This is a genomic window from Nocardiopsis prasina DSM 43845, from assembly GCF_000341265.1.
Lineage (GTDB): Bacteria > Actinomycetota > Actinomycetes > Streptosporangiales > Streptosporangiaceae > Nocardiopsis > Nocardiopsis prasina.
On record NZ_ANAE01000161.1, the window covers coordinates 115344 to 160651 of the forward strand.

General features: G+C 71.4%; 41 protein-coding genes, 1 tRNA gene and 1 pseudogene (1 of these 43 only partly in view). 16 read left to right on the forward strand and 27 right to left on the reverse strand.

Annotated features, from left to right (window positions below; all coding sequences use genetic code 11):
• Both D452_RS0119125 and D452_RS0119130 read left to right on the forward strand, forming a co-directional pair.
• On the forward strand, nucleotides 1-236 hold the final stretch of the coding sequence (locus D452_RS0119125; RefSeq protein WP_083927561.1) for an aspartate kinase. The gene continues 1036 nt to the left of window position 1, outside the view; only the last 236 of its 1272 coding nucleotides appear in the window; its start codon lies off the left edge, out of view; it ends in the stop codon at nucleotides 234-236.
• Nucleotides 233-1294 (forward strand): aspartate-semialdehyde dehydrogenase, encoded by a 1062-nt coding sequence (locus D452_RS0119130; RefSeq protein ID WP_017545757.1) that lies wholly within the window; start codon nucleotides 233-235, stop codon nucleotides 1292-1294. The genes D452_RS0119125 and D452_RS0119130 overlap by 4 nt, the downstream gene beginning before the upstream one ends.
• A gap of 73 nt (nucleotides 1295-1367) precedes the next feature.
• On the opposite strand, the gene D452_RS0119135 is transcribed toward D452_RS0119130, so the two are convergent.
• The gene (locus tag D452_RS0119135; RefSeq protein WP_017545758.1) at nucleotides 1368-2090 is read right to left on the reverse strand and encodes a GntR family transcriptional regulator; all 723 of its coding nucleotides are present in this window, start codon (nucleotides 2088-2090) and stop codon (nucleotides 1368-1370) included.
• Nucleotides 2091-2443: 353 nt separating this feature from the next.
• Here D452_RS0119135 and D452_RS0119140 point away from each other — a divergent pair, with 353 nt between their 5' ends.
• The gene (locus D452_RS0119140; RefSeq protein ID WP_026129469.1) at nucleotides 2444-2824 is read left to right on the forward strand and encodes a PLD nuclease N-terminal domain-containing protein; all 381 of its coding nucleotides are present in this window, start codon (nucleotides 2444-2446) and stop codon (nucleotides 2822-2824) included.
• A gap of 105 nt (nucleotides 2825-2929) precedes the next feature.
• Here the strand turns inward: D452_RS0119140 and D452_RS0119145 are convergent, their stop codons facing one another.
• The 5 genes from D452_RS0119145 to D452_RS0119165 all read right to left on the reverse strand — a co-directional run bounded on the left by D452_RS0119145 (nucleotide 2930) and on the right by D452_RS0119165 (nucleotide 8057).
• Nucleotides 2930-3316 (reverse strand): DUF952 domain-containing protein, encoded by a 387-nt coding sequence (locus D452_RS0119145; RefSeq protein WP_017545759.1) that lies wholly within the window; start codon nucleotides 3314-3316, stop codon nucleotides 2930-2932.
• Nucleotides 3317-3452: 136 nt separating this feature from the next.
• A complete protein-coding gene (locus tag D452_RS0119150; protein ID WP_017545760.1) occupies nucleotides 3453-4727 on the reverse strand; it encodes a dihydrolipoamide acetyltransferase family protein in 1275 nt (424 codons plus the stop codon).
• A gap of 12 nt (nucleotides 4728-4739) precedes the next feature.
• A complete protein-coding gene (locus D452_RS0119155) occupies nucleotides 4740-5753 on the reverse strand; it encodes an alpha-ketoacid dehydrogenase subunit beta (RefSeq protein WP_017545761.1) in 1014 nt (337 codons plus the stop codon).
• 15 nt (nucleotides 5754-5768) lie between these two features.
• Complete coding sequence (pdhA, locus tag D452_RS0119160) at nucleotides 5769-6869, reverse strand: pyruvate dehydrogenase (acetyl-transferring) E1 component subunit alpha (protein ID WP_017545762.1); 1101 nt, start codon at nucleotides 6867-6869, stop codon at nucleotides 5769-5771.
• 510 nt (nucleotides 6870-7379) lie between these two features.
• On the reverse strand, nucleotides 7380-8057 hold the full coding sequence (locus tag D452_RS0119165) for a GntR family transcriptional regulator (protein ID WP_017545763.1): 678 nt from the start codon (nucleotides 8055-8057) through the stop codon (nucleotides 7380-7382).
• A 779-nt stretch (nucleotides 8058-8836) separates the two neighbouring features.
• On the opposite strand from D452_RS0119165, the gene D452_RS0119170 reads away from it, so the two are divergent.
• Together D452_RS0119170 and D452_RS0119175 are read left to right on the forward strand one after the other, a co-directional pair.
• Nucleotides 8837-9553 (forward strand): phosphatase PAP2 family protein, encoded by a 717-nt coding sequence (locus tag D452_RS0119170; protein WP_017545764.1) that lies wholly within the window; start codon nucleotides 8837-8839, stop codon nucleotides 9551-9553.
• A gap of 328 nt (nucleotides 9554-9881) precedes the next feature.
• A complete protein-coding gene (locus D452_RS0119175) occupies nucleotides 9882-11831 on the forward strand; it encodes a heavy metal translocating P-type ATPase (protein ID WP_026129471.1) in 1950 nt (649 codons plus the stop codon).
• A gap of 249 nt (nucleotides 11832-12080) precedes the next feature.
• On the opposite strand, the gene D452_RS0119180 is transcribed toward D452_RS0119175, so the two are convergent.
• From D452_RS0119180 to D452_RS0119215, 8 genes are all read right to left on the reverse strand, one after another.
• Nucleotides 12081-12941 carry a polyphosphate polymerase domain-containing protein gene (locus D452_RS0119180; RefSeq protein ID WP_040694276.1) on the reverse strand — a complete coding sequence of 287 codons (861 nt, stop codon included), beginning with the start codon at nucleotides 12939-12941 and terminating at the stop codon, nucleotides 12081-12083.
• Entirely contained in the window at nucleotides 12926-13534 is a 609-nt protein-coding gene (locus tag D452_RS0119185) for a DUF4956 domain-containing protein (protein ID WP_040694300.1), read from the reverse strand. Before D452_RS0119185 ends, D452_RS0119180 begins: the two co-directional genes overlap by 16 nt.
• Before the next feature lie 173 nt (nucleotides 13535-13707).
• The gene (locus D452_RS0119190; RefSeq protein WP_017545768.1) at nucleotides 13708-14367 is read right to left on the reverse strand and encodes a response regulator transcription factor; all 660 of its coding nucleotides are present in this window, start codon (nucleotides 14365-14367) and stop codon (nucleotides 13708-13710) included.
• Nucleotides 14364-16058: a sensor histidine kinase gene (locus tag D452_RS0119195; RefSeq protein ID WP_026129473.1), complete on the reverse strand. Its 1695-nt coding sequence runs from the start codon at nucleotides 16056-16058 to the stop codon at nucleotides 14364-14366. Before D452_RS0119195 ends, D452_RS0119190 begins: the two co-directional genes overlap by 4 nt.
• The gene (locus D452_RS0119200) at nucleotides 16048-16452 is read right to left on the reverse strand and encodes a hypothetical protein (RefSeq protein ID WP_040694279.1); all 405 of its coding nucleotides are present in this window, start codon (nucleotides 16450-16452) and stop codon (nucleotides 16048-16050) included. Before D452_RS0119200 ends, D452_RS0119195 begins: the two co-directional genes overlap by 11 nt.
• A gap of 253 nt (nucleotides 16453-16705) precedes the next feature.
• On the reverse strand, nucleotides 16706-17377 hold the full coding sequence (locus D452_RS0119205; protein WP_017545771.1) for a response regulator: 672 nt from the start codon (nucleotides 17375-17377) through the stop codon (nucleotides 16706-16708).
• Nucleotides 17378-17661: 284 nt separating this feature from the next.
• Nucleotides 17662-19188: an amidase gene (locus D452_RS0119210; protein ID WP_017545772.1), complete on the reverse strand. Its 1527-nt coding sequence runs from the start codon at nucleotides 19186-19188 to the stop codon at nucleotides 17662-17664.
• A gap of 26 nt (nucleotides 19189-19214) precedes the next feature.
• Nucleotides 19215-20246: a D-2-hydroxyacid dehydrogenase gene (locus tag D452_RS0119215; protein WP_017545773.1), complete on the reverse strand. Its 1032-nt coding sequence runs from the start codon at nucleotides 20244-20246 to the stop codon at nucleotides 19215-19217.
• Between the two features lie 340 nt (nucleotides 20247-20586).
• Between D452_RS0119215 and D452_RS0119220 the strand changes: the two genes are divergently transcribed.
• The 4 genes and pseudogenes from D452_RS0119220 (at nucleotide 20587) to D452_RS28645 (ending at nucleotide 23547) form a co-directional block, all read left to right on the forward strand.
• Nucleotides 20587-21069, forward strand: coding sequence for a DUF3830 family protein (locus D452_RS0119220; protein ID WP_017545774.1), 483 nt, complete (start codon nucleotides 20587-20589; stop codon nucleotides 21067-21069).
• A 101-nt stretch (nucleotides 21070-21170) separates the two neighbouring features.
• Complete coding sequence (locus tag D452_RS0119225; RefSeq protein WP_017545775.1) at nucleotides 21171-22037, forward strand: maleate cis-trans isomerase family protein; 867 nt, start codon at nucleotides 21171-21173, stop codon at nucleotides 22035-22037.
• A gap of 39 nt (nucleotides 22038-22076) precedes the next feature.
• Nucleotides 22077-22826, forward strand: coding sequence for a maleate cis-trans isomerase family protein (locus D452_RS0119230; protein WP_017545776.1), 750 nt, complete (start codon nucleotides 22077-22079; stop codon nucleotides 22824-22826).
• A gap of 60 nt (nucleotides 22827-22886) precedes the next feature.
• A pseudogene (locus D452_RS28645) lies at nucleotides 22887-23547 on the forward strand (GntR family transcriptional regulator).
• 181 nt (nucleotides 23548-23728) lie between these two features.
• Here D452_RS28645 and D452_RS0119240 read toward each other — a convergent pair.
• Nucleotides 23729-25195 (reverse strand): NAD-dependent succinate-semialdehyde dehydrogenase, encoded by a 1467-nt coding sequence (locus D452_RS0119240; RefSeq protein ID WP_017545778.1) that lies wholly within the window; start codon nucleotides 25193-25195, stop codon nucleotides 23729-23731.
• 161 nt (nucleotides 25196-25356) lie between these two features.
• Between D452_RS0119240 and D452_RS0119245 the strand changes: the two genes are divergently transcribed.
• Entirely contained in the window at nucleotides 25357-26607 is a 1251-nt protein-coding gene (locus D452_RS0119245) for an aspartate aminotransferase family protein (protein WP_017545779.1), read from the forward strand.
• Nucleotides 26608-26754: 147 nt separating this feature from the next.
• Nucleotides 26755-26830, forward strand: a tRNA-Arg gene (locus D452_RS0119250).
• A 166-nt stretch (nucleotides 26831-26996) separates the two neighbouring features.
• Here D452_RS0119250 and D452_RS0119255 read toward each other — a convergent pair.
• Nucleotides 26997-27305 carry a GNAT family N-acetyltransferase gene (locus D452_RS0119255; RefSeq protein WP_017545780.1) on the reverse strand — a complete coding sequence of 103 codons (309 nt, stop codon included), beginning with the start codon at nucleotides 27303-27305 and terminating at the stop codon, nucleotides 26997-26999.
• A gap of 141 nt (nucleotides 27306-27446) precedes the next feature.
• On the reverse strand, nucleotides 27447-28097 hold the full coding sequence (locus D452_RS0119260) for a hydrolase (RefSeq protein ID WP_026129474.1): 651 nt from the start codon (nucleotides 28095-28097) through the stop codon (nucleotides 27447-27449).
• A 261-nt stretch (nucleotides 28098-28358) separates the two neighbouring features.
• Here D452_RS0119260 and D452_RS0119265 point away from each other — a divergent pair, with 261 nt between their 5' ends.
• Nucleotides 28359-29291 carry a DUF5996 family protein gene (locus D452_RS0119265; RefSeq protein WP_017545782.1) on the forward strand — a complete coding sequence of 311 codons (933 nt, stop codon included), beginning with the start codon at nucleotides 28359-28361 and terminating at the stop codon, nucleotides 29289-29291.
• Between the two features lie 95 nt (nucleotides 29292-29386).
• Nucleotides 29387-29854, forward strand: a complete 468-nt coding sequence (locus D452_RS0119270) for a MarR family winged helix-turn-helix transcriptional regulator (protein ID WP_017545783.1) — start codon at nucleotides 29387-29389, stop codon at nucleotides 29852-29854.
• A gap of 97 nt (nucleotides 29855-29951) precedes the next feature.
• Here the strand turns inward: D452_RS0119270 and D452_RS0119275 are convergent, their stop codons facing one another.
• Nucleotides 29952-30902, reverse strand: a complete 951-nt coding sequence (locus D452_RS0119275) for an SDR family NAD(P)-dependent oxidoreductase (protein WP_017545784.1) — start codon at nucleotides 30900-30902, stop codon at nucleotides 29952-29954.
• 85 nt (nucleotides 30903-30987) lie between these two features.
• On the opposite strand from D452_RS0119275, the gene D452_RS0119280 reads away from it, so the two are divergent.
• Nucleotides 30988-31548: a TetR/AcrR family transcriptional regulator gene (locus tag D452_RS0119280; RefSeq protein ID WP_017545785.1), complete on the forward strand. Its 561-nt coding sequence runs from the start codon at nucleotides 30988-30990 to the stop codon at nucleotides 31546-31548.
• A 242-nt stretch (nucleotides 31549-31790) separates the two neighbouring features.
• Complete coding sequence (locus tag D452_RS0119285) at nucleotides 31791-31991, forward strand: hypothetical protein (protein WP_017545786.1); 201 nt, start codon at nucleotides 31791-31793, stop codon at nucleotides 31989-31991.
• Nucleotides 31992-32031: 40 nt separating this feature from the next.
• Here the strand turns inward: D452_RS0119285 and D452_RS0119290 are convergent, their stop codons facing one another.
• The 3 genes from D452_RS0119290 to D452_RS0119300 are packed head-to-tail and all read right to left on the reverse strand — an operon-like array spanning nucleotide 32032 to nucleotide 35556.
• Nucleotides 32032-32931 (reverse strand): ABC transporter permease, encoded by a 900-nt coding sequence (locus D452_RS0119290; protein ID WP_017545787.1) that lies wholly within the window; start codon nucleotides 32929-32931, stop codon nucleotides 32032-32034.
• Entirely contained in the window at nucleotides 32924-33952 is a 1029-nt protein-coding gene (locus D452_RS0119295; protein ID WP_239646418.1) for an ABC transporter permease, read from the reverse strand. The genes D452_RS0119290 and D452_RS0119295 overlap by 8 nt, the downstream gene beginning before the upstream one ends.
• The gene (locus D452_RS0119300; RefSeq protein ID WP_017545789.1) at nucleotides 33949-35556 is read right to left on the reverse strand and encodes an ABC transporter substrate-binding protein; all 1608 of its coding nucleotides are present in this window, start codon (nucleotides 35554-35556) and stop codon (nucleotides 33949-33951) included. Before D452_RS0119300 ends, D452_RS0119295 begins: the two co-directional genes overlap by 4 nt.
• A gap of 197 nt (nucleotides 35557-35753) precedes the next feature.
• Between D452_RS0119300 and D452_RS0119305 the strand changes: the two genes are divergently transcribed.
• Nucleotides 35754-36065 (forward strand): ArsR/SmtB family transcription factor, encoded by a 312-nt coding sequence (locus D452_RS0119305; protein ID WP_233515841.1) that lies wholly within the window; start codon nucleotides 35754-35756, stop codon nucleotides 36063-36065.
• A gap of 60 nt (nucleotides 36066-36125) precedes the next feature.
• On the opposite strand, the gene D452_RS0119310 is transcribed toward D452_RS0119305, so the two are convergent.
• The 6 genes from D452_RS0119310 to D452_RS28650 form a co-directional block, all read right to left on the reverse strand.
• On the reverse strand, nucleotides 36126-37814 hold the full coding sequence (locus D452_RS0119310; protein ID WP_017545791.1) for a choice-of-anchor I family protein: 1689 nt from the start codon (nucleotides 37812-37814) through the stop codon (nucleotides 36126-36128).
• 170 nt (nucleotides 37815-37984) lie between these two features.
• Nucleotides 37985-40837 (reverse strand): DEAD/DEAH box helicase family protein, encoded by a 2853-nt coding sequence (locus D452_RS0119315; RefSeq protein WP_017545792.1) that lies wholly within the window; start codon nucleotides 40835-40837, stop codon nucleotides 37985-37987.
• A 163-nt stretch (nucleotides 40838-41000) separates the two neighbouring features.
• Nucleotides 41001-43382 (reverse strand): ABC transporter permease, encoded by a 2382-nt coding sequence (locus D452_RS0119320; protein ID WP_017545793.1) that lies wholly within the window; start codon nucleotides 43380-43382, stop codon nucleotides 41001-41003.
• Nucleotides 43379-44107, reverse strand: coding sequence for an ABC transporter ATP-binding protein (locus D452_RS0119325; protein WP_026129475.1), 729 nt, complete (start codon nucleotides 44105-44107; stop codon nucleotides 43379-43381). Before D452_RS0119325 ends, D452_RS0119320 begins: the two co-directional genes overlap by 4 nt.
• On the reverse strand, nucleotides 44104-44631 hold the full coding sequence (locus tag D452_RS0119330; RefSeq protein WP_017545795.1) for a PadR family transcriptional regulator: 528 nt from the start codon (nucleotides 44629-44631) through the stop codon (nucleotides 44104-44106). The genes D452_RS0119325 and D452_RS0119330 overlap by 4 nt, the downstream gene beginning before the upstream one ends.
• A gap of 342 nt (nucleotides 44632-44973) precedes the next feature.
• On the reverse strand, nucleotides 44974-45308 hold a 335-nt coding region (locus tag D452_RS28650; RefSeq protein ID WP_040694306.1), incomplete at its 5' end, for a hypothetical protein.

The following is a 45308-nucleotide window of genomic DNA, read 5'->3' on the forward strand; positions in this document are numbered from 1 at the left end:
GCAAGGTGTCGCTGATCGGTGCGGGCATGCGCTCGTACCCGGGCGTCACCGCGCGCTTCTTCGACGCGATCGCCTCCTCCGGCACCAACGTCGAGATGATCTCCACCTCGGAGATCCGCATCTCGGTCATCGTCGAGGAGGACCAGGTCGACGCGGCGGTCCAGGCCGCGCACAGTGAGTTCCAGCTCGACGCCGACCAGGTCGAGGCTGTCGTCTACGGAGGTACCGGCCGATGAGCAACCGTCTTCCCACCCTGGCCATCGTCGGCGCGACCGGCGCCGTCGGCACCGTCATGCTCGACATCCTCACCCAGCGCGAGAACGTGTGGGGCGAGATCCGTCTGGTCGCCTCGGCGCGCAGCGCGGGCAAGGTCCTGAGCGTGCGCGGCGAGGACGTCGTCGTACAGGCGCTGGCCCCCGAGGTCTTCGACGGCGTGGACGTCGCCATGTTCGACGTGCCGGACGAGGTGTCCAAGGAGTGGGCGCCGATCGCCGCAGCCCGTGGCGCGGTGGCCGTCGACAACTCCGGCGCCTTCCGTCTGGACCCCGACGTCCCGCTGGTGGTTCCCGAGGTCAACGCGGACCAGGTGCGCAACCGTCCGCGCGGCGTCATCTCGAACCCGAACTGCACCACCCTCTCGATGATCGTGGCGATCGGTGCCCTGCACCGGACCTACGGCGTCAAGGAGCTGGTGGTCTCCTCCTACCAGGCCGCCTCCGGCGCGGGCCAGGAGGGCATCGACGTCCTGCGCGACCAGATGGCCAAGGCGGGCGGGGACCGCACCCTCGGTGACAGCGCCGGCGACATGCGCTCGGCCGTCGACGAGCTCGGCCCCTTCCCGGCGCCGCTGGCCTACAACGTCGTGCCGTGGGCGGGTTCGCTCAAGGACGACGGCTGGTCCTCGGAGGAGCTGAAGGTCCGCAACGAGTCCCGCAAGATCCTGGGGCTGCCGGACCTGAAGGTCTCCGCGACCTGCGTGCGCGTGCCGGTCATCACCACGCACTCGCTGGTGGTGCACGCGACCTTCGACAGCGAGGTCGCCGCCGACGACGCCCGCAAGCTGCTGGCCGGCGCCGAGGGCGTCCAGGTCCTGGACGACCCCGCCAAGGGCGAGTTCCCGACCCCGAACGACGTCGTGGGCACCGACCCGACCTGGGTGGGCCGCATCCGGCAGTCGATCGACGACCCGAAGTCGCTCGACCTCTTCCTGTGCGGGGACAACCTGCGCAAGGGCGCCGCGCTGAACACCGCGCAGATCGCCGAGGTCGTCGCCAAGGAGTTCACCCAGGCCTAGAGCCCGGGCACCGAGGGCGGTGGTCCGCTCCCTTCCACGGAAGGGGCGGGCCACCGCCCTCGGTCGTGTCCGGCTACCGGCGCCGGGGGCGGGCCAGTGACAACTTGTAGAGAAGTCGGCACTGCTCGACCGAGCCGATGAGGTCGGAGGTCTCGACAGGACGTTCGCCGCAGTAGTGGGTGCGTTCGACGACCAGGACCGCGACCCCGGGAGCGGAGTCCAGGAGGGCCGCCTCGGAGTCGCGCAGGGCACGGACCCCGACCTCCTCCACGACCCGGTCCACGGGGAACCCGGCGGCGCCCAGCCGCTCCAGCGTGTTGACCTCCGTGGCGTCGAAGGGGGTGCGCAGGGTTCCGGCGGTGAGGATCGCCGGTTCCCAGGAGCGGTGCAGGGTGACCGGACGCTCGGAGGAGAGCCCCCGCGAGGTGGTCCGGTACACGGGGTCGCCGTCGCGGAGCCGGAGTCTGGTGCTCAGCGGGGCGGTGCACCGCTCCTGTTCGGTGCTGACGCGTTCCCGGTTGAGCTGGCCCAGGCCGGAGCCGGAGGTGGCGTCCGTCCGGGAGAGCCGGAAGGTCTCCGGGACGGTCCGGACGAAGTACCCGGAGCCGGGTCGGGCCTCGACCAGGCCCTCGGTGACCAGGAGGCGCAACGCGGTGCGGGAGATCTGTTCACTGACCCGGTAGGAGCGGGCCAGGCGGGTGCGGGAGGGAAGGCGGCTGCCCGGGGAGATCTCGCCGTTGAGGATCGGTTCACGGAGTTGGTCGGCCAGCCAGAGGTAGCGAGGTTGCCTGGACACCGCTCACCCGACCTCTGTCGCGCCCCTGGTCGGAGGGATGGCTCTGGCCAGAAGCGCGGGTCGGTGGTCTCGGGTGGCCGTGTGGTCACCGTCGCCGGTGCCGGCCCCGGGCCGGAGGGAGGGAGTGGACCTGCCAGTTCGCCGTAGCTCGCCCATGGTTCCAGTAAAGCAGCGGGGAAGCCTGGTGGGGGGCGCTACCCGAAAGTAGTCGGCCACGGGACTGCCGGGACGACGGTATCGGAGGTGCGTTGGCTGATGTGAGGAAACGCCGGAAAACGTCGGAATGTACGTGACGGACCCCCACAGAATACTACGCTATGTGACTAGACAGTCACTTCTTGCTTGGGGGAGTCATGATCACGAACCTGTCGGAGCTCGCCGATCGAGTGAGCCTGTCGTCGATGGACAGTGGCGAGCGCACCTTCGCCTGGATGAGCGGCATCACCGGTGTCCTCTTCCTTCTCGTCTTCCTCGCGATCGCCGTGCTGGTGATCGCCGCGATCATCTCGGCGCTGGCCAACGGCGACACCACCGGCGGGGGGAAGCTCCTCTGGGTCATCTTCATCCTGTGGTTCCCGCTGTTCGGAGCGGTCGCCTGGTTCGTGGTCGGCAAGAAGGGGCACCTCAACCGCTTCCTCGGCATCGACAAGGGCAAGGCCCGGCACACTGTCGCGGGGAGTGTCGGGCAGCACAGCGACGTCCCGCCCGACCAGACCGGCCTCGGCCACGCCTGAGTACGACCGAAGGGGCCCCGGGATGTGGAGAACCTCCACCCCGGGGCCCCTTCGTGTTGTCCACAGGCTGTGGACAAGTTCCCATGTCGACACGTCGACGTGGGATCAGCCCTGGAAGCAGGGTCCGGGCTCCATCACCGTCTCCAGCGCCGTGTACCGCCCCTCCGGGTTCCGGACCAGGCGGCGCAGCCCGGTCACCGCCGGACGGGGGATCGGCCCGTACACGTGAGGGAAGAGCACGTCCGGTCTGACTCCGGGCGGCGGAACGGGCGCGGCGGCCTCCCACCGCACCTCGGCGTCGGCCTTCTCGGTGTTCACCACCAGCACGACCAGCGCCTCCTCCGGTGCGGAGTAGAAGGCGTTGGCCACCGCCAGCATGGTGGCCTCGTCCGGTGAGGCGTGCAGGAACCCCTCGGTGCCAAGGGAGTCGGCCTCGACGTCCCCGCCGGCGCGCCAGCGTGAGAGTTCGGTCAGGTGCAGTACATGAGCCATGCAGCGGACGCTACCGCGTTACCCCCGGCGAATCATGGACCAGGGGTTCCCGGTCACGCCGGGTTCCGTGGTCCGGGCCCCGGGAACGACGGACGCCCCGGCCGGGGTTCCGGGCCGGGGCGTCGCGTACGGGGTGTTACAGGATGATCCGCATGGGCTCTTCCAGGATCTCGGCGAGCTCCTTGAGGTAGGCGGCGCCCACGGCACCGTCCACCGCGCGGTGGTCGACGGAGAGTTCCAGGGCGATGCGGTTGCGCACGGCCACCTCACCGTCCACGACCACGGCCTCCGGACGCATCGCGCCGACCGCGAGGATGGCGGCCTCCGGCGGGTTGATCACGGCGGAGAAGCTGTCGATACCGAACATGCCCAGGTTGGACACGCTGAACGTACCGCCGCTCATCTCCTGCGGCTTCAGCTTGTTGTCCCGGGCCTTGCCCGCGAGCTCACGCGTACGCGTGGAGATCTCGGACAGGGTGGCCTTGTCGGTGTCGTGCAGCACCGGCACGACCAGCCCGGCGTCCACGGCGACGGCCACGCCGACGTTGACCCGGTGGTGCTGGACCAGGGTGTCGTTGATCCAGGAGGTGTTGACCTCCGGGTGCAGCTTGAGCGCGGTGGCGCAGGCCTTCACGATCAGGTCGTTGAAGCTGACCTTCACGCCCGTGCTGGACAGCTGCTGGTTGATCTGGCCGCGGAAGGCCTTGAGGGCCTCGGCATCGATCGTGCGGCGCAGGTAGAAGTGCGGGACCGTCTGCTTGCTCTCGGTCAGACGGCGCGCGATCACCTTGCGCACGTTGCTCGTCTTGACCTCCTCGGAACCCCGGACGTCGTCCTGGGCCGGGGCGGCCTGGGCGGCGGGCGCGGGGGTGCTCGCGGCGGGGGCCTGGGAGTCCTGGGCGGCGGAGCCGTCCTTGGCGGCGGCCTCGATGTCGGCGCGCACGATCCGTCCCTTGGGGCCCGAACCCTGGATCTTGGTGATGTCCAGGCCGTACTCCTTGGCCAGCCTGCGGGCCAGCGGGGAGGTCCGGGGGCGCTCACCGGTGGACTCGGCGGCGGGGGCGGGCTCGGCGGCCTGCTCCGGCTTCGCCTCCTCCTTGGCCTCCTCCTTCGGCTCCTCGGCTGCCTCGGAGGCCGGGGCGGCGGGCGCGGCCGTCTCCTCGGGCACCGCGTCCGGCGAGTCGGCGATGAAACCGATGACCTCACCGATCGGCACGGTGTCGCCCTCGGAGACGTTCTGCTTGACGAGGAAACCGTCCTCGTAGGCCTCGAACTCCATGACGGCCTTGTCGGTCTCGATCTCGACCAGCACGTCACCGGAGGCGACCTTGTCCCCCACCTTCTTGACCCAGGTGGAGATGACGCCCTCCTCCATGGTGTCGGAGAGGCGCGGCATGTGGATCTCGCTCATTGACTACTCCCTCTACCCGACCCGTTTGCCGACGGCGCTCAGGGTTTCCTTGATCGCGGTGCTGATCGACTCGACCGACGGCAGGGCGGCGGTCTCCAGCGGCTTGGCGTACGGCATCGGCACCTCGGCCATGGCCACCCGGCGCACCGGGGCGTCCAGGTAGTCGAAGGCCCCCTCCTGGATCGACGCGGCGATCTCCGCGCCGATGCCGTAGGTGAGCCAGTCGTCCTCACAGATCACCGCGGCGCCGGTCTTCTTGACCGAGTCCACGAAGGTCTGCCGGTCGAGGGGGCGCAGGCTGCGCAGGTCCACGACCTCGACGCTGATGTCCTCCTCGGCCAGCTTCTCGGCGACCTGGGTGGCGACGGTGGCCATCCGGGAGTAGCCGATCAGCGTGATGTCGCTGCCCTCGCGGGTCACGGCGGCACGGCCGATGGTCGCGATGTTGTCGTTCTTCGGCTCCGCGTAGTCCTCGGGCACCTCACCCTTGGAGTTGTACAGGCCCAGGTTCTCCAGGAAAAGGACCGGGTCGTCGTCGCGGATCGCGGCGCGCAGCATCGAGGAGGCCTCGGCCGGGGTGCTGGGAGCCATCACCTTGAGGCCGGGGATGAAGGAGTAGAACAGCTCGATGTTCTGCGAGTGCGTCGCGCCGAGCTGCTGGCCGCCGCCACCGGGGGTACGGATGACCAGGGGGACGCTGGTCTGACCGCCGAACATCCCGTAGATCTTGGCGGCGTGGTTGATGATCTGGTCGATGGCGATCAGCGAGAAGTTGATCGTCATGAGCTCCACGACCGGGCGCAGGCCCAGCATGGCGGCGCCGACGGCCGCGCCGACGAAGCCCTCCTCGGCGATCGGGGTGTCCTTGACCCGGCGGGGTCCGAACTCCTTGAGGAGCCCCTCGGTGATCTTGTAGGAGCCCTCGAAGACGCCGATCTCCTCGCCGATCACGAGGACGTTCTCGTCACGCACCATCTCGGCGCGAAGGGTGTCGCGCAGAGCCTGGCGGTAGGTGATCACGGACATGTGAGTGGTTCCTTCCTATTCCGCGAACACCGGGTCGGCGGGCATACGCCGCGACTCGTTCGGCACCGGGGTGGCGTAGGTGTAGTCGAAGAGCGTGGACACGTCCGGCTTCGGGCTGTTCTCCGCGAAGTCGGCGGCCTCGGCGACCTCGGCCTTGACCGATGCGGCGATCTCGTCGCGCAGGTCGTCGGTGAGGACACCGGCCTTGGTCAGCTGGGCGTCGAAGATCGTGATGGGGTCGTTCTCATCGGCGCGGGCCAGCTCACGCTGCTCGTCCGTGCGGTACTTGGCCGGGTCCACGACGGAGTGGCCCTTCTGCCGGTAGCTCCAGGCCTCCAGCAGGAACGGGGTCTGCTCCTCGCGGGCGCGCTCGACCAGGCGGGAGGCGGTGTCGCGGACGGCCAGGACGTCACGGCCGTCGACGCGCTCGCCCTCGATGCGGAAGGCGGCGCCGCGCTTGTACAGCTCGGGCTCGGCGGAGGACATCTCCACGGTCGTGCCCATGCCGGTGAAGTTGTTGATCACCACGAAGACGACCGGCAGGTTCCACAGCTTGGCGATGTTGAGGGACTCGTGCCAGGCGCCGATGTTGGTGGTGCCGTCGCCCATCTGGCACATGACGACCTCGTCGCCGCCGCGGTAGGTGACGGCGAGCGCCGCACCGGTGGCCAGGGGGAGCTGACCGCCGACGATGCCGTAGCCGCCGAGCATGCGGGTCTCGGTGTCGTACATGTGCATGGAGCCGCCCCAGCCCTTGGACACGCCGTCGACGCGTCCGTAGAGCTCGGCCATGACCCGCTTGGGGTCCATGCCCTTGCCGATCGCGTACCCGTGGTCACGGTAGTTCGTGAACAGGTAGTCGCGCTCCTGGAGGGCGGTCATCAGACCGACGACGGTGGCTTCCTCACCGAGGTTGAGGTGGCAGTAACCGCCGATGCGGGCCTGGGTGTAGGCCTGTCCGGTGCGCTCCTCGAAGCGTCGGATGAAGAGCATCTGCCGGTAGTAGTCGAGGAGGGTCTCCGGCTTCTCGTTGCCGATGCCGGTGTCCTTCCGGTTCCGGCGTCGGGACGCGGAGGCCCGGGCGGTGCCGCCCTTCGGCTTGGCCGTGTCAGCCATGGTGTGCCTTTCTACGTGCGCGGAGGCCGCGCGGCTACCGTCCTGTGGGTCGGATGACGCGGCCGGCCCGGACCCCGCTGTCAGGCGTGGTCCCGGCGCGTGCCGCCGCCGGGCTCATCGGCGGCGACACTGTGGCTGTTGCGGGGCGCGTCCGCTCGGGCCTGGCGGGGCCCGGGTGCGGACGCGAAGCGAATCGGGTCGCGTGTGCAGTTGTCGCGCCGCGACCCTTGACGGCATTGCTTCCCGGTCTGGGGTGCGGTAAGCATCCGCCGGGAGGTCGGCCGAGTTCGTTCACCGGCCGGATGAACAACCCCGTGCCACCAGGGGGCACGCGCGTGTGTGGTGTGACGTGCGTCGCGCACACTCTACGGTCTGATCGATGATCGATCAATACAACTTTAGGACAGAAACGCGAAGTTCGGTGCAAACCGCCAGGTGGCGACAGGAGTCGCCCAGGTGGGAGGGGGCGAGCGCGGTGGGGGAACCCCCGGCCCGGGGCCCGGTACGTGCCTAGCGGCTGCCCTCGTGGGTCCGCAGCGCCGCCTCCACGTAGTTCATGACATGGTCGCTGAGCATCTGCCCCACGGCGGGGTCGCCCTCGCGGAAGGCCCGTGTGATCTGCGCGTGGTCGGCGGCCTTGGCGTGCAGCTCCATGTTGAGCCAGCGCACCGACAGCGCCGTCCACACCTCGACTCCCAGGGACTCCCAGGTGTGCAGCAGCACGCTGTTGTCCGCGGCCCGCACGACCTCTCGGTGGAACTCCACGCTGTGCCGGATCTGCTCAGTGACGTTGCCCTCGGCGGTGGCGCGCTGAAGCGCCTCCACCTCGCGTTCCAGCACGGAGGGGTCGTCGGCCAGACGAGGCGCGGCCAACTGTGCGGCGACCAGCTCTAGACCGGCGCGGACGGGGTAGATCTCCGCCATGTCCTGGACCCCGAAGGCCCTGACCCTGGCCCCCTTGTTCGGCACGGTCTCGATGAGCCGCAGTGTCTCCAGCTCGCGGAGCGCCTCACGTACCGGTGCCTGGCTGACCTTCAGCTCCGTGGCGATCCTGCGTTCCACGATGCGCTCGCCGGGCTGCCACCGCCCGGACAGCAGACCCTCGACCAGTACCTGCCGGATCTGCTCCCTCAGTGGTTCGCGGGCCAGTTTCGAGGGATCGTCCGGCAACTGTGGGAGGTCGACCATCCAGGGCCCTTCCGTCTTCCGACCCGTGCGCGACCAGCACACGTGCCGACACACTCCAGCGTCTGACAAGCTCCTTGAAGGGTGCCACACGCGCACGTGTCCGCCGGACGCTCGGCCTCGAAGCGCTAACGGAACCCTCACGAACCGGTCGCGTGCTGGTGAAGCGCACCGGTCGCCGACGTGGGATTCCGGCAAAGTCCGAGGTGGAAGGGTCACACTTGGCCCGGGAAACCACCAACGAGGGCAACGGTCCGGGTAGGCTCGCATGTTGGCAATAACCACCCAAAGCCGTACGGAGAGTTACCCACGTCACGGTGATGGCCCGACGAGAGCGCCCTGACCTGCGCTGACCGAAGCAACTGCGGTAACGAGCGCCCACACAGACGCCACTGTCGACCAGTTCCGTTCCCTGGACGTCGAGCCTGTCCGGCGGCCGGTCACGACCACTGTGAACCAGTCCGAAGGTTCGACCGTCGAACGGGGTGTAAGGGGTGAACCCCCGGTACGTCACCAACACTCCGTGTCGGCCCCCGGGGACGTCAGGATCAGTCCCAACAACCGCGGCTAGCCCGTCCCCCACGCCTCAAGCAGTGCCACAGGCAGCCCACGACGTGTGAGACAGCACTGAGCACATGACGCAACCTTCGCGGACCCGGCACGTGGGGTCCAGACAGTCGACAACGCCGCACGAACCGGAGCGGCGCAAGCCGGATCCCGGACCCTACAGCGGCCCGATCCCCGTGGTGCCGAGCAAGGAGCTCGCGCCGGGGCCGCCCGTCGTGCGCGCGGTCAGGTGGCCGAGTGTGAGCGAGATCGCGTGGGGGCTGGCCTCCGACCGCATCGCGATCATGCTCTTCGTGGCGCTCATCGTCATGACGATGCTGGCCGCGGGGCCGCTGCATCCGGTCGACAACCTCCTCAACGAACTGCCGCGCCCCTACTGGGAGACGCTGCGCGAGCCGCTGATCTTCTGGCCGGACAACGTGGCCTCCCGTTACGTGGCCCTGCCGGTCCTGGGCGTCACCACGCTCCAGCTGGCCTACTGGCACCGCAGCTGGCGGCCGATCATCCTCGGGGCGGGTGGCGTCTTCGGGATGATGTCCCTGGTCTCCGTGATGAAGCTGATGTTCAACCGGGGCCACGCCAAGTACTACGACCCCGACTTCTTCGCCGGTGCGGGCAACGTCGCCTTCCCCTCCGGGCACGGCGCCAACGCGATCCTCATCTACGGCCTGGTGCTCTTCCTCATCATCAGGTTCGGTGCGGCCCGGCCCCACATCATCCGGCGGTTGGCCTACTGCATCGTGGGCATCGCGCTCCTCCAGTCGACCGTCTCGATCTACCTGCACTTCCACTGGTTCACGGACCTGGTGGCCGGGATGATCGCGGGCGGGTTCGCGCTGAGGCTCACGATCCGCCTGGACCGGATGATCCCGCACGGCCACACCGTGCAGTGGTGGCCCTGGTACGGCAGGGAGACCGAGACCGCCTCCTAGGGCCCCACCGCTCCCGAGAGGACCCCGCAGAGAACACCCGTCGAGACGCTCGGCGGGTGTTCTTCGTGTTCCGGCCCGGTTCGGGATACCCCTTAGGGGTATATTCGTCGGAGAGAGACGCGCGAACGGGGCGCGCTTGCGTGGTTCGGCGGCGCCGGGCGTGCAGGGTCGGAACCGGAGAGGGGTCGACATGACGATGGGTCAACATGGTGACGAGGAAGGTCACGCGCAGGAGGGACACACGGGCCTCGGAGGCAACAGTGGCCACGAGGGTCACGGCGGAAACGGTGGCCACGAGGGTCACGGCGGACACGGGGACCACGCCGCGATGTTCCGTACCCGGTTCTGGTGGAGCCTGCTCCTGAGTGTGCCCGTGGTCCTCACCAGCCACATGATCTCCGGGTGGCTCGGGTACCAGGTCCCCGACGCCCTCACCTGGGTGCCTCCGCTCCTGGGCACCGTCGTGTTCCTCTACGGCGGCTGGCCGTTCCTCGCCGGGGTCCCCGGGGAGCTGCGCGACCGCAGGCCGGGGATGATGACGCTGGTCGCGATGGCGATCACCGTGGCCTTCGGAGCCAGCCTGCTGGCCACCTTCGGGGTGGTCGGCATGGAGCTCGACTTCTGGTGGGAGCTGGTCCTGCTGGTCGTGGTGATGCTCCTCGGCCACTGGCTGGAGATGCGCGCCCTCGGGCAGGCCTCCGGCGCGCTGGAGGCCCTGGCCGCCCTGCTGCCGGACCGCGCCGAACGGGTCGGTCCCGACGGCGGTGTCGAGGAGGTCCCCGCCGCCGAACTCCGCGCCGGTGACACCGTCCTGGTCCGCTCCGGCGGACGGGTCCCCGCCGACGGCACCGTCGTCCGGGGCTCCGCGGCCGTGGACGAGTCCATGATCACCGGTGAGTCCCGCACGGTCACCCGCGCCGAGGACGACAGGGTGGTCGCCGGGACGGTCGCCACCGACTCCTCCCTGCGGGTCCGGGTGGACGCTGTCGGCGACGACACCACCCTCGCGGGTATCCAGCGCCTGGTCAGCGAGGCCCAGGACTCCAGGTCGCGGTCCCAGGCGCTGGCCGACCGCGCGGCCGCGCTGCTGTTCTGGTTCGCCCTCGCGGCCGCCGTGGTCACCGCGGTCGTGTGGGGGCTGGTCCTCGGTGAGGGCAGCCAGGCGGTCGAACGCACCGTCACGGTGCTGGTCATCGCCTGCCCCCACGCGCTGGGGCTGGCCATCCCGCTGGTCATCGCGATCTCCACGACCCTGTCGGCGCGCAACGGCATCCTGGTCAAGGACCGGCTGGCCCTGGAGCACACGCGGCTCGTGGACACCGTGCTCTTCGACAAGACCGGGACCCTGACCAAGGGCGCCCCGGCGGTCGGTGACGCCGACGCCGTCGACGGGTGGACCGCCGAACGGGTCCTGGCGCTGGCCGGGGCGGTCGAGGCCGACTCCGAGCACCCGCTGGCCAGGGCGATCGTCCGGGCGGCCGAGGAGGCGGGGCCGGTGCCCGAGGCCACGGACTTCCGTTCCCTCACCGGACACGGGGTACGGGCCGTCGTGGACGGGATCGAGGCCCACGTGGGCGGGCCCGCGCTCCTGGACTCCCTGGGCGTCACGGAACCCGCTGACCTCGCCGAACGCACCGGGTTCTGGCGCGACCGCGGCGCCACCGTCCTGCACCTCGTGGTGGACGGGTCCGTGGTCGGGGCGCTGTCCCTGGCCGACGAGGTCCGGCCCGAGTCCGCGTCGGCCGTCCGACGGCTCCAGGAGCAGGGGGTGCGCGTGGCCATGGTGACCGGTGACGCCCGCAACGTCGCCGACGCCGTCGCCACCGAGCTCGGCCTGGACGAGGTGTTCGCCCAGGTGCTGCCGGACCAGAAGGACGCCGTGGTCCGCGACCTCCAGGACAGGGGCCACCGGGTCGCCATGGTCGGTGACGGGGTGAACGACGCCCCGGCCCTGGCCCGCGCGGACGTGGGCATCGCCATCGGCGCCGGGACCGACGTGGCCATCGAGTCCGCCGGTGTGGTGCTGGCCTCCGACGACCCGCGAGGCGTGCTGTCCGTCCGGAGGCTGTCGCGGGCGGGCTACCGGAAGATGGTCCAGAACCTGGTCTGGGCCGCCGGGTACAACGTCGCGGCGGTCCCGTTGGCCGCCGGCGTGCTGGCGCCGGTCGGCATCGTGCTCGCACCCGCGGTGGGCGCGGTGCTGATGAGCCTGTCCACGATCATCGTGGCGCTCAACGCCCAGCTGCTCCGGGGGCTGGACCTGCGCCCCGCCGACTGATCCGGGGCAGGAGCGCCAAGTGTGGCAAGAGGGGCAAGTGTGGCAAGAGAGGAACGTTCGCCGGTCTGGACCTGCGGGGGACCGGGTGTCACCATTGTGAGTGCCGTGGACTCCCTCTTGTAGCGGGAGAGGGCCCACGGAGTCAGGCCGCCGCCCCGACCGGTTACGGGGCGGCGGCCGCCTCCTTCTCCCGCCGGGGCGGTTCCCGAAGCGGGCTCCGGTTGTTTCACGTGAAACAACCGGAGCCGGTCAGTCGCCCGCCAGGGCGTCCTCGCGGCGCCGTACGGGAGCCGGGTAGTCCATGCAGTGGCCCATCGCCCGGTGCCAGCGGTTGCCCCTCAGAGCCGGTTCGAGGGCGGCCAGCGCGGCCGCGTACTTGCTGAACCGGGCCTCACGGATTCCGAGCGCGTGCAGCCTCCGCTCCGTCGCGGTCAGTCCGCCCCGGGTCTTCACCTCCAACAGCACCAGGTCCGGCCGCATCCGCACCTCCCAGTCGCCCCGGTAGCCGACCAGGTCGCGGTCCACCGTCACCCGCTCCTCACCGGACAGGGCCACGACGGTGGTCCGCCGGTAGTCCGTCACCGCGGAGGGCACCAGGACGTCGGGCGGCGCGAGACGGCAGCGGCTCAGGGACCGGTCGAGGAAGTCGCGGGTTCGCCAGGTCAGACGGTCGACGGGAGAACCAGGGGGCAGTTCGACGCGGACCTTGTCGGTGATCCCGCGCGCCCCCTTCAGCTTCACCTCGAACATCGTCGTTCCGGTGTCCACATAGGAACGGGTGCGCACCTTGTAGCGCAGCCTCCGCCCCTGCCGGTGGTCGTGGAAGGTCCGCAGGTCCGGGGTGTCCAGGTAGGTGGACGAGTACAGGAAGGACGTCCGGCCGTCGATCTCCAGCACCCCGAACCCCCGCTCCGCCCCGTCGAACAGGGCGGGCACCAGATCGGCGGGGAGCAGGTACTTGCGGCAGGTGCGGGTGACCAGGGCGGCGCGTTCGTTGATCTCGGCCAGGGACACCGGGCGCAGACTCAGCGGCGCGGCTGCGGCTGCGGTTCCGGTTGCGGGGGAGAGTGCGGGGGTGGGGGAGGGGAGAGGTCTCAACGCCCACCCCACGGGCCGGTCGCGGCCTGGCGGCGCCCGGTGGGCCGTCCCGGGACCTCGGTCGGCCTCGGCTCCTGGAAGCGCACGTCCACCACCATGAGGTCGCGCACGTAGTCCACCTCCGTGACGTCCACGTGCCGCACCCGCCCGCGCAGCCGCCGCTCCAGGTCCTGCCGGAGCGCCGTCGGGTCCTCGTGCACCACGTCCAGGGTCATGATCCGCCGCTGGGTGCGGGCCAGCAGCTTCGGGTGACCGGCGGCGTACAGGGAACCCAGCAGCAGGGCGTTCAGACCCAGCATCAGCCACGGCGCCGGGGCGGCCACCGCGTTCACCAGACCGAGGGCGATCGCCACGAAGTAGTAGCCGATCTCCCCCTGGCTGATCAGGTCGGAGCGCAGCCGCAGGATCGACAGCACACCGAACAGCCCGAAGCCGACCGCCAGGCCCACCTCCTGCTGGGTCAGCATCGACACGACCGCGAAGATGCCGACGTTGAGCGCCACGTAGGCGAGCACCAGGTCCCGCCGACCGTGCCTGCGGAAGTAGAGGACGTAGGACAACACCGTGATCGCGGTCAGGTCGACCGCCAGAGCGAACCAGAACATGTCGACCATGGTGGGCAGCGCCGGTGAGGCGTTCATGAGACCCGCATGAGGGAACCCTCATGTTCGCCGGAGTTCGTCACCCGGGTACCCGGTGGCATGCGCGTCACCCGGGTCCCCTCTGGTCACCCGGCGGCACGCGGGGGCGGCCAGGTGGGCCGCCCCCGCCGAACGGATCAGCCGGTCAGCCGGTACCCCATACCCCGCACCGTGAGGATGCGGTCCGCGCCCACCTTGCGGCGCAGCGCCCTCACGAACACGTCCACCACGTTGGACCCGGGGTCGTAGTCGTAGCCCCACACGTGCGACAGCATCTGCTGGCGGGTCATCACCTGCCCCTGGTGCCGCATGAGCAGCTCCAGCAGCGCGAACTCCCGGGCGGTGAGGTCCACCGATTCCTCACCCACCTCGACCCGGCGGGTCCGCAGGTCCAGCCGGAGCCCACCCGCGTGCAGCACCGTCAGGTCCGGGGCGCGCTCCGTGCGCATCCGCAGCCGGACCCGCGCCAGCAGTTCCTCGAACCGGAACGGCTTGGTCACGTAGTCGTCCGCGCCGATCTCCAGACCCGTCACGGTGTCCCGCACCCCGTCCCGGGCGGTCAGGATCACCACGGGGACGTCCACCCCCAGGGCGCGCACCCGGCGGAGCACGTCGAACCCGTCGGTGTCCGGCAGACCGAGGTCCAGCAGCATGAGGTCGAACCCGCCGGTGACGGCGTAGTCCACCGCCTCGGCCCCGGTGCCCACCACCGTGGTGGTGAACCCGCTGGCGGTCAGTCCCTTCTGGACGAAGGAGGCGATCCGCTCCTCGTCCTCGACGATGAGTACACGGCTCACAGGTGTTCCCTTCCAACGCGGCCGTCAACGGGGGTCAGGGGGATGACGAGGGTGAACGTGGAGCCCGCACCGGGTGCCGAGACCAGGTCCACCCGGCCGTGGTGCGCCTCGGCGATGGCGCGGACGATGGCCAGGCCCAGCCCGGCGCCCCGGTCGCCGCGCGCGGTGCGGCCGCCCCGGGAGAAGCGCTCGAAGATGCGGCCGTGCTCCTCGGCGGGGATACCGGGGCCGTGGTCGGCCACCCACAGGCGCACCTCGGAACCGCTGACCCGCGAACCGGTGCGCAGGGTGGAGCCGGGGGCGGTGTGCCGTACGGCGTTGGCCGCCAGCTGCACCATCGCCTGGGTGACGCGCTGGGGGTCCAGGTACGCGGTCTCCTCCGCCAGCGACTCCAGCCGCCAGTCGCGGTCGCCGAGCTGACGCACCTTCGCGTCGATGTCGCTGGTGAGCTCGGCCAGGGAGACGGGTTCGGGGTGGACGAAGTCGGGCTGTTGGGCCTTGGCGAGCAGCAGCAGGTCCTCCACGATGCGGCCCATTCGGTCGAGCTCGTCGGTGACCAGCCGGACCACCTCGCGGCGCTCCTCGGGGTCGTCTCCCATGAGCTCCAGGTGGCCGCGCACGATCGTGATGGGAGTGCGCAGTTCGTGCCCGGCGTCGTCGACGAACCGGCGCTGTTCGGTGAAGGCGCCCTCCAACCGGTCCAGCATGCTGTTGAACTGCTCGGCCAGCGCCGCGATGTCGTCCCGACCGGACACCTCGATGCGCTGGGTGAGGTCCTCCTCGGAGATCTCCGCGGCGGTCTGCCGGACCAGCCGGACGGGGGCGAGGATGCGGCCCGCCACCCACCATGCGGCGGTGGCGGCCGCGAGCAGCCCGCCCAGACTGACCAGGGCCAGGGTGCCCATGGTCCCGGCCGAGGTGTCGTCGTCCTGGGCGGTGAAGTAGCCGATCACGAACCATCCCGCCGGTCCGCCGTCGCCCTGCGGCGGCAGCGCGCGGATCTTCTCCCACTCGACCGGCCCGGCGGGGGTGTCCAGGACGCCCCGGGCGTCGGGGGTGTCCAGGATCGCCTCGACCTTCGCGGGGTCGGCGGACAGGTCGTACGGGGGCTCCTGCCCCTGCCGGATGCGGCCGGTGACGGGCTCGGCGGAGCCCCGGCTCCCGCGCGACGCCGACCTCTCGCCGTCCGCGGCGCCCTCCTCGGGTTCGTCGACCCAGCCGAAGAGGATCTCGGAGTCCTCGGGGAACTGGCGTTCCAGGTGGACCCGGATGAGGGAGGAGACGTCGCTGAAGGCGGAGCCGGTGCCGGGGTCGACGCCCACCGCCGCGAACTCCTGGAACTCGGCGATCTCCTGGTCCAGGGCGCGGTCGACCCGCTCGTCGGTCCGGGCGGTCAGCGCGCTCCAGGTGACCACGTTGACCAGTACGAGGACGGCGGCCATGAGCAGGACCACCCACGCGGTGATGAGCAGCCGGGCGGGCACCCGACGGCGTTGGGGCAGTTCGGGCTGGGGGCCGCGCAGGACGAGGGTCGGGAACACCGAGGTGCCGCCCGACGACGGTGGCGGTGCGGCGTTCCCCGACCCCCTGGGTCTGGACCGGCCGGGCGGGACGTTGACGGTGGTGGCGTCGGGATCGGCGTGGCGGTCCGACCCGTCCCCGTCCGTCCCCCGCTGACGGTCAGTCGTCATCGTCGTCCCCGTTCTCGTACCGCGTGTCCAGGCAGGCCTCCCACCAGCTCTCCCACTGCTCCTCGCCCCAGGCCTCGTGGCCGGTGCCCCCGTCGAGGCAGTCGAAGGGGAACCCGGTCGGCGGCTCGGGTGAGGGGTTGGCGGAGGGTTCGGGTGAGGGGCCCCCGGAGGTCTCCCCGCCGCCCCCCTCATGGTCGGTGACCGGTGGGGGAGGGCTGACCACGTCGTCGTCGGGATCGGTGGAGGCGGTGGCCTCGGGCGACTCGCCGAGCACCACCTCGGAGGCGCGCCCGGGGTCCGGGTCGCGCAGGAACAGCGCCCACAGCAGGGCGACGACCGAGACGGCGACGACTGTCAGCGCCCCGACCGCCAGCGGCACCAGAGGTGATCTCATGAAGCAGAGCCTCCCCGACGAAGGCGGCGTCCGCATGAAGCGGACATGAGGAAGTCTTCATGATCCCAGGTCGGGGCGTGCCACGAGGGGTGGGACCCGGCATGCTGGGAACGGCGGCCGCGCTCAGGGAGTCAGCGGGTCCGCCGCTTCCCCCGGGCGAACGGGGCGACGTCGACCGCGTCACCGCCGGGGTCCGTCCGGCACTGGGGGAGCCGGGTTCGCCGCGGTCCCGCAGCCGGACGGGAGGGCCGGGTCAGTAGCGGCGGCCGCGCAGCTCGGCGACGAGCACCGCCGCCTGGGTACGGCGCTTGAGGTCCAGCTTGGCCAGCAGCGCCGAGACGTAGTTCTTCACGGTCTTCTCGGCCAGGTACAGCCGTTCGCCGATCTGCCGGTTGGTCATGCCCTCGCCGATGAGGTCGAGGATCTGGCGCTCCTGCGGGGTCAGCTCCGCCAACGGGTCCGGCTCGGCCTGGGCTCCGCGCAGCCGCTCCAGCATGGCGCCGGTGCTGCCCGAGTCCAGCAGGGAGCCGCCCGCCGCGACCGTGCGCACCGCGCCGACCAGGTCCGCGCCGTGGATCTGCTTGAGCACGTATCCGGCGGCCCCGGCCATGACGGCGTCGTACAGCGCGTCCTCGTCCGCGAAGGACGTGAGCATCAGGCAGGCGATCCCGGGGTGGTCGGACCGGATCTCACGGCACACCTGCACGCCGGAGCCGCCGGGCAGGCGCACGTCCAGCACGGCGACGTCGGGCAGGACCACGGGGATGCGTGACAGCGCCTGCTCGGCGGTCCCGGCCTCACCGACGACGGTCATGTCGTCCTCGGTCTCCAACAGCGCGGCCACACCGCGCCGGACGACCTCGTGGTCGTCGACGAGGAAGACCCTGATCGGCTTTCGGGCACCCTCGGCTCCACCGTCGGTCATCGCGGACCTCCCTCGTCTCGTGTCCGTACGCACATGACACCACTCCGAGGAAGACGTTAACGCCTACGGGGGGCACGGAGGGAGCCTTAAGGCACCGAACTCCCCGGGCGAAGGTCCCGTAAACGGACAAAGGGCGGGACCGGGGAGCAAAGCGCCTGGTGACGGCTGGTGCGGGTGTGACTACCGTCGCCGCATCGTCACCATCTCGTCACCCGGAGCCCGGAGCCGGGAACCCGTGACCCAGCCGGGCACCGGACCCCGGAGCCGGGGCCGGTGCCCGCGCGTCACGGCCGACGCCCCACCCAGGGGCTGGCGAGCTCGAAGGCGCGGCAGGCCCGGAGCACGCGCTCGTCGGAGTGCCGGGGGCCCACCACCTGGAGGCCGATCGGCAGACCCGACTCGCTGAACCCGCACGGCACGCTGGCGGCGGGCTGCTGGGTCATGTTGAACGGGTAGCTGAACCCGGCCCAGGAGGTCCACCGCTTCCCGGACAGCTCCGGCGGCGACTCCAGCCCGGCCTCGAAGGCCACGATCGGCATGGTGGGGGTGAGCAGCAGGTCGTAGGACTCGTGGAACCGCCCCATCCGCGCGCCCATCGCCATCCGCAGCGCCATCGCCGTCAGGTAGTCCTGCGCCGAGTAGGTGACGCCCTCCTCGATGATCTCCCGCAGGCCGGGGTCCTGGAGGTCCCGGTCCCGGTCGGTGAGATGCTCGGTGGCCTTGGCCGCGCCCGAGTACCAGAGCACGTGGAACTCCTCCAGGGAGCCCGGCAGGCCGGGGTCGGCCTCCTCCACCTCGGCGCCCAGCGAGGCGAACACGCCCACAGCGTCGGCCACCGCACGGGCCACCTCGGGGTCCACGTCCAACCCGCCCAGGGTGGGGCTGTAGGCGATCCGCAGCCCGCGGACCAGCTCCTCCGGTTCGGTGCCGCGTCCCGCCTCGGCCAGGCCGGGGCCCGGGGTCGGCATCGCCATCCAGTCCCGGGCGTCGAACCCGGAGACGACGTCCAGCATCAGCGCCAGGTCACCCACGGTCCGCGCCATCGGGCCGGTGTGCGCGAGCGACCCGAACGGGCTCGCCGGGAAGTGCGGCACCAGGCCCCAGGTGGGCTTGATCCCGCAGATGCCGGTGAAGCTGGCCGGGATGCGGATGGAGCCGCCTCCGTCCGTCCCGGTGGACAGCGGGCCCATCCCGGCCGCCACCGCCGCAGCCGAACCCCCGCTGGAGCCGCCCGGCGTGGTGGACAGGTCCCACGGGTTACGCGTGATCCCGGTGAGCGGGTTGTCGGTGACGCCCTTCCAGGCCAGCTCGGGGGTGGTGGTCTTGCCGACGAACACCGCTCCCTGCTCGCGCATCCGCGCCACCACCGGGGAGTCCTCCTCCCACGGCCCCTCCTGCGACGAGGTCACCGACCCCTTGAGGGTGGGCCACCCCTTCGTCAGGTGGATGTCCTTGACCGAGGCGGGCACCCCGTCCAACCGTCCCTCGGGCTCGCCGCGCCGCCACCGCTCGGCGGAGGCGCGGGCCGCCTCGCGTGCCTCCTCGGGGCGGACCAGGCAGAACGCGTTCAGGGCCGGGTTGTCCTGCTCGATGCGTTCGAGTACCGCGTCCACCGCCTCCACGGGGGAGAGCTCCCCGGTGGAGTAGGCGTGGAGCAGTTGTTCGGCGGACAGGTCGGCCGGTGTCACGGGTTGCCCCGCGCGCGCCGCGGGGACGCCGCGCGGGGCTCCCGTGTCAGCACCGGCGGAGCCTTCGGCCGTACCGGCCGCACCAGCGTCATCGGTCCCGGCCCGGTCGGAACGGATCGTCACTTCAGCCTCCCAAGTCACGCGAGGGGTCAGCCGGGTACGTAGCCCCGGCTCTTGTCCACGACGTTGCGCGGTCCCCGCCCGTCCAGGTAACGGGCGAGGTTGTCCAGGAACAGCTCCAGCAGGTCCTCCCGCCAGCCGACGACGTCACCGGACATGTGCGGCGACACGACGGAGCCGGGCAGCCCCCAGAGCGGGTTGATGGCCTTGAGCGGTTCCCGTTCGAAGACGTCCAGTGCCGCACCGGCGATCGCGCCCCTGTCCAGGGCGGCGACCAGGTCGGACTGGACGACGATGGGGCCGCGCGCGATGTTGACCAGCCGCGCGGTGGGTTTCATCAGGTCGAGGAACTCCCGGTCGACCAGGCCCCGGGTGGACTCGGTGAGCGGGGCGGCGACGACCACGTAGTCGGCCTCGGGGAGCTCGTCGAGCAGGGTGCGCCCGCTGTCGGCGCCGGGTCCGGCGAGGCTGGACTCCGCGACGGAGCCGAAGTCGGGGTCGCCGTCGCGGGCGTGGCTGCCGGAACCGCGCACGTCCATGCCCACCGCGGTGAGCTTGCGGGCGATCGCGCGGCCGATGGGGCCGGTGCCGACCACGAGGACGCGCCGACCGGCCACCCGCTCGGTCTCGCGGTGCCTCCACTGGCGTTCTCGCTGGAGGTCCCAGGTGCCCTGGAAGTCCTTGGCGAAGGAGATGACCAGACCGAGGACGTACTCGGCGATGTGCTCGTCGAACACCCCGCGCGAGTTGGTGACGAGGACGTTGCTCTCCACCAGCCCGGGGAACATCAGGTTGTCCACGCCGGTGGTGGCCGCGTGCACCCACTTCAGGGAGTCGGCCTTGGACCAGGAGTCGGCGAGCGCCTCGGTGAACAGGTCCCACACGAGCAGGACGTCCGCACCGGGAAGGGTGGCGGAGAGTTCGTCGGCGGTGGCGTAGACGACCTCGCCGAGTCCCGGGTGGTCGTCTATGCGCTCGTGGCCCGGCGGGAGGTCCTCGCCTCGGAGGACGACGAGACGCGGTCGTTGGGGCACGGACGGGCTGGTGGTGGAACTGTTCACGGGCGCGCTTTCCGGTTGCGACGGTGTTCTGACGTGCTGATCCTGTCGTCGGATGGGTGGTTCCGCCCTGCACGGGAAACGCTAGGGAGCCGACATAGGATTGTCAACAATCCACAAAACGCCCGTTTCGGGCCTATGCGGAGTGTTTCGCGGAGGCGTCCAACGTCTTCCCGGGGTGTCAACGACCCGCACCGACGCTGCCGACATACCCGCACGTCCCGGTGTCTATTGCCGTACTCGGCAGGTAGATCGTAAGATTGTCGACAATCAACACTTCCACAAGACACAGAGGGATCCGGAAGAAGAAACGTCGTCGGAGGGACACCACTTGCCCAGGTACATGACCGTCACCCTCGCCAAGCGCGGGGTCTCCTGTGTGGCGGAACTGCTCGAGAAGGACGCGCCCCGTACCTGCGAGGCGGTGTGGAACGCCCTCCCGCAGGGTGACGCCGTCCAGCACGCCAAGTACGCGCGCAACGAGGTCTACACGATGGTCCCGAGGTTCGCCGACCCCGAACCGGGCCAGGAGAACCCCACCGTCACACCGATCCCCGGCGACATCGTCTATTTCTCCTTCGACGAGGGCATGCTCGACCGCACCTTCAAGGAGGACAAGGGGATCGAGGGCCTGGCCGGCGTCATCGACCTCGCCCTGTTCTACGGGCGCAACAACCTGCTGCTCAACGGCGACGTGGGCTGGGTCCCCGGGAACGTGTTCGCGACCGTCGTGGAGAACCTGCCCGCCATGGCCGAGGCCTGCAACGACGTCTGGCGCTCCGGCAGCGTCGGCGAGCGCCTCCTGTACGAGCGGCTCGAACGCTGACGGGCCCGCGCGGAGGACCCCGCCCCGAGGAGAAGGCCCCGGGGCCGCGCAGACCCCACGAACCGACCGAGCCGACAACAGTACTGGGAGGTGAGTGACCGATGCGGACCGAAGAAGACCGACCGGCCCACGAGGACGGTGCCGTACCCGTGGCCCACGCCGCGACCCCGTTCACGGGAGGTCCCACCCCGCCCCCACCGCCCGCGCCGCACGAGGTCGTCGAACTGTCGGCGGACACACTGACCCCCTGGCAGTCGGCGGTCGGCGTCGTGGCGCCCTACGACTTCGCGCTCGACCGCGAACTGTGGCGCTGGGCTCCGGACGACGTCTCCCTGCTCATCACCCGCCTGCCGTTCGTGCGCATCCCCGTGACGGTCGACCAGGCCGCGGCCCTCAGCAAGGGCAAGGGCGTGACCAAGGCGGTCCGCGCCCTCATGGCACCCGAACCCCTCGCGATCGGCTACGCCTGCGCCTCGGGCAGCTTCGTCCACGGCGCAGAGGGAGAGAGTGAGCTGCGAAGAACCATGCGGGCCGCGGGCGCCCCGGCCGCCGTCACCACTTCGGGCGCGCTGATCGACGCCCTGCGAGCTCTGGAGGCGGACCGGATCGCCGTGGTCACGCCGTACGTGGACAGCGTGACCGACCGCCTGCTCGACTACCTCGCCGAACACGACGTGGGGGTCACCTCCAGCGTCGGACTCGGCCTGCTCAGCCACATCTGGAGGGTCACCTACGCCGAGGTCGCCAGGGCGGTGCACGAGGTGGACCGCCCCGACGCCCAGGCCGTGTTCATCAGCTGCACCAACGTCCTCACCTACGACATCATCGCGCCCCTGGAACAGGAGCTGGGCAAGCCGGTGATCGCGGCCAACCAGGTCACCATGTGGGACCTGCTGCGGGCCGCCGACCGCCGGGCCGTCGCCCACGGACAGCGGCTGATCGACGCGACGGCCCCCAGCGCCGTCTGAACGACCGCCCGGGAGAGCGCCCGCGAGCCAAGGAGAATCATGACCCGAGTAGGAATCCTCTATCCCGGTCACAGCGCCGAGGACGACTACAGGACCTTCGCCGACACGCTCGGCGGGGACGTCGAGCTTCCCGTCGTGCACACGCTCATGCGCGAGGACGCCCACCGGGTGGACGCCCTGCTCGACGTGGGCAGTGAGGGAGTCCTCGCCAAGGGCGCGCAGGAGCTCGGCGGCCTCAAGGTCGACTCCGCAGTCTGGGCCTGCACGAGCGGCAGTTTCGTGTTCGGCTGGGAGGGTGCCCGGCGCCAGGTCCAGGGCGTGCAGGAGGCGACGGGCGTCCCGAGTTCGAGCACGTCGTTCGCGTTCGTGCACGCCCTCAGCCAGTTGCGCGCGTCCCGGGTCGCCATCGCCGCCACCTACCCCGACGACGTCGCCCAGCGCTTCGTGGAGTTCCTCACCGACGCGGGGGTGGAGGTGATGTCCCTGGCCAGCCACGGGATCGCCACGGCCGCCGAGGTCGGCTACCTCGACCCCGACGACGCGCTCGACTTCGTCATCACCAACGACCACCCCAGGGCCGAGGCGGTCCTGGTCCCGGACACCGCCCTGCACAGCGCCGACCTCATCGAACCGATGGAGGCGCTGCTGGGCAAGACGGTGCTCACCGCCAACCAGGTCAGTGTCTGGGAGGGCCTCCGGCTCGCCGGCCGGTGCGAGGCCCGGTCCGGCCCCGGGACGCTCTTCCGTTCCGGAGCCTCCGTGGTCAGGAGTGCCTTCGGGGCCGGTTAGCCTCAGGGCCAGCCCACGCCCGGTTCGTCACCTTTGCACCGTCGTTCAGAAGGGAACACCATGTCAGCCCCCGGCCAGCTCAGACCCGTCCCCAGGCGTTCCACCGCCGAGCTGATCGCCGACCAGCTGAGGTCGGCGATCATGTACGGCTCCCTCGCACCCGGGGACCAGCTCGGCGAGGCCGAACTGGCGGGGAGACTGGGCGTGAGCCGGGGGCCGCTCCGAGAGGCCATGCAGCGCCTGGTCCAGGAGGGGCTGCTCCGCAGTGAACGGCACAGGGGCCTGTTCGTGCGCGAGCTGACCCCCGACGACGTCCGCGACGTCTACGTGGCCCGGCTCGCGGTGGAGCGGACCGCCTGCGAGCTGATCATGCGGGGCAACCGGGGGGAGGCCCTGGCCCGCCTCACTCCCGCCGTGGACCGGCTGGGGGGGGGCGCCNACCGCCATGAGCGACGCAGACCAGGAGTTCCACCGGACCCTGGTCAGCTGCTCGGGTAACTCGCGCCTGGAACGCATGGCCCAGACGCTCCTCGTGGAGACCCGGATGTGCCTGACCGTGATGCAGGCCGTCTACCCCGAACCCCAGGAGCTCCTCGACGAGCACCGCCGCATCCTGGACGCGATCGTGGACGGTGAGGAGGAGCGGCTGCTCACGCTGATCGAGTCCCACATGGTCGACACCGTCGCCCGGATCAACGCGGAGACCGGCGCCGGGTCCTGACGGCCGGCACCGGAGCTCGGAGGCGGACGCCCGCGTCGCGTCCGCCGGTTCCTCGCGGCACCGAGGCCGAGGGCCGCCCCGCGCCCTCACGGGGAACCCCCGGCGAACCCCCGGCGCCGGGAAACGGCACCGGGGGCTGACACCGCGTGGGCCCACCCCACCGGTCGGACCCACACGCGGATCAGACGAGCCCGCCGATCCCCACGTACTTGGTGTCCAGGAACTCGTCGATGCCCACACGGCCGCCCTCGCGGCCCAGACCCGAGTGCTTGACCCCGCCGAACGGCGCCGCCGGGTTGGACACCACACCCTGGTTGAGGCCGACCATGCCGGTCTCCAGGGCCTCGCTGACCCGCATGGCCCGGTTCAGGTCCCGGGTGTACAGGTAGCTGACCAGGCCGAACTCGGTGTCGTTGGCGGCTCGGACCGCCTCCTCCTCCGTCTCGAACGTCAGCACCGGGGCCACCGGACCGAAGATCTCGGTGGTGGACAGCTCCGCCGCGAACGGGACGTCGGCCAGCACGGTCGGCTGGTAGAAGTGCCCCGGGCCGTCGCCGGGGCCGCCGCCGACGAGCACGCGCGCGCCCCGCCGCACCGCGTCGTCCACCAGCCCCTGGACCTTGTCCCGGGCCTTGTCGTCGATCAGCGGGCCCACGTCCGTTCCGTCGTCCAGCCCCCGACCCAGCCGGAGCGCGCCCATGCGCTCGCTGAGCCGCCGGGAGAACTCCTCCGCGATCCCGGACTGCGCGTAGATGCGGTTGGCGGCCGTGCAGGCCTCACCGATGTTGCGCATCTTGGCGAGCATCGCCCCGTCGACCGCCGCGTCCATGTCGGCGTCGTCGAACACCAGGAACGGCGCGTTCCCGCCCAGCTCCATGGAGGTGCGCAGGACCTGGGGCGCGCTCTGCTCCAGGAGCTTGCGGCCGACCGCGGTGGAACCGGTGAAGGACAGCTTGCGGATGCGGCCGTCCGCCAACAGGGGCTCGGTGATCGCGCCGGGGTCGGAGGTGGGCAGGACGCTGAGCACGCCCTCCGGCAGCCCCGCCTCCCTGAGGATCCCGGCCAGCGCCAGAGCCGAGAGCGGCGTCTGTTGGGCGGGCTTGAGGATCATCGTGCACCCGGACGCGATGGCCGGGCCGATCTTGCGGGTGCCCATCGCCATGGGGAAGTTCCAGGGGGTGATGAGCATGCAGGGGCCCACCGGCTGGCGCATGATCAGGAAACGCGACTTGCCGTCCGGCGAGGTGGCGAACCCGCCCTCGATCCGCACGGCCTCCTCGGAGAACCAGCGGAAGAACTCGGCGGCGTAGGCGATCTCCCCCCGCGCCTCGGCCAGCGGCTTGCCCATCTCCAGCGTCATGAGGACGGCGAGCTCCTCCTGCCGTTCCATGAGCAGCTCGAAGCTCCTGTGGAGGATCTCACCGCGCTCGCGGGGCGCGACCCTGGCCCACCCCGGCTGGGCCCGCGCCGCGGCGTCCAGGGCCTCCATGGCGTCCTCCCGGCCCGCGTCCGCGACGTCGCACAGCACCTTGCGGGTGGACGGGTCCTCGACCTCGAAGGTCGCGCCGGAGGAGGCGTCCCGCCACTTCCCGCCGAGAAATAGTTTCTTGTCCACCTGTGCGACGACCCGTGCTTCGCGATCCGACATGTTCTCTCCTCCGTCGACGGGCCGCCCCGGGCATGGGACGGCCTGTGGTCAGAACTGCCCGACGTGCGTCCGCTGGACACCGCCGCGCCCCGGATGTTTCCATAGCAGCGTCGATTGTCAACAATCCTACGGAACTCGACACAAGGAATTGAGGCCACCGCATGGCGGAGCTCTCCCCGGTTCTCAAGCAGGCGACACCGGTCGTCGCGGCGCGAGGCGAGGGTGTCTACATCTACGACGAGGACGACCGTCGTTTCCTCGACTTCACCGCCGGGATCGGCGTGACCAGCACCGGGCACTGCCACCCCAGGGTGGTGGCCGCCGCACAGGAGCAGGTCGCGACGCTGATCCACGGCCAGTACACCACCGTGATGCACCGGCCCCTGCTGCGACTCACCGAACGTCTCGGAGAGGTGCTGCCCGAGGGGATCGACCGCCTGTTCTACGTGAACTCGGGCAGTGAGGCCGTGGAGGCGGCGCTGCGCCTGGCCCGCCAGGCCACCGGCCGCCAGAACGCCGTGGTCTTCCAGGGTTCCTTCCACGGGCGCACGATGGGCGCCGCCTCCCTCACCACGTCCGGGGTGAAGATCCGCGCGGGGATCGGCCCGCTCGTCCCCGGTGTGGTGGTCGCGCCCTTCCCGTACGCCTACCGGCTCGGGATGTCCGAGGAAGAAGCGGTGGCGTACGCGCTGCGCGAGCTCGACTACCAGTTCGCGACGGTGACCTCCCCGCAGGACACCGCCGCCGTGTTCATCGAGCCCGTCCTCGGTGAGGGCGGTTACGTGCCCGTCCCGGACGCCTTCCTCCAGGGGCTGCGGGAGCGCGCCGACAGGCACGGGTTCCTGCTGGTCATGGACGAGGTCCAGACCGGCTTCGGTCGCACGGGCACGTTCTGGGGGCACGAGCCCTCCGGTGTGCGCCCGGACATCGTCATCACCGCGAAGGGCCTGGCCAGCGGCTTTCCGCTGTCCGCGATCGCCGCCCCGGCCGCGATCATGGACAAGGCCTGGCCGGGTTCCCAGGGCGGCACCTACGGCGGCAACGCGGTCTCCTGCGCGGCTGCCCTCGCCACCCTGGACGTCATCCAGGAGGAGAACCTGGTGGAGAACGCGGCCCGCCAGGGCGAGCGGCTCCAGCAGGGCCTGGCCAAGATCGCCGAGTCCCATGCGGGCATCGGCGACGTCCGAGGCCGCGGCCTGATGCGGGCCAACGAGTTCGTCAGGGCCGACGGGACACCCGACGGCGACGCGGCCCAGCGCGCCCAGCAGGCCGCCGCCAAGAACGGGCTGCTGCTGCTCACCTGCGGCCCGGCGGGCAACGTGGTCCGCTTCATCCCGGCCCTCGTGGTCAACGGCGAGCAGATCGACACGGCCCTCGAGCTGTGGGCGGCCTCTGTGGAGGAGAGCCAGTAGGCACCTGTGGGGCGCCGACCGCGCGTCGGCGCCCCATGGCCCGGGTCACACCGGAAAACGGCGCAAAGGCACTCCAGCACCGTGATAGAGTCGGAGACGTCGCAAGGGAGAGCCTAGCTCAACCGGGCGACACACAACTGAAGACCTGCACTCGTAGCTCAATGGATAGAGCATCTGACTACGGATCAGAAGGTTGGGGGTTCGAGTCCTCCCGAGTGCACCACCTTGAGACAGTGGAGAAGCCGCCCGAACTGCGCAAGCAGCTCGGGCGGCTTCTTTTGTGGCATGGCCAGGAGATCCGGCGGCCCTGGCGTTCGGCCAGGGGCGCCGGGGTGAGTCCGGGGTGCGGCCGACTGCCTGACGGCTTGATCCAGCACCGTGTCCGGCGCTCAGTCAGTGACGCTGCTCCGGGACTGGTAGAGCAGGTCCTGGTACTCGGGGTGACGGGCGATCCAGCCTGCGAAGAAGGGGCAGGTCGCCAGCACCCGCAGGCGTGCGGAGCGCGCCTCGTCGAGGGCCGTGCGGACCAGGGCGGACCCGACCCCGCGCCCCTCGTACTCCGGAGCGACCTCGGTGTGCACGAACGCGACGAGCTCCTTCGTGCGGATGTACCCCGCGATGCCCGCGACCCCGGACTCTCCGTCGACGCGGGCCTCGTAGCGCTTGGCCTCGGGCACGTCGTTCACCTTGACCGCCATGGGTCCTCCTTCTTGATGGATCGGCCGGGCGGTTGGCCACCCGATCGGCTTGGTGTTCGAACTCGTTCACGCGCGGGATCCGAGGTGGGACGGGTCGTCGGCAGAAGGCGACCCGCCCGATCGGTGCTGTTGGTGGGAGTGTCAGGCGTCGGCGCGGGAGGCCAGCAGCTGGGTCTCCCAGGCGAAGGCGACGCCGGTGGCGCCACCGTGCTGCTCCAGGATTCCGGTCATGGCCGACACGGTCTCCTCGCGGGCCCAGTCGCGCTGCCACTCGCCCGCCACGGCCAGCCAGGTGATCGGCACCACGCCGGCCTGGACCATGCGCCGGACGGCCATGTCGTGGGACTCCGCCGAGGCGCCGCCCGACGCGTCGGTGACGGCGAAGACCTCGTAGCCCTCGCCCGCCGCCTGGATCGCGGGCATGGCCAGGCAGATCTCGGTCCAGAGACCGGCGATGACCAGCTTCTTCCTGCCGGTCGCCCGGACGGCGTCGACGACGCGCTCGTCCTGCCAGGTGTTGATGAACGTCCGGTCGATCGGCTTCTGCTCCGGGAACACGTCCTGAAGCCCCTTGATGAGGTAGCCGCCGCGCTCCTCCAGCACGGTCGTCAGGACGGTCGGAACGTCGAACGCCTTGGCGGCCTTGGCCAGGGCGACGGCGTTGTTGACGACCATCGACGGCTCGTGGCTGTTCAGGTTGGCGAACTGGAACGGCTGGTGGTCGATCAGGACGAGAACGCTCTCCTCCGGGGTCAGCAGTGCCTGTAGTCCGTTCTTGGCTTTGGTGCTCACAGGGGGTCCCTTCCAGGGGGTGATCCGGGGCTCGGCCGGGGCACCGTCCATCTCCGCGCAGGCGCCAGGGATGCACGCGAGAGTGACGACACATCCCCACCGATTTAGGTGATGCGTCATCCAAATTAGCATCATTGGATGATGCGTCAACCTTTTGGTTTCCGAGGCGCGACCTCTGCCCAATAGGTTGATGCATCATCTACTATGCGGATGATGTGTCAACCACTCCTCCGGGTGGCGCAGCGACGGAAGCGAGAAACGATGACCCTCACATCAGAGACGAACTGGCCCGGCCTGCGGGTCTCGGACTGGACCCCCACCCGGGACACCCTGCACATGTGGACCCAGATCGTGGGCAAGATCCGCATGGCCCACGCACCGCTGGTCAACCACTGGTGGCAGGTGACCCTCTACGTCAGTCCGCGCGGGTTGACGACGTCGGCCATCCCGTACCGCAGCGGGGCCTTCGAGATCGAGTTCGACTTCGTCGGCCACCAGCTTGAGGTCCGCAGCAGTGACGGCGGGACGCGGAGCTTCCCGCTGCGGCCGATGCCGGTCGCCGAGTTCTACTCCCGGATCCTGGACGCGCTCGGCCGACTCGGGATCGAGGCACCGATCCGCCCCCATCCCAACGAGGTCGACCCGGCGATCCCCTTCGCCGAGGACGACGAGCACGCCTCCTACGACGCCGAGGCGGCCACCCTCTTCTGGCGTCAGCTGTTGCAGGCGAACCGGGTGATCGGCGAGTTCCGGTCGCACTTCGTCGGCAAGGTCAGCCCGGTGCACTTCTTCTGGGGAGGGATGGACCTCGCCTGCACCCGCTTCTCCGGACGGTCGGCTCCTCCGCATCCGGGCGGAGCGCCCAACTGCGGGGACTGGGTCATGGTCGAGGGCTACTCCCGGGAACTGTCCAGCTGCGGGTTCTGGCCCGGTGGTGGCGAGGAGGGCGCCTTCTACTCCTACGCCTACCCGGCCCCCGACGGGTTCGCCGACCAGCCGGTCGGCCCCGAAGGCGCGTACTACAGCACCGAGTTCCAGCAGTTCCTGCTGCCCTACGAGGTGGCCCGCGCCGCACCCGACCCCGACCGCGCGGTCGCCGAGTTCCTCCGCACCACCTACGAGGCCGCCGCGGATCGCGGGCACTGGGACCGCCCCGCACTGGAGGACGACCCCCTCCGGTGGGACGGGGCCTGAACCGGCAGGTCACGGCGGTCGTCGACGCGCGGAGGGGTCTCCCCTCCGCCGTCCTCGGGTGGATGAGGTGTCAACTTCTTCGTTAAACTGCGCGCATGAACGAGACACCACGCTGGCTGGATGCGGACGAGAAGGCCGCGTGGGACGGCTTCATCCACATGCAGGAGACGCTCATCGGGCGGCTCTCCCGTCTCCTTCAGGCCGATTCCGGAATGTCCGCCTCCGACTTCATCGTGCTCGTCAACCTCACTGAGACCAGCGACGGAAAGATGCGCATCCTGGAACTGGCCAAGCTCGTGAACTGGGAGAAGAGCCGCATGTCCCACCAGGTCCGGCGGATGACGAAGCGCGGTCTCGTGGCCAGGGAAGAGTGCCCCGACGACGCTCGCGGAGCGTTCATCGTCGCCACCCCGGCGGGCTACGAGGCGATCGAGGAGGCCGCTCCCCTCCACGTCGAGCACGTGCGCCGACTGTTCATCGAGGCCCTCACCCCGAACCAGCTCAGCACGTTCGCCCGGCTCTCCCGGCGCGTCTCGGACCACATGGAGAAGCAGTCCGACTGAGCGGACGTCGTCCCTCACTGTCGACGCGCCCGTCTTTGACCGGCGGCAGGTGAGACGACCCCGCCCGTCCCGCGTGGACGGCGCGCCCGGTCGCGGCTCAGGCCGGGGCGCGGTCACCGGTGCGCGGCAGCCGGACCCCGGCCAGGGCCTCCAGCTGGTCCCACACCGACTCCAGCGCGTCCGGGGGAGGTGACTGGGTCAGCGGGTTCGGGGTCAGGCGGACCGGCCACCCCTTGACCCCGCCGCTCGGGGAGTAGAGGTCGCCTCCCTGGGCCAGGGGGTCGGTGAGGGCGCGCAGGGCGGACCAGGCCGCGGCGTCCTTGCCCTGGGCCCACAACGTGTAGGGGTTGCGCTGGATGGGGATCGTCTCGTCCCGGATCCCCGGGCGGCGCGGTGTCCGGGCGTCCACACCGACCCCCGGGCGCGAGACCAGTGAGGCCACCGGCGTACCCGCCGCCCTCAGCCGACGGTCGAGTTCGTAGGCGAACATCTCCGTGACCGCCTTGCTCCGGGTGTAGGCGAGGACGCCGACGCGGGAACCGTGCCGCACGTCCCGGACCCCCTTGCGCAGCAGGTCCACGAACGACGTCGAGGTGTGCACGATCCTCGCGGTCGCGCCGTGCTCACGCGCGGTTCGTGCCATGAGCGGGAGCGTCCCCGCCACCAGCCCCACGTTCGCTCGCACGTGGGTCGCCAGGAGCATCGACAGGCCGTCCGGGGTCCGGTCGGCGGCGCGCAGCGACATGGAGCCCCCGTTCAGCAGCAGCCCGTCGAGGCGTTCGTACTCCGCGAGCTCCGAGACGGCCGCGGCCGTCGACTCCGGCGACGCGAGGTCCAGGAGCAGCGAGCTCAGACTCGCGTCCGGCACCTGCGCGCGGATCGCGGCCTCGGCGGTGCCCAGACGTTCGGCCGAACGCCCCGCGAGCACGACGTGCGCGCCTGTTCCGGCGAGCCGTTCGGCCGCGAAGTAGCCGATGCCCGCGGTCGCCCCGGTCACCACCAGCGTGCGTCCGCGCTGTTCGGGCAGTACTTCGGGGTCCCAGTCCATGGCGCCTCTCCCATCAATCGGATGACTTATCCGCTTACTGTAACAGCAAATCGGATGATCTATCCGATTCGGCTAGGATGTCCCCATGAACGCACTGCGCGCTGACGCCGCCCGTAGCCGCGAGCGCATCCTGGAGGTCGCGCGGCGGAGCGATCCCAAGGACCTGCGCCTCAACGAGATCGCCCGTGAGGCGGGTGTGGGGGTCGGGACCGTCTACCGCCACTTCCCCACGTCCCATGCGCTCGTCGAGGAACTCACCGTGGAGACCCTGGGCCGCCTGCGGGAGCTCACCGCGCGGGCCTGCGCCGACCCGGACCCGGGGCGCGGGTTCGACGTGGCCCTGCGCGCCGTGGTCGACCTGCACCTGGAGGCGGGCGGCCTCCAGGCGGTCCTGCTCGCCAACGACGACGTGAGCGAGGAGGTGGCGGAGCTCAAGGCCTCGATTTTCGGCGAGCTCACCGATCTGCTCGACAGGGCGAAGGAGAGCGGCGCGATCCGCGGGGACCTGACGACGGCCCAGGTCGAGCGCCTGGCCTGCGGGATCGAACACGCCATCCGCCTGGGGACGCCGGAGGACTGCGACGTCTTCGTGGACACCCTCGTCGCGGGCCTGAGGCCGCCCGCCGCGGCCCCGCCCGCACACTGATCCCGGCCCCGGGGGGGAGGAACCGCCGCGCCCGACTCCCTCCGAGTCCGGCCCCGGGGCGACGGCCCGAGCCCGTGTCGGAGGAGTCGACGAGCTGGTCTCCGGCTTGAGCGGCCGAAGGGTCCAAGGGCAGCGGCCCCGTCGGTACGTCGGAAGCTCCGCGCGGGCTTGCGTGAGCCCGTCGCCCCGGGTTGTCTTACCGGGACCCACGCCCCCGATATCCCCATGAAGCAGGAGTCCCGGTGACCGAACGCGACCCCCGGGGACTGCTGAAGCCGATGATCGCCGCCGCGCTGTTGTTCGTCGGCGGTCTCGTGATCCTGCTGTCAGCGGGCCCGTTCACGGGTGATCCGGACTGGCAGAACCTGCTGGGTGGCGGGGTCATGGTGGGGGTGGCGGTGTTGTACTACCTGATGGTCCGGCGGATGACCCGGCGCCGGTGACGTATGGGGCCCGGCCACCCCGGCCCGGTGCTGTCTGCCGTCAGGAAGTCGACCCGGACGGCGCACGTGGTGACGGGGTCGATCGCGGCGACCGTCCGCGCCGCCGACCGGGACGTCCGCCGTCCAGCGCCCGGGTCAGTCCGGCCACCGACAGCGTGGTGGCCACGAGCACACCGGCCGGGGCGGCCAGCGTCCACCAGGCCCCGGTGAAGACGTCGCCGCGCGCGACCTCCAGCAGGGTGCCCAGGCTGGCCTCGTCGGGTGAGAGGCCGAGGCCCAGGAAGCTGAGCGTGGACTCGTGCCAGACGGCGTGCGGGACCAGCATCACCAGACCCACCGCGGCCTGCGGGAGCGCTGCGGGCAGCAGGTGCCGGTACAGCACCTGTCCCCGGGAGGCGCCCCACAGGTAGGCGGTCTCGACGTACTCCGAGGAGCGCACAGAGAGCATCTCGGCGCGCACGACGCGGGCGATCTGCGGCCAGTGGGTGAGCGCGATCGACGCGATGATCGCGGGCAGCGAACCGGGGTAGAGGGCGACGATGACGACGCCGATCAACAGGTGGGGCAGCGCGTTCACCCCGTCGGTGGTGCGCATGAGCAACCGGTCGACCCGGCCGCCCGCGGTGGCGGCGACCGCTCCGACCGCCACCCCCAGCACCGTGGCCACCACGGCGCACACCAGCGCCACCAGGAGCGACACCCGCAACCCCTCAGCGGAGCGAACGAACAGGTCGTAGCCGGAGTGGTCGGTGCCGAACCACTGTCCCGGGCCGGGGGGCAGCAGGGCCTGGGCGAAGTCGGCCGTCTGCGTCCCGGCCCACCAGGGGACCAGGACGGCGTAGCCGACGAGGGCGGTCAGGGTCGCGGCGGGCAGGAACCGGACGGCGCGTCGACGCGGTCGGGCGGCCGTCGCGCTCGTTCCGGGGTCGGGCTCAGACATCGGCGCTCACCCTCGGGTCCAGGAACAGGTAGGCGGAGTCGGCCAGCAGCGAGCCGAGCAGCACCACGGCGGTGGTGGCCAGGGTGAGGGCGGCCAGCAGCGGGAAGTCGAGCGACTGGGCCGAGGCGACCAGGGCCGCGGCGATCCCCGGCCACGCGAAGATCTCCTCCACCAGCACCGCGCCCACGACGAGTTCGGGCAGTCGCGCCCCCACGATCGTCACGAGGGGGGCGAGCGAGACCGGCAGCACGTGTCCGGTCACCACCCTGGCGGGGGACACCCCCCGAGCCCGGGCCGCACGGACCGGTTCCGATCCCCGGGCGCGGGCCACGGCGGTGCGCACCGCCAGCAGCAGCCACGGGAGCTGGGTCAGGGCGAGGGTGCAGGCGGGCAGCACCAGGTGGGTCACCACCCCGCCGAAGGTGGGGGCCTCGCCTGGCGCGGCGGCACCCGCCACCGGGGCCCAGCGCAGGATCACCGCGAACACGGTGACCGAGCCCAGGGCGAGGACGAACGGGGGGACCGCCTGGACCAGGACGCCGACGCGCGTGACGATCCGGTCCGGCCACGACCCCGGGTGGAGCCCGGCGACCGTGCCCCACACCAGGGCCGACAGCACGGCCACGGCCAGGGCGGTGCCGGAGAGCAGCAGGGTCCACGGGAGCCGCTCGGCGAACACCTCGGAGACCGGCATCGCGTACCCCCGGGACCAGCCCAGGTCCCCGTGGAGGAGATCAGAGGCCCAGGACCACCAGGCCCGCCACCAGGGGACGTCGAACCCCAGCGCGGTGCTGAGGGACTCCCGCTGTTCGGCGGTGGTCCGCTGGAAGCCCGCCCCCAGGTAGGCGGCGAGCGGGTTGAACGGGGAGCGCGCGGCGAGCAGGAAGACCAGCGCGCTCAGTCCCACGAGCATCGGGAGCCCGAGGGCGACGCGGCGCGCCACCAGCCCCGCCAGCTCGCGGCGGCGGTCCCGCCACCGGGTCCGGTGCGACCGGATCCGGCGGACGGGGGAGAAACTCATCGTCGCCACTCGGCGAGGTTCCACCACGGCCCCCAGGAGACCCCGTGGGCGTGGGGTTCGAGCACGAGCGGGCCGCGGTCCCAGTCGTCCTCGGCGGCGACGTAGGTGTGGTCGACGAACGCCATGAACACGTACGTGGGGTTCTCGACGTAGGACCGCTGGACCCGGTGGTAGGCCTCGACGCGCTCGTCGGGGTCCAGGCTCCGGCGGGCCTCCTCCAGGTCCTCGTCGACGCCCGGGATGGCGAAGTCGCCCGGGTTCTCGTAGGTGGGGGTGTCGGCCTCGCGGGTGTGCAGGGTGGCGTACACCTGGGTGTCCAGGTCGTAGGGCTTGTCGCCGCCGCCGAGCAGGATGCCCGCCTGGGTGGAGTTCTCACCCATCTCGTCCCAGGAGGCTCCCTGGATGTCGACCTCGATCCCCAGCGGCTCCATCTCGGCGGCGAAGGCCGTGGCGAGGTCGCGGCGCAGGTGGTCCGAGGCCAGGTAGTACAGGGTGAACTCGGCGCGGTCGCCGTCACGGACACGGACGCCGTCCGGGCCCTCCTCCCAGCCGGCCTCGTCCAGGAGCTCGGCGGCGGCGTCGGGGTCGTACGCGAAGACGGCCTCCGGGTCGTGCGCCTCACCGTAGACGTCCGGGACCGGGGTGTGCGCTGGGCGCCCGTGACCGGCGAGCACGTTCTCCACGATCCCGTCGCGGTCCACCCCGAGGTTCATCGCGAGCCGGGCGTCCGGGTCGGCGGTGAAGGGGTGGTCCGAGGGGAGGGAGAGGCCGCGCCACTCGGCGGTGCGCACGGGCAGGACCTCGGAGCCGTCGACGTGCGCGAAGGTCTCGGCGGTCACCGGGGGAAGCACGGTGCCGTCGATGTTGCCCGCCCGCATGCGCTGGGCCCGGGTGTTGTCGTCGGGGACGGAGAGGATGACCAGCTCGGTGACCTCGGGCGCGGTGCCGTGGTACTCGGGGTTGGCCTCGAACACGGCCTGGTCGGCGCTGAGGTCGGCCAGCACGTAGGGGCCGGTGCCCACCGGTGCGCGGTTGCGCTCGGAGTCGGCGGCCGGGCCCGGGGTGATCTCCTCGGACGGGGTGATGCCGAGGGTCAGCCGCGCGGGCATGGCGTAGTAGGGGTAGTTGAGGGTGAAGCGCACGGTGTGGTCGTCGACGGCGGTGACCGACTCGATCATCGAGTAGGAACCGGCGACCTCCGAGGCGGTGTCGGGGTCCAGCACGGCGGAGTAGGTGGCCATCACGTCGTCCGCGTCGAGGGCGGAGCCGTCGGAGAAGGTGACATCGGTGCGCAGCTCCACGTCCCAGACGGTGTTGTCCTCGTTGGGTTCGGGAGCGGAGGCGGCGAGGGCGGGGACGAGTTCGGGAAGCGCGTCGTCGCCGGAGGACTCGGGGCGCAGGAGGCCCTCGAAGATCGGGGAGACGCCGAGTTCGCCGTAGCCGTTCACCGGCTCGAACTCACCGAGGGGCTGGGCGTCGGCGAGGACGATGCGGGTCGGGGTTCCCGTGGTGTCGGCCTCGGTGGAGTCGGTGCAGGCGGTCAGTAGGAGGGTCGGGGCGAGAGCGGTCGCGAGGAGGGCGCGTGTCGGGACGGTTCCGTTCATTCACTGCTTCCTTGTGGGAGACGTGGTCTTTCGATGGCGAAAAGTTGACCATCTGATCAGATGATAAGGTATTGGTCGTTCCCGTCGGCCACGTGTTCGACCAGGACCCCCTCTGAACCGGAGGCGGCGCCCTGGCCGCCCCGCGAGGCCGGAGACGACGGTCACCCTCCGGGACCCGATCGGGGATAATGGACCCGATGACCTCCCACAGCGATGCCTCTTCGGAGCACCACATCGACATCGGAGCCTGGGCGGACCGCTTCCGCCTGCTCGGCGACCCGACTCGTCTGCGCCTGCTGGCCGCGATGCACCAGGCGGGCCCGGCCCAGGCCTCGGTCGGGGAGCTCGCCGCGACGGCCGGTATCACCGACGTCGCCGCGTCCCAGGCGCTGAGGACACTCCGCCTCCAGGGCTGGGTCCAGGACGAACGGGACGGGCGCACGGTGCGCTACACACTCGTGGACACCACGGTGCACTCGCTGCTGCACCTGATGGGCGCCGAACACTGAGAACGCCGCCGGGGCGAGTGCGTCGCGCACCCGCCCCGACGGCGTTCCCCCACGCTGCCCCTAGTCGATCCGGAACAGCGTGGTGGTGCCGGAGACCTCGTTGGCCACGACCAGCACCGGGACGCCCGGGACCGGGGAGTCACCGGCGCTGATGAAGGTCAGACCCTCCGCGCCCAGGTCACCGGCCTCGCGGCTGGCCGGGTCGGCACCGAAGTCGCGGTTGTTGAGGTACTGGGTGAAAGTCACGTCGCGCGGGTCGGTGACGTCGTAGACCATCACCCCGCCCACGCGCTCCAAGCCCACGAAAGCGTAGGTGCGGCCCTGCACCTTTCCCAACGCGACCCCCTCGGGCTCCGGGCCCTTGTCGTCGCTGCGGCCGTCGAGGTTGTTCTCGCGGTGGTTGGAGTTGAAGAACTCCGGTGCGGCCTCGGCGGTGATCCGCTCGAAGTCGGAACCGGAGTCGAACAGCTGCTCGCCGTCCGCACCGAAGATCGAGAAGGACCGGCCGCCGAACGAGTGGATCTCCTCGTGGCAGGAGCCGTCCTCGCGCAGCCCCTCGGCGGTGCTGACCGAGAGCCGTCCCAGGTTGTGGTCGGCGGTCAGATCCTCGATGGTCTCGATCCCCTGGTCGTTCTCCTCCAGGAACTCCCGGACGCGCGGGGCGTCCTCGCACAGGTCCAGGTTCTTCAACCGGGTCTCCTCCGAGTAGCCGTCCCAGTCGCGGGCGTCGCCCTCGTTGGCGGTGACCAGCAGGGTCTGCCCGCGCCAGCGGTAGGTGTCGAAGCCGTCGGGCTGGTACATGCCCCGGATCGGCCAGTTGGCGATGGCGATCCCGCCGTCGCGGTCGGAGACGTCCAGCTCGTTCCCGGGCTCCATGTGGTCCTTGGTGCCGAAGGGGACGATGTCGGTGATCTCCGCCTTCCGCAGGTCCAGGACGGCGAAGGCGTTGGCCTCCTGGAGCACGACGTGGGCGCTGTGGTTGGTGTCGGCCACGATGTACTCGGGTTCCAGGTTGCGCGCCACCCGTCCGGGGGTGCCGGGCTCGCCGGTGGACAGGTCCGGGCCGTACACGCGCACGTCCGGGTGGAGCTCACGGCCCTCGTCCCACGCGCGGAAGTCGGCGGTGCGCACGTCGTCCTGGGTGAGGTTGGCGGGCCTGCGGTTCACCGGGATCACGCTCACGGAACCCTCGGGGTCGACCGTGACGTCATCGTTGGGCTCTCCCTCGTTGGCCACCAGCAGGGTGCGGCCCTCGGGGGTGAAGGTCAGCATGTCCGGCAGCGCGCCGACCCTCAGGGCGTTCACCGACCGGCCCGCGGTGTCGAAGAGGACCACCCAGCCGTCGTCGGTTCGGTCGGCGGCCTCCACCGCCACGGCCACCACGTTCCCGTGGACGGCCACGGAGTTGGCGGCCCCGCCCCGCTCCACCACGGACCCGTCGGCCGCCCGGACACCCGCGGTCTCCAGGTCCAAGAGCTTCTCGGGCCGCTCCGGGTCGGACACGTCCAGGACCTCCACCACGGCCGCGGCGGCGTTGACCACGAACAGGCGCTGCGTGCGCGGGTCGTGGGCGACGATCTCCGCCCCCGAGGCGTCGAACACGTCGGCGTGGTAGGTGCCCAACACGGACAGCTCGACGGCCCCGGTCGCCTCGGGACCCCCGTACGAGGGCGCCTCGTCGGCGTGGACGGGGACGGCCAGGGTGAGGCCGAGGGCCAGGACGGCCGAGGCGGTGAGGGATCTGCGCATGCTGCTTCCTGGAGGTTCGGGGGAGGCGGACGCGGTCGCGTCCGCGCCGAGCCAACCAGGGGAGGGCGATCCCGGGCCGAACGTCCGGTGTCCTGTGGATGAAGCCCGTGATTCGGGACGCTCGACCAGCTCTCTGATCTGCCCGGACCCGCTCCCCGGCTCCGCCGGTCTCACTCCCAGGCGAGGCGGCGGGCCGTGGTCACCTCCAGGGGGGAGCCGCCGAAGTGGGCGGCGAGCAGGGCCCGCCCCTCCTCGGAGCGGGTGTGCACCACCGAGCCCCGGGACACCCACCGGCGCCACGCCCGCTCGAAGGCGAGCGCGCCCTTCCTGTTACGGGCCAGGGCGGAGGGCACCGCGTGGAAGACCGGCACGGTCGTGTCCTTCGGCGTCACCTCGGAACCCGCACCGGTCCCGTCCCCCTCCTGGGCGGTGAGGACGTGCCGGGGCACCAGGTAGCGCAGATCTCCCACCAGCGGGCCCAGGGTCTCGTCCAGGGATTCGGCGAACAGCTCCGCCGAACCCGGGTCGGCGAGCGTGAACCGGTACACCCCGTCGGTGTCCACGTGGACACGGACCCCCTCGGCGCCGGTGTCCGAGCGGCCCGCCCAGTGCAGCGCGTCGGCCACCGCGCACGCGTACCGCGAGGTCCCCACCGGTTCGCGGGCCAATGAGCGCACACGATCGGCCTCCCGCTGCCTGCGCAGGGTCTCCCGGCGGACCCGGAGGGAGTCGCGCCACCAGTGGACCAGGGCCGCCAGGCCGAACCCGGCGGCCGCCGCGAGCAGCCCGAGCCCGAGGGGAGCGAACACCAGGCAGAGCGCGGCGATCGCGCCCGGGACGAGGGTGGGCACCAGATGCCGGGCGGGCGGTGTGTCGACCGGTTCCGGATGGATCACCTGATCCCCCACCAGCACCTCGGGCGCCGCGGGAAGCGCCAGGTCCATGCCCGCCTCCGGAACCTCCACCGGCATCGCCCGCCCCTCGTACACCCGCAGCGTGGGCAGCAGCACGTCCGCGTAGCCGGTGCCCAGCCGCCACCGGGCCCGGGTCCCCTCGCGGTCGGCCGCGCGCCCGAGCATCCGGCGGTTGACCCGACGGGGGTCCTCGGGCGGGTCGTACGGGGACAGCTCCGGGTCCACGTGCGCCACCCCGCTCATCACCCCGCCGTCGGCGCCCACCCCCAGGTAGCCCTCGTGCTTGCGCACGAACCTGTTCCAGTCGGCGGCGCCGCGCGGGTGCTCGTGGCTCACGCACACCACCGTCCAGGTGTGCGCCACCTTCTCCGGCCACGCCGGGTCGAGGCGCAGCGCCCGTCCCCGGCTCTGAACGACCGCCGTGGGGGTGGTCGCGGTGGTCAGGTCCACCACGGTGTTCACCCCGCGCGCGTCCCACCCCTCGCCGAGCAGCGCGCGCGTGCCCACCAGCACCTGGCAACCGCCGGACTCCAGGAAACGCGTCACCACCCCCACCCACGTGCGGGAGGTCCATGCCCCCTCCACCGTGTGCAGGCCGTCGGTCTCGCGCAGGGCCAGGTCCACCCCGGGCAGCTCGGACCGGGCGAACTCCAGGAACGCGGCGCTCGTGCCCGGCCCGGTCGCCACGGTGCGGCCGGTGACCAGGACCGGGTCCAGGCCGCGGGTGCGCGGATCGGCGGCCAGCTGGCTGACCTGGAGCCAGGCCGACCCCGCGTCGTCGGAGAGCACACCCCGGAGCGCGGCGGGGGAGCGGGCGGAGGCGCGTTCGTGGTCGCACAGGACCAGCGCGCGCAGCCGCGGGCCCACTGCGTCCTTCTCCGCGGCGAGGATCTCCACCGTGGCCAGCGACTTCGCGGCGCTACGGGCCAGGACCCGGTCCACCGGGGAGGCGCCGCGACGGACGCCGTTGCGCGTGAGGTGGTAGCCCACGGAGGGCAGGGCGGCGCGGACCCGGTCACGCGCCTCCCGGTCCCTCGCGGAGGACGGGTCCAGGCAGTGCCTCGCGTAGTCGCCGATCAGCGCCGTCCAGTCCTCGGCCTGCGGCGGGTGCCGGTGGCGTTCACGCACCCTCGCGCCCTCGGGCAGGGCGACCAGGCCCCGGTGGTGGAGGCGCAGCACGGCGTCGGTGAGCTCCGGTTCCCGCACGGCCAGGGCGCCCCAGTCCACACGGCCGCCCTCCCGGGCCTCCCGGGAGACGAAGCGCGCGTCCAGCCAGGGCAGGAAGTCGGTGGTGGCGAACCCGGGGGCGAGCAGGTCCGTGCACATCTCCTCGAACCTCGCCGCCTGACCGGCCAGGTACTCGTGCTCGGTCAGGGTGGGTTCGGTGACGTGCACGAGTTCGGCGAACGGGGCCAGGTATCCGTCCCGGACCAGCGCGGGGATGGACGCCCCGGTCACGGGAGGGCCGAAGAGCCGGTCGACCAGGTCCTTCTCCGTGGCGGTGAGGCTCGCGGCGGGGGTCCCGGTCAGCCCGATCACGTGGGCGTCGGGGAGTTCGTCGAGGATCTCGGCGAGCAGGCGCCCCCACACCTGGAGGAGGTGGTGGCACTCGTCCAGCAGGAGCGTGAGCGGACCGGCGCCGTGCAGGGCGTCCACCAGGGCCCGCCCGTTGGTGTGCAGTCGGTCGCGGACCGGGGTGGCCGAACGCCCCTCCTCGTCGGTCTCGGCGTCCGGGTCGAAGACGGCCAACGACTGGTAGGTGAGCACGTTGACGGCGTGCCCGAGGTCCCGTTCGCTTCCGGCGGTGCGGCCCTCGGGCCGGTCGAACCCCTCCCAGTGCCGGATCCACTGCCCCTGGATGGCGGTGTTGGGGACCAGGACCACGGTCCGGCGGCCCAGGCGGCGGGCGGCCTCCAGGCCGACGAGGGTCTTGCCGGAGCCGGGAGGGAGCACGATCCAGGTCCTTCGGGCCCCGTCCGACCAGCGCCGGTCCACCTCCGCGAGCGCCTCGCGCTGGTAGGGGCGCAGCTCGCCGGGCCAGGCGGCGCCACTCAGCGGTGCGGTGTCCGGTGCTGGCCCGGTCTCGGGCGGCTCCCCGGTCTGCGACATCGCTCCAGCCTAGCCAGGGGCGGTCCGGTGCGCCCCCGCCGGGCCTGGTCGGACGGTGTCCCCGGGTCGGAGATGGGCCCAGGGTCAGCGGGTGGACCCGGGGCGGAGGGTGAGCCCGAGCCGGAGGGTGGGTCCGCCGTCGCGGGCGGACCCACCGCGTCCCTCACTCCGAGCGCAGCCCCTCCGGGCGCATCGTGCGCAGCAGAGCGGGGATCGCCAACAGGGTGGTCAGGAACGCCACCCCCACGCCCGCGCCCACGATGACCAGGGTGTCGATCGGGGTGAAGGCCAGGGGGATCCCCGCCACCCGTTGCACCAGGAGGCCGAGCGCGGTCCCGACCGTCGCAGCCAGGGCGACGCCCAGGAGCACGGGCAGCGTGGTCTGCCACAGCACCGAGGCCACCAGCGTGCTCCGCCGCGTGCCGAAGGCGGTGAGGACCGCGTGCACCCGCCTGCGTCCGCGGACCTGCTCGACCGTGCCCACCACCAGACCGGCGGCGATGACCGCCAGAGAGGCCAGGGCGCCGGCGATGAGCGCGTCACGCATGTTGATCATGGCTGAGTAGGTGGCGCTGAGCATGGGGAAGCCCACGTGTGACGTCGGGTCCAGAGCCACGACCGCGAATCTGAGCTCATCCTCCATCCCGGGGACGGACGGGTCGACTCGGATCCAGACCGAACTCCGTGTCGCGATCTCCCCTGGCAGCACGGCGGCCTCGGGGGTGGCGAGGACGACGTCCCGTGCCGTGTGCCCCCAGGCGTTCCAGGGGTGTTCGACCAGCGGTCCCTCGAACTCGGTGAGCCGGGGCACCGTCCACGCGCTCTCGGCCCTCTCGTCTTTGGGCCGGACCGTGACCGTGTCACCGGCCGCCAACCCCGGCACCCCGCTGAAGGCGTCCCCGGGGGAGCACTCCGGCAGGTCGGCCATCTGCCGCAGAGCGGCGCAGTCGGCGACGTGCACGACGACGTCGGCACCGCTGTCGGCGACGCCCCACACCGTGCTGAAGGCCACGGCCTCCTCCACTCCGGGGACCTCCGACACAGCGGCGACGGGGTCGTTGTCGGCCGGAGGCATCATCAGGTCCGCCTGGATCTGGAACCCGGACCCCCCGAACTCGTCCTCCGCGTACGCCTGCGTGCGGGTCTCCGCCCGCACCACCGTCGACTCCGCCCAGGCGTTCGCGAACAGGCTCTGCAACGCGATGGCGCCCGCGACGGTCACGATGATCCCGCTGACCGCGCGTGTCGGGCCGCCGCCCGCCGCCCCGAGACGGCGCAGGGCCAGCTGGAGGGAGAGGGGGCCGCCCGAGGCGCGCCCGAAGACACGTTCCACCAACCAGGGCAGTGCGGCGGTCGTGCCGAACAGGACGGCCAGGAGCCCGATCGACACCAGGGGCAGCCACGCGGCCCCGGTCAGGCCGAGACGCCTGGATATCTCGAAGTCCATGCTCAGGACGATGAGGACGACCCCGAGCACGAGCAGCAGCAGACGCCACCACAGCCTGGGGCTCGGCCGTTCGGCGCGGCGCACCGTGCCGAGCGGATCGACCACCACACCCTTCATGGAACCGACTACCACCCACAGGGAGAGCATCGGGACCCCGACCAGGACCAGGAGCGCGAGCAGGGGCTGGGGGGTCACGTCGGCGGTGAAGAGTCCCGAGGACACCGAGACCGACTCCACGATCGGGCGCCCCAGGAAGAAGATCCCCGTTCCCAGAGCCAGGCCGAGCGCGACCCCGGGCAGGGTCTCACCGGCCGCGATGCGCCGGGTGGCCCGCCGGTCGGCGCCCATGAGCCGCAGCGCGGCCAGGCGCCGGTCCCGCTGCTCGCCACCGAAGCGCACGGCCGCGCCCAGGAACACCACGACCGGGGTGAGCATGACGACCACGCCCACCACGCCGATCAGCAGGATGACCGTTCCCTCCAGGACGGCACGGGGTTCGCCGCCGTACTCGGTGACGCGGATGCCGGCGTTCTCCAGGGAGAGGTCCGCGCTGCCGAGGTAGAAGGCCAGCTCGCCAGGGCCCATGAGGCCCTCGGGTCCGATCTCCCCGACGACGGTGTGGTGGTCGAACCCCTGGAGGAGGGCCTTCGCCTCGGGATCGCCGAGGAGGTCGGCCAGAGCGGGGGAGAGCACGATCTCGCCGTGGCCGGGGATCTCGGCCAACCCCGGCGGGAGCGGGGGGTCGGATCCCTCGGCGCGCACCACCCGCCCGTGGATGTCCCGCCCGTCGTACTGGGTGTCCGCGAGGCCGACCAGCAGGGTGTCGTCGCCAGCGGGGGGTTCCGGGTAAAGGGCCACCTGGTAGTCCATGCGGTCAGCGTGCCGCTGGGCCAGGTTGTCCAGGATGGTCGGCAGGGACGCGGCCAGGAGGAGGGCGGCGGTGGCCACGCCGACCCCGATCGCCGTCAGCAGGGTCCGCAGGACCACCTCCCGGCCGCCGCGCAGGGACAGTCGCGCACCCAGCGAGAGGTCTCCGAGGATGGAGGGGCGGTCCCTCTCCGTGTCGCTCCCGCGGGGGGAGCGCTCACGCGGGCTCATCCCAGCCCTCCGAAGTCCCGGGTGCGGCCGTCCCGGCACACGACCTCGCGGTCCGCGTAGGCGGCCACCAGGGGTTCGTGGGTCACCACGACGACGGCCGCCCCGCTCTCCCGGGCGGCGTCGGTGAGCATGCGGATCACCCGTTCCCCGTTCAGGGAGTCGAGGGCGCCGGTGGGTTCGTCGGCGAACACCACGCGTGGGCCGGTGATGAGCGCCCGGGCCACCGCGACCCGTTGTCCCTCACCGCCCGAGCACTCGCCGGGGGTCCTGCGCGCCAGCTCGCCCACGTCCAGTCGGTCCAGCCACTGCGCGGCCGTACGTTCGGCCCGGCGTCGCGAGCTGCCGCCCAGCCTCAGGGGGAGGGCGACGTTCTCCAGGCAGGAGAGTTCGGGGACGAGCTGGCCGAACTGGAAGAGGAAGCCGAACTCGGAGCGGCGCAGGGAGCTGAGCCGGGTGTCCGAGGTGTTCACCAGGTCCCGCCCGTCGTACTCGATCCCCCCTTCGTCCGGGCGCACCACACCGGCCAGGCAGTGCAGGAGGGTGGACTTCCCGGAGCCGGAGGGGCCCATGATCGCCACGATCTCACCCGGGTACAGGCTCAGGGAGGCGTCCTCCAGGGCCCTGGTGAGACCGAAGGACTTGCGTAGTCCCGACGCCACGAGCAGGGGTTTCCCGGCAGACCCGGGGAGCTGGTCGGGGAGGGGGCGGGGGGTGGGAGGGGTCATCGACCGCGCACCTCCCCGGCGAGGTCGTTCAAGCGGGCGGCGGTGAGTTCGAGCCAGCGCAGGTCGGCTTCGAGGTGGAACAGCGCGTGGTCGCAGATGAGCTGGTCGGAGAGGTCCCCGCCGGTCTTGCGGCGGGTGAGTTCGCGCATCTGACGCAGGTGCTCGGCGCGTTGCACGTCGAGGATCTGATCGGCCGGCCGGCCGGTGAGGAGGGCCAGTACGACCTTGGTGTACAGGGTGCTCTGGAGGTAGGGCTCAGGGGTCTCCGGCTGGGTGAGCCACTGCTCGACGTCGGTGACCCCGGCTTCGGTCACGGTGTACCGCTTGCGTTCGGGTCCGGCGCCGGGCTCGACGGCGTCCACCTCCACGAGCCCGTTCTTGAGGAGACGCGAGAGGGTCGCGTAGACCTGCCCGTAGGCCAGGGGCCGTTTGGTGGCGAAGCGCTCGTCGTAGGCGCGCTTCAGGTCGTATCCGTGCTGGGGGCGGGTTTCCAGCAGCCCCAGGAGAGTCTGGCCGAGTGACATGAGTCAACTATACATACGAGGTATACATGGTGTGTATAGAGGCCGGGGCGGCTGCGCGGTCCAGGGGTGCGGAAGGGGCGTCCCGGAGGCAGGGTGCGGATTCCGGTCACCGGAACGGAGGCTGGCCGGGGGCACCGGTGTGGGTGGTGTTGCCCAGGGGGCAACGCGCCTGGGCGGTGGTGCGTGAGGCCACGACGGGGTTCCGTGAGTCGGAGGCGTTCCGGAGGCGCCAGTGCGTGCGGCGTCGGCGGTGTCGGCCGGGCGTCACCGGTTCGGGCGCGCGGCAGGGACCGCCGGCCCGGCGCGCGACCGGGGCCGCGGCCCGGGAAGCCGCCCGGGCCGTCAGTGCTGGTGCTGCTCGTCCTGTCTCGGGACGCGCTGGGCGTCCTCCTCGGCGCGGGCGGCGCGGCGCAGGCGGTGCCAGGAGGTGGCCCAGCGCAGGCGTTCACCCTCGTCGGTGCCCACGCAGGCGGTGACGAAGGCCATCAGGAACACGTACCCGGGCAGATCGGAGCCCTCCAGCGCACGCTGGAACTTGGCGGCGCTGACCACACCGCCGCACTTGTACTCCAGTTCCAGGTACGACCAGCCGCCAGCCCAGGAGAGGTAGCGGCGCATGGTGAGGAGGAACTCGGCGGGGGGCCGCGCGTCCATGGGGTTGGGGCGCCGCTCGGGCT

Bases quoted from the DNA above. Each gene is read 5' to 3' on its own strand.
- D452_RS0119130 (WP_017545757.1), top strand. From the start codon at position 233: ATGAGCAACCGTCTTCCCACCCTGGCCATCGTCGGCGCGACCGGCGCC.
- D452_RS0119140 (WP_026129469.1), top strand. From the start codon at position 2,444: ATGATCACGAACCTGTCGGAGCTCGCCGATCGAGTGAGCCTGTCGTCG.
- D452_RS0119145 (WP_017545759.1), bottom strand. From the start codon at position 3,316: ATGGCTCATGTACTGCACCTGACCGAACTCTCACGCTGGCGCGCCGGC.
- D452_RS0119150 (WP_017545760.1), bottom strand. From the start codon at position 4,727: ATGAGCGAGATCCACATGCCGCGCCTCTCCGACACCATGGAGGAGGGC.
- D452_RS0119155 (WP_017545761.1), bottom strand. From the start codon at position 5,753: ATGTCCGTGATCACCTACCGCCAGGCTCTGCGCGACACCCTTCGCGCC.
- pdhA (WP_017545762.1), bottom strand. From the start codon at position 6,869: ATGGCTGACACGGCCAAGCCGAAGGGCGGCACCGCCCGGGCCTCCGCG.
- D452_RS0119165 (WP_017545763.1), bottom strand. From the start codon at position 8,057: ATGGTCGACCTCCCACAGTTGCCGGACGATCCCTCGAAACTGGCCCGC.
- D452_RS0119175 (WP_026129471.1), top strand. From the start codon at position 9,882: ATGTTCCGTACCCGGTTCTGGTGGAGCCTGCTCCTGAGTGTGCCCGTG.
- D452_RS0119185 (WP_040694300.1), bottom strand. From the start codon at position 13,534: ATGTTCTGGTTCGCTCTGGCGGTCGACCTGACCGCGATCACGGTGTTG.
- D452_RS0119195 (WP_026129473.1), bottom strand. From the start codon at position 16,058: ATGACGACTGACCGTCAGCGGGGGACGGACGGGGACGGGTCGGACCGC.
- D452_RS0119200 (WP_040694279.1), bottom strand. From the start codon at position 16,452: ATGAGATCACCTCTGGTGCCGCTGGCGGTCGGGGCGCTGACAGTCGTC.
- D452_RS0119205 (WP_017545771.1), bottom strand. From the start codon at position 17,377: ATGACCGACGGTGGAGCCGAGGGTGCCCGAAAGCCGATCAGGGTCTTC.
- D452_RS0119220 (WP_017545774.1), top strand. From the start codon at position 20,587: ATGACCGTCACCCTCGCCAAGCGCGGGGTCTCCTGTGTGGCGGAACTG.
- D452_RS0119225 (WP_017545775.1), top strand. From the start codon at position 21,171: ATGCGGACCGAAGAAGACCGACCGGCCCACGAGGACGGTGCCGTACCC.
- D452_RS0119230 (WP_017545776.1), top strand. From the start codon at position 22,077: ATGACCCGAGTAGGAATCCTCTATCCCGGTCACAGCGCCGAGGACGAC.
- D452_RS0119240 (WP_017545778.1), bottom strand. From the start codon at position 25,195: ATGTCGGATCGCGAAGCACGGGTCGTCGCACAGGTGGACAAGAAACTA.
- D452_RS0119245 (WP_017545779.1), top strand. From the start codon at position 25,357: ATGGCGGAGCTCTCCCCGGTTCTCAAGCAGGCGACACCGGTCGTCGCG.
- D452_RS0119255 (WP_017545780.1), bottom strand. From the start codon at position 27,305: ATGGCGGTCAAGGTGAACGACGTGCCCGAGGCCAAGCGCTACGAGGCC.
- D452_RS0119265 (WP_017545782.1), top strand. From the start codon at position 28,359: ATGACCCTCACATCAGAGACGAACTGGCCCGGCCTGCGGGTCTCGGAC.
- D452_RS0119270 (WP_017545783.1), top strand. From the start codon at position 29,387: ATGAACGAGACACCACGCTGGCTGGATGCGGACGAGAAGGCCGCGTGG.
- D452_RS0119275 (WP_017545784.1), bottom strand. From the start codon at position 30,902: ATGGACTGGGACCCCGAAGTACTGCCCGAACAGCGCGGACGCACGCTG.
- D452_RS0119280 (WP_017545785.1), top strand. From the start codon at position 30,988: ATGAACGCACTGCGCGCTGACGCCGCCCGTAGCCGCGAGCGCATCCTG.
- D452_RS0119290 (WP_017545787.1), bottom strand. From the start codon at position 32,931: ATGTCTGAGCCCGACCCCGGAACGAGCGCGACGGCCGCCCGACCGCGT.
- D452_RS0119295 (WP_239646418.1), bottom strand. From the start codon at position 33,952: ATGAGTTTCTCCCCCGTCCGCCGGATCCGGTCGCACCGGACCCGGTGG.
- D452_RS0119300 (WP_017545789.1), bottom strand. From the start codon at position 35,556: ATGAACGGAACCGTCCCGACACGCGCCCTCCTCGCGACCGCTCTCGCC.
- D452_RS0119305 (WP_233515841.1), top strand. From the start codon at position 35,754: ATGACCTCCCACAGCGATGCCTCTTCGGAGCACCACATCGACATCGGA.
- D452_RS0119310 (WP_017545791.1), bottom strand. From the start codon at position 37,814: ATGCGCAGATCCCTCACCGCCTCGGCCGTCCTGGCCCTCGGCCTCACC.
- D452_RS0119315 (WP_017545792.1), bottom strand. From the start codon at position 40,837: ATGTCGCAGACCGGGGAGCCGCCCGAGACCGGGCCAGCACCGGACACC.
- D452_RS0119320 (WP_017545793.1), bottom strand. From the start codon at position 43,382: ATGAGCCCGCGTGAGCGCTCCCCCCGCGGGAGCGACACGGAGAGGGAC.
- D452_RS0119325 (WP_026129475.1), bottom strand. From the start codon at position 44,107: ATGACCCCTCCCACCCCCCGCCCCCTCCCCGACCAGCTCCCCGGGTCT.
- D452_RS0119330 (WP_017545795.1), bottom strand. From the start codon at position 44,631: ATGTCACTCGGCCAGACTCTCCTGGGGCTGCTGGAAACCCGCCCCCAG.